This window comes from Streptomyces sp. NPDC051677, from assembly GCF_044453465.1.
Lineage (GTDB): Bacteria > Actinomycetota > Actinomycetes > Streptomycetales > Streptomycetaceae > Streptomyces.
Genome location: NZ_JBITCT010000038.1, coordinates 1 through 55,471 on the forward strand (window position 1 = coordinate 1; position 55,471 = coordinate 55,471).

Annotated in this window: 57 protein-coding genes and 1 pseudogene (1 of these 58 cut by a window edge); 22 read left to right on the forward strand and 36 right to left on the reverse strand. The window is 72.4% G+C overall.

Annotated elements, in window-relative coordinates:
* From ACIBAF_RS34545 to ACIBAF_RS34555, 3 genes are all read left to right on the forward strand, one after another.
* Positions 1-737 (forward strand): enolase C-terminal domain-like protein (locus tag ACIBAF_RS34545; protein WP_399468155.1); only part of this gene is annotated, 737 nt, incomplete at its 5' end.
* Entirely contained in the window at positions 734-1,492 is a 759-nt protein-coding gene (locus tag ACIBAF_RS34550; protein WP_399468156.1) for an SDR family NAD(P)-dependent oxidoreductase, read from the forward strand. The genes ACIBAF_RS34545 and ACIBAF_RS34550, both read left to right, overlap by 4 nt.
* A gap of 5 nt (positions 1,493-1,497) precedes the next feature.
* A complete protein-coding gene (locus tag ACIBAF_RS34555) occupies positions 1,498-2,511 on the forward strand; it encodes an aldo/keto reductase (RefSeq protein WP_399468157.1) in 1,014 nt (337 codons plus the stop codon).
* Between the two features lie 254 nt (positions 2,512-2,765).
* Here ACIBAF_RS34555 and ACIBAF_RS34560 read toward each other — a convergent pair whose 3' ends face one another.
* Together ACIBAF_RS34560 and ACIBAF_RS34565 are read right to left on the reverse strand one after the other, a co-directional pair.
* Complete coding sequence (locus tag ACIBAF_RS34560) at positions 2,766-3,425, reverse strand: 3-oxoacid CoA-transferase subunit B (protein ID WP_399468267.1); 660 nt, start codon at positions 3,423-3,425, stop codon at positions 2,766-2,768.
* A 33-nt stretch (positions 3,426-3,458) separates the two neighbouring features.
* A complete protein-coding gene (locus ACIBAF_RS34565) occupies positions 3,459-4,169 on the reverse strand; it encodes a CoA transferase subunit A (RefSeq protein WP_399468158.1) in 711 nt (236 codons plus the stop codon).
* Between the two features lie 159 nt (positions 4,170-4,328).
* Here ACIBAF_RS34565 and ACIBAF_RS34570 point away from each other — a divergent pair, with 159 nt between their 5' ends.
* Positions 4,329-5,111 (forward strand): IclR family transcriptional regulator, encoded by a 783-nt coding sequence (locus ACIBAF_RS34570; RefSeq protein ID WP_399468159.1) that lies wholly within the window; start codon positions 4,329-4,331, stop codon positions 5,109-5,111.
* 87 nt (positions 5,112-5,198) lie between these two features.
* Here ACIBAF_RS34570 and ACIBAF_RS34575 read toward each other — a convergent pair whose 3' ends face one another.
* From ACIBAF_RS34575 to ACIBAF_RS34585, 3 genes are all read right to left on the reverse strand, one after another.
* Complete coding sequence (locus ACIBAF_RS34575; RefSeq protein ID WP_399468160.1) at positions 5,199-6,530, reverse strand: enolase C-terminal domain-like protein; 1,332 nt, start codon at positions 6,528-6,530, stop codon at positions 5,199-5,201.
* Between the two features lie 74 nt (positions 6,531-6,604).
* On the reverse strand, positions 6,605-7,942 hold the full coding sequence (locus tag ACIBAF_RS34580) for a gluconate:H+ symporter (RefSeq protein WP_399468161.1): 1,338 nt from the start codon (positions 7,940-7,942) through the stop codon (positions 6,605-6,607).
* 160 nt (positions 7,943-8,102) lie between these two features.
* The gene (locus tag ACIBAF_RS34585) at positions 8,103-9,062 is read right to left on the reverse strand and encodes a 5-dehydro-4-deoxyglucarate dehydratase (RefSeq protein ID WP_399468162.1); all 960 of its coding nucleotides are present in this window, start codon (positions 9,060-9,062) and stop codon (positions 8,103-8,105) included.
* Positions 9,063-9,176: 114 nt separating this feature from the next.
* Between ACIBAF_RS34585 and ACIBAF_RS34590 the strand changes: the two genes are divergently transcribed.
* Positions 9,177-9,965 carry an IclR family transcriptional regulator gene (locus tag ACIBAF_RS34590; protein ID WP_399468163.1) on the forward strand — a complete coding sequence of 263 codons (789 nt, stop codon included), beginning with the start codon at positions 9,177-9,179 and terminating at the stop codon, positions 9,963-9,965.
* A gap of 98 nt (positions 9,966-10,063) precedes the next feature.
* Here ACIBAF_RS34590 and msrA read toward each other — a convergent pair whose 3' ends face one another.
* The 3 genes from msrA to ACIBAF_RS34605 form a co-directional block, all read right to left on the reverse strand.
* Positions 10,064-10,576 (reverse strand): peptide-methionine (S)-S-oxide reductase MsrA, encoded by a 513-nt coding sequence (msrA, locus tag ACIBAF_RS34595; protein ID WP_399468164.1) that lies wholly within the window; start codon positions 10,574-10,576, stop codon positions 10,064-10,066.
* Between the two features lie 136 nt (positions 10,577-10,712).
* Complete coding sequence (locus ACIBAF_RS34600; RefSeq protein ID WP_399468165.1) at positions 10,713-11,879, reverse strand: NAD(P)/FAD-dependent oxidoreductase; 1,167 nt, start codon at positions 11,877-11,879, stop codon at positions 10,713-10,715.
* 41 nt (positions 11,880-11,920) lie between these two features.
* On the reverse strand, positions 11,921-12,634 hold the full coding sequence (locus tag ACIBAF_RS34605; RefSeq protein WP_399468166.1) for a GntR family transcriptional regulator: 714 nt from the start codon (positions 12,632-12,634) through the stop codon (positions 11,921-11,923).
* A gap of 159 nt (positions 12,635-12,793) precedes the next feature.
* On the opposite strand from ACIBAF_RS34605, the gene ACIBAF_RS34610 reads away from it, so the two are divergent.
* Complete coding sequence (locus ACIBAF_RS34610) at positions 12,794-13,156, forward strand: hypothetical protein (RefSeq protein WP_399468167.1); 363 nt, start codon at positions 12,794-12,796, stop codon at positions 13,154-13,156.
* Between the two features lie 9 nt (positions 13,157-13,165).
* On the opposite strand, the gene hypE is transcribed toward ACIBAF_RS34610, so the two are convergent.
* From hypE to ACIBAF_RS34700, 18 genes are all read right to left on the reverse strand, one after another.
* Positions 13,166-14,239, reverse strand: a complete 1,074-nt coding sequence (hypE, locus tag ACIBAF_RS34615) for a hydrogenase expression/formation protein HypE (RefSeq protein WP_399468168.1) — start codon at positions 14,237-14,239, stop codon at positions 13,166-13,168.
* On the reverse strand, positions 14,232-15,362 hold the full coding sequence (hypD, locus tag ACIBAF_RS34620) for a hydrogenase formation protein HypD (RefSeq protein ID WP_399468169.1): 1,131 nt from the start codon (positions 15,360-15,362) through the stop codon (positions 14,232-14,234). The genes hypE and hypD overlap by 8 nt, the downstream gene beginning before the upstream one ends.
* Positions 15,359-15,664, reverse strand: coding sequence for a HypC/HybG/HupF family hydrogenase formation chaperone (locus ACIBAF_RS34625; protein ID WP_399468170.1), 306 nt, complete (start codon positions 15,662-15,664; stop codon positions 15,359-15,361). Before ACIBAF_RS34625 ends, hypD begins: the two co-directional genes overlap by 4 nt.
* Before the next feature lie 32 nt (positions 15,665-15,696).
* Positions 15,697-18,081 (reverse strand): carbamoyltransferase HypF, encoded by a 2,385-nt coding sequence (gene hypF / locus ACIBAF_RS34630; RefSeq protein WP_399468171.1) that lies wholly within the window; start codon positions 18,079-18,081, stop codon positions 15,697-15,699.
* On the reverse strand, positions 18,078-18,833 hold the full coding sequence (gene hypB / locus ACIBAF_RS34635; protein WP_399468172.1) for a hydrogenase nickel incorporation protein HypB: 756 nt from the start codon (positions 18,831-18,833) through the stop codon (positions 18,078-18,080). Before hypB ends, hypF begins: the two co-directional genes overlap by 4 nt.
* 3 nt (positions 18,834-18,836) lie before the next feature.
* Complete coding sequence (locus ACIBAF_RS34640) at positions 18,837-19,235, reverse strand: hydrogenase maturation nickel metallochaperone HypA (RefSeq protein WP_399468173.1); 399 nt, start codon at positions 19,233-19,235, stop codon at positions 18,837-18,839.
* A gap of 142 nt (positions 19,236-19,377) precedes the next feature.
* On the reverse strand, positions 19,378-19,482 hold the full coding sequence (locus ACIBAF_RS34645; protein WP_399468174.1) for a DUF6893 family small protein: 105 nt from the start codon (positions 19,480-19,482) through the stop codon (positions 19,378-19,380).
* A 10-nt stretch (positions 19,483-19,492) separates the two neighbouring features.
* Positions 19,493-20,038: a hydrogenase maturation protease gene (locus ACIBAF_RS34650; protein ID WP_399468175.1), complete on the reverse strand. Its 546-nt coding sequence runs from the start codon at positions 20,036-20,038 to the stop codon at positions 19,493-19,495.
* The gene (locus ACIBAF_RS34655) at positions 20,035-21,465 is read right to left on the reverse strand and encodes a hypothetical protein (RefSeq protein ID WP_399468176.1); all 1,431 of its coding nucleotides are present in this window, start codon (positions 21,463-21,465) and stop codon (positions 20,035-20,037) included. Before ACIBAF_RS34655 ends, ACIBAF_RS34650 begins: the two co-directional genes overlap by 4 nt.
* Entirely contained in the window at positions 21,462-22,151 is a 690-nt protein-coding gene (locus ACIBAF_RS34660) for a DUF6084 family protein (RefSeq protein WP_399468177.1), read from the reverse strand. The genes ACIBAF_RS34655 and ACIBAF_RS34660 overlap by 4 nt, the downstream gene beginning before the upstream one ends.
* A complete protein-coding gene (locus ACIBAF_RS34665; protein ID WP_399468178.1) occupies positions 22,148-22,792 on the reverse strand; it encodes a DUF5947 family protein in 645 nt (214 codons plus the stop codon). The genes ACIBAF_RS34660 and ACIBAF_RS34665 overlap by 4 nt, the downstream gene beginning before the upstream one ends.
* Positions 22,789-23,322, reverse strand: a complete 534-nt coding sequence (locus ACIBAF_RS34670) for a hypothetical protein (RefSeq protein WP_399468179.1) — start codon at positions 23,320-23,322, stop codon at positions 22,789-22,791. Before ACIBAF_RS34670 ends, ACIBAF_RS34665 begins: the two co-directional genes overlap by 4 nt.
* Positions 23,319-25,103, reverse strand: coding sequence for a nickel-dependent hydrogenase large subunit (locus tag ACIBAF_RS34675; protein ID WP_399468180.1), 1,785 nt, complete (start codon positions 25,101-25,103; stop codon positions 23,319-23,321). Before ACIBAF_RS34675 ends, ACIBAF_RS34670 begins: the two co-directional genes overlap by 4 nt.
* Before the next feature lie 84 nt (positions 25,104-25,187).
* Positions 25,188-26,276, reverse strand: a complete 1,089-nt coding sequence (locus ACIBAF_RS34680; RefSeq protein WP_399468181.1) for a hydrogenase expression protein HypE — start codon at positions 26,274-26,276, stop codon at positions 25,188-25,190.
* Between the two features lie 63 nt (positions 26,277-26,339).
* Entirely contained in the window at positions 26,340-28,121 is a 1,782-nt protein-coding gene (locus ACIBAF_RS34685) for a hydrogenase maturation protein (protein ID WP_399468182.1), read from the reverse strand.
* A 167-nt stretch (positions 28,122-28,288) separates the two neighbouring features.
* Positions 28,289-28,546 carry a hypothetical protein gene (locus tag ACIBAF_RS34690; RefSeq protein WP_399468183.1) on the reverse strand — a complete coding sequence of 86 codons (258 nt, stop codon included), beginning with the start codon at positions 28,544-28,546 and terminating at the stop codon, positions 28,289-28,291.
* The gene (locus ACIBAF_RS34695) at positions 28,533-28,847 is read right to left on the reverse strand and encodes a DUF6400 family protein (RefSeq protein ID WP_399468184.1); all 315 of its coding nucleotides are present in this window, start codon (positions 28,845-28,847) and stop codon (positions 28,533-28,535) included. The genes ACIBAF_RS34690 and ACIBAF_RS34695 overlap by 14 nt, the downstream gene beginning before the upstream one ends.
* A gap of 77 nt (positions 28,848-28,924) precedes the next feature.
* Entirely contained in the window at positions 28,925-29,305 is a 381-nt protein-coding gene (locus tag ACIBAF_RS34700) for a YybH family protein (protein WP_399468185.1), read from the reverse strand.
* A 119-nt stretch (positions 29,306-29,424) separates the two neighbouring features.
* On the opposite strand from ACIBAF_RS34700, the gene ACIBAF_RS34705 reads away from it, so the two are divergent.
* Positions 29,425-30,327, forward strand: coding sequence for a LysR family transcriptional regulator (locus ACIBAF_RS34705; protein ID WP_399468186.1), 903 nt, complete (start codon positions 29,425-29,427; stop codon positions 30,325-30,327).
* A gap of 174 nt (positions 30,328-30,501) precedes the next feature.
* A complete protein-coding gene (locus tag ACIBAF_RS34710; protein ID WP_399468187.1) occupies positions 30,502-33,627 on the forward strand; it encodes a PA14 domain-containing protein in 3,126 nt (1,041 codons plus the stop codon).
* A gap of 63 nt (positions 33,628-33,690) precedes the next feature.
* Here the strand turns inward: ACIBAF_RS34710 and ACIBAF_RS34715 are convergent, their stop codons facing one another.
* Positions 33,691-34,851: an oxygenase MpaB family protein gene (locus ACIBAF_RS34715; RefSeq protein WP_399468188.1), complete on the reverse strand. Its 1,161-nt coding sequence runs from the start codon at positions 34,849-34,851 to the stop codon at positions 33,691-33,693.
* Positions 34,852-35,429: 578 nt separating this feature from the next.
* Here ACIBAF_RS34715 and ACIBAF_RS34720 point away from each other — a divergent pair.
* Together ACIBAF_RS34720 and ACIBAF_RS34725 are read left to right on the forward strand one after the other, a co-directional pair.
* Positions 35,430-35,877 (forward strand): annotated as a pseudogene (locus tag ACIBAF_RS34720) (hypothetical protein); the annotation flags it as partial.
* Complete coding sequence (locus tag ACIBAF_RS34725) at positions 35,868-36,569, forward strand: FadR/GntR family transcriptional regulator (RefSeq protein WP_399468189.1); 702 nt, start codon at positions 35,868-35,870, stop codon at positions 36,567-36,569. The pseudogene ACIBAF_RS34720 and the gene ACIBAF_RS34725, both read left to right, overlap by 10 nt.
* An 18-nt stretch (positions 36,570-36,587) precedes the next feature.
* Here the strand turns inward: ACIBAF_RS34725 and ACIBAF_RS34730 are convergent, their stop codons facing one another.
* On the reverse strand, positions 36,588-37,673 hold the full coding sequence (locus ACIBAF_RS34730; protein ID WP_399468190.1) for an enoyl-CoA hydratase/isomerase family protein: 1,086 nt from the start codon (positions 37,671-37,673) through the stop codon (positions 36,588-36,590).
* A 22-nt stretch (positions 37,674-37,695) separates the two neighbouring features.
* Between ACIBAF_RS34730 and ACIBAF_RS34735 the strand changes: the two genes are divergently transcribed.
* The 4 genes from ACIBAF_RS34735 to ACIBAF_RS34750 all read left to right on the forward strand — a co-directional run bounded on the left by ACIBAF_RS34735 (position 37,696) and on the right by ACIBAF_RS34750 (position 42,558).
* On the forward strand, positions 37,696-39,039 hold the full coding sequence (locus ACIBAF_RS34735) for a CoA transferase (protein WP_399468191.1): 1,344 nt from the start codon (positions 37,696-37,698) through the stop codon (positions 39,037-39,039).
* Positions 39,040-39,416: 377 nt separating this feature from the next.
* Positions 39,417-39,986: a carboxymuconolactone decarboxylase family protein gene (locus ACIBAF_RS34740; protein WP_399468192.1), complete on the forward strand. Its 570-nt coding sequence runs from the start codon at positions 39,417-39,419 to the stop codon at positions 39,984-39,986.
* Complete coding sequence (locus ACIBAF_RS34745; RefSeq protein WP_399468193.1) at positions 39,983-41,032, forward strand: dihydrodipicolinate reductase; 1,050 nt, start codon at positions 39,983-39,985, stop codon at positions 41,030-41,032. Before ACIBAF_RS34740 ends, ACIBAF_RS34745 begins: the two co-directional genes overlap by 4 nt.
* A gap of 332 nt (positions 41,033-41,364) precedes the next feature.
* Entirely contained in the window at positions 41,365-42,558 is a 1,194-nt protein-coding gene (locus tag ACIBAF_RS34750) for a hypothetical protein (protein WP_399468194.1), read from the forward strand.
* Positions 42,559-42,651: 93 nt separating this feature from the next.
* On the opposite strand, the gene ACIBAF_RS34755 is transcribed toward ACIBAF_RS34750, so the two are convergent.
* Entirely contained in the window at positions 42,652-43,710 is a 1,059-nt protein-coding gene (locus ACIBAF_RS34755; protein ID WP_399468196.1) for a hypothetical protein, read from the reverse strand.
* Positions 43,711-43,977: 267 nt separating this feature from the next.
* Between ACIBAF_RS34755 and ACIBAF_RS34760 the strand changes: the two genes are divergently transcribed.
* The 3 genes from ACIBAF_RS34760 to tgmB all read left to right on the forward strand — a co-directional run bounded on the left by ACIBAF_RS34760 (position 43,978) and on the right by tgmB (position 45,695).
* The gene (locus ACIBAF_RS34760) at positions 43,978-44,277 is read left to right on the forward strand and encodes a YkvA family protein (RefSeq protein ID WP_399468197.1); all 300 of its coding nucleotides are present in this window, start codon (positions 43,978-43,980) and stop codon (positions 44,275-44,277) included.
* 223 nt (positions 44,278-44,500) lie between these two features.
* Complete coding sequence (gene tgmA / locus ACIBAF_RS34765) at positions 44,501-44,692, forward strand: putative ATP-grasp-modified RiPP (RefSeq protein WP_020129087.1); 192 nt, start codon at positions 44,501-44,503, stop codon at positions 44,690-44,692.
* 16 nt (positions 44,693-44,708) lie between these two features.
* A complete protein-coding gene (tgmB, locus tag ACIBAF_RS34770; RefSeq protein ID WP_399468198.1) occupies positions 44,709-45,695 on the forward strand; it encodes an ATP-grasp ribosomal peptide maturase in 987 nt (328 codons plus the stop codon).
* 63 nt (positions 45,696-45,758) lie between these two features.
* On the opposite strand, the gene ACIBAF_RS34775 is transcribed toward tgmB, so the two are convergent.
* The 5 genes from ACIBAF_RS34775 to ACIBAF_RS34795 all read right to left on the reverse strand — a co-directional run bounded on the left by ACIBAF_RS34775 (position 45,759) and on the right by ACIBAF_RS34795 (position 49,879).
* On the reverse strand, positions 45,759-46,019 hold the full coding sequence (locus tag ACIBAF_RS34775; RefSeq protein ID WP_399468199.1) for a DUF5133 domain-containing protein: 261 nt from the start codon (positions 46,017-46,019) through the stop codon (positions 45,759-45,761).
* Between the two features lie 105 nt (positions 46,020-46,124).
* On the reverse strand, positions 46,125-47,894 hold the full coding sequence (locus tag ACIBAF_RS34780) for an ABC transporter ATP-binding protein (protein WP_399468200.1): 1,770 nt from the start codon (positions 47,892-47,894) through the stop codon (positions 46,125-46,127).
* Positions 47,895-47,920: 26 nt separating this feature from the next.
* Positions 47,921-48,781 (reverse strand): aldo/keto reductase, encoded by an 861-nt coding sequence (locus ACIBAF_RS34785; RefSeq protein ID WP_399468201.1) that lies wholly within the window; start codon positions 48,779-48,781, stop codon positions 47,921-47,923.
* Positions 48,782-49,126: 345 nt separating this feature from the next.
* Complete coding sequence (locus tag ACIBAF_RS34790; RefSeq protein WP_399468202.1) at positions 49,127-49,333, reverse strand: hypothetical protein; 207 nt, start codon at positions 49,331-49,333, stop codon at positions 49,127-49,129.
* Between the two features lie 69 nt (positions 49,334-49,402).
* A complete protein-coding gene (locus tag ACIBAF_RS34795; RefSeq protein WP_399468203.1) occupies positions 49,403-49,879 on the reverse strand; it encodes a hypothetical protein in 477 nt (158 codons plus the stop codon).
* On the opposite strand from ACIBAF_RS34795, the gene ACIBAF_RS34800 reads away from it, so the two are divergent.
* The 4 genes from ACIBAF_RS34800 to ACIBAF_RS34815 all read left to right on the forward strand — a co-directional run bounded on the left by ACIBAF_RS34800 (position 49,844) and on the right by ACIBAF_RS34815 (position 53,414).
* Positions 49,844-50,674: a PucR family transcriptional regulator gene (locus ACIBAF_RS34800; protein WP_399468204.1), complete on the forward strand. Its 831-nt coding sequence runs from the start codon at positions 49,844-49,846 to the stop codon at positions 50,672-50,674. The two genes, ACIBAF_RS34795 and ACIBAF_RS34800, sit on opposite strands and share 36 nt — an antisense overlap.
* 133 nt (positions 50,675-50,807) lie before the next feature.
* Entirely contained in the window at positions 50,808-52,172 is a 1,365-nt protein-coding gene (locus tag ACIBAF_RS34805) for a diaminopimelate decarboxylase (protein WP_399468205.1), read from the forward strand.
* 70 nt (positions 52,173-52,242) lie between these two features.
* Positions 52,243-52,428 (forward strand): hypothetical protein, encoded by a 186-nt coding sequence (locus ACIBAF_RS34810; protein ID WP_399468206.1) that lies wholly within the window; start codon positions 52,243-52,245, stop codon positions 52,426-52,428.
* A 95-nt stretch (positions 52,429-52,523) separates the two neighbouring features.
* Positions 52,524-53,414, forward strand: coding sequence for a Gfo/Idh/MocA family protein (locus tag ACIBAF_RS34815; protein WP_399468207.1), 891 nt, complete (start codon positions 52,524-52,526; stop codon positions 53,412-53,414).
* Between the two features lies 1 nt (position 53,415).
* Here the strand turns inward: ACIBAF_RS34815 and ACIBAF_RS34820 are convergent, their stop codons facing one another.
* Positions 53,416-53,742 (reverse strand): hypothetical protein, encoded by a 327-nt coding sequence (locus tag ACIBAF_RS34820; RefSeq protein WP_399468209.1) that lies wholly within the window; start codon positions 53,740-53,742, stop codon positions 53,416-53,418.
* 67 nt (positions 53,743-53,809) lie between these two features.
* On the reverse strand, positions 53,810-54,697 hold the full coding sequence (locus ACIBAF_RS34825; RefSeq protein WP_399468210.1) for a GNAT family N-acetyltransferase: 888 nt from the start codon (positions 54,695-54,697) through the stop codon (positions 53,810-53,812).
* A 228-nt stretch (positions 54,698-54,925) separates the two neighbouring features.
* Here ACIBAF_RS34825 and ACIBAF_RS34830 point away from each other — a divergent pair, with 228 nt between their 5' ends.
* A protein-coding gene (locus ACIBAF_RS34830) for a PP2C family protein-serine/threonine phosphatase (protein ID WP_399468211.1) crosses the window boundary here: on the forward strand, positions 54,926-55,471 show its 5' portion. 543 nt of this gene lie beyond the right edge of the window; only the first 546 of its 1,089 coding nucleotides appear in the window; the start codon lies at positions 54,926-54,928; its stop codon lies off the right edge, out of view.

Consider the following 55,471-nt stretch of genomic DNA (forward strand, 5'->3'; position numbering starts at 1 on the left):
ACTCCGACGAGAAGCTCACCCGGCTCGCCAAGCAGGCCGTCGCCGACGGCTTCACCCAGATCAAGCTCAAGGTCGGCGCCGACCTCGACGACGACATCCGACGACTGCGCACCGCCCGCAAGGCCGTCGGCGACGGCATCCGCATCGCGATCGACGCCAACCAGCGGTGGAACGTGGACGAGGCGATCGAGTGGACCAAGGCGCTCGCCGAGTTCGACCCGTACTGGATCGAGGAGCCCACCAGCCCCGACGACATCCTCGGACACGCGACCGTACGCCGGGCGGTGGCACCCGTGAAGGTCGCCACCGGCGAGCACGTGCAGAACCGCATCGTCTTCAAGCAGCTCCTCCAGGCCGGCGCCCTCGACGTGCTCCAGATCGACGCGGCCCGGGTCGGCGGCGTCAACGAGAACCTCGCGATCCTGCTGCTCGCCGCCAAGTTCGGCGTGCCGGTGTGCCCACACGCCGGCGGAGTGGGGCTGTGCGAGCTGGTACAGCACCTGTCGATGTTCGACTACCTCGCGCTGTCCGGCACCACCGAGAACCGGGTCATCGAGTACGTCGACCACCTGCACCAGCACTTCACCGCACCCGTGGTGATCCGCGACGGTCACTACGCGGCACCGCTCGCCGCCGGATTCTCCGCCGCCATGCGGGAGGAGTCCCTCGCCGAGTTCCGCTACCCGGACGGAACCTTCTGGGTCGCCGACCGCGTCGGGCAGGGGGATGCGGCATGACCGATCTGTCAGGTCTCAGGGCCCTCGTCACCGGAGGCGCCGCCGGCATCGGGCTCGCCACAGCCCGTGCGCTGGCCGCACAGGGCGCGGCGGTCGCCGTGCTCGACCTCGAACCCGCCGGGGTACCCGAACCGCTCCTCGGCATCACGGCCGACGTCGGCGACGACGCCTCCGTACGCGCCGCGGTGGACACCGCGGCCACCCGGTTCGGCGGCATCGACATCCTCGTCAACAACGCGGGCATCGGCGCCGTCGGCACCGTCGAGGACAACCCCGACGAACAGTGGCGACGCGTCCTGGACGTCAACGTCCTCGGCATCGTCCGCACCACCCGGGCCGCCCTGCCCCATCTGCGCCGCTCCGCGCACGCGGCCGTCGTCAACACCTGCTCCATCGCGGCCACCGCGGGCCTGCCGCAGCGCGCCCTGTACTCGGCGAGCAAGGGCGCCGTTCTGTCGCTGACCCTGGCCATGGCCGCGGACCACGTCCGCGAGGGCATCCGCGTCAACTGCGTCAACCCCGGCACCGCCGACACCCCCTGGGTGACGCGGCTGCTGGACACCTCCGCCGACCCCGAGGCCGAACGCGCCGCCCTCAACGCCCGCCAACCCCTCGGCCGTCTCGTGAGCGCCGACGAGGTCGCCGCCGCCGTCGTCTACCTCGCGAGTCCCGCCGCGGCGTCCGTCACCGGCGCCGCGCTCGCGGTGGACGGCGGCATGCAGGGGCTGCGACTGCGCCCGGCGGCCCGGCCGTGACCGTGATGAGAACCATGACCCTGGGTGGCAGCACGGTCGGGGCCACCCAACTCGCGCTCGGCTGCGCCGGCCTCGGCAACCTCTACCAGCCGGTCACCGACGAGGCCGCCCTCGCCACCGTGGACGCGGCCTGGGACGCCGGAGTCCGCACCTTCGACACCGCACCCCACTACGGGCTCGGCCTGTCGGAGCGACGGCTCGGCGCCGCGCTGAGCGGCCGCCCACGGGACACGTACACCGTCTCCACCAAGGTCGGCCGGCTGCTCATGCCGAACCCGGCGGACGGCGCCGGCGACGACCTCGCGAACGGCTTCGCCGTCCCGGCCACCCACCACCGTGTCTGGGACTTCAGCGCCGACGGAGTGCTGCGCTCACTGGAGGCGAGCCTGGACCGCCTCGGCCTCGACCGGGTCGACATGGCTCTGCTGCACGACCCGGACGACCACGCCGAGCAGGCTCTGCGCGAGGCGTACCCGGCGCTGGAGCGGCTGCGCGCCGAAGGCGTGGTCGGGGCGATCGGCGTCGGCATGAACCAGTCCGCGCTGCCCGCCCGCTTCCTGCGCGAGACCGACATCGACGTGGTGCTGCTGGCGGGCCGCTACACCCTCCTGGATCAGGACGGACTCGGCGAAGTGCTGCCCGAGGCCGCGGCCCGCGGCAGGAGCGTCGTCATCGGCGGCGTCTTCAACTCCGGGCTGCTCACCGCCCCGCGCCCCGGCGCCGCGTACGACTACGCCCCCGCGCCCCGGCCTGTGCTCGACCGCGCGCTGCGCCTGCTGACGGTGACCGAACGCCACGGTGTTCCGCTGCGCGCCGCCGCTCTGCGTTTCCCCTTCGGTCACCCCGCGGTCGCGTGCGTGCTGACCGGGGCCCGTTCTCCCGAAGAGGTGCGCGACACCGTGGAGCAGTTGCGTCGCCCGATCCCGGACGCTCTGTGGGACGAGCTGCGCGCCGAAGGGCTGCTGGCCCCGGGCACCCCCCTCCCCCGCAAGCAGGGGGACCCTCAGCCGCGCGGATGAACGCCGTCCCGAAGCTGGTCGCCTCCCGCACCCTGACCCACGCCGACACGTCGGCGGTCACCGGGAGCCTGAGCGTCGTGGACCGGCTGATGGCCTCGGACCTGGTCGACGAGTACCGGCTGCTGACCTTCCCCACCGTCCTCGGCACGGGCCGGCGGCTCTTCCCGACCGACGGCCCCCGGGCGAGCTGGAGTGCCTGGCGGCCGAGCAGGCCGACACCGCCGTTTTCACCCGCAACCGGAGGGCCGCCCGTTTCATCGCCCTGTACGAGACGCCCGCCGCCCAGAGCGGACGACTGTCTCCACGGACGGTTGCAGCGGGGCGGCGGTCTTCGCCCGGACCTCCTCCTCGGTGACGCCCGGAGCGAGTGCCGTCAGGTGCAGGCCGTCACGGCTCACGTCGATGGTGGCGAGATCGGTGATGATGCGGTCGACCACGCCGGCGGCGGTCAGCGGCAGCGTGCAGTCGCCGACGATCTTCGGGCTTCCGTCCTTGGCGACGTGGTCGGTGAGCACCACGATGCGGCGGGCGCCGACCACGAGGTCCATGGCGCCGCCCATGCCCTTGACGAGGGCGCCGGGGATGGTCCAGTTCGCGAGGTCGCCCTTCGCGCTCACCTGCAGGGCTCCCAGGACGGCGATGTCGATGTGGCCTCCGCGGATCATGCCGAAGGACGTCGCGGAGTCGAAGTAGCTCGCGCCGGGGATGACGGTGACCGTCTGCTTGCCCGCGTTGATGACGTCGGCGTCCTCTTCGCCCTCCCAGGGGAACGGGCCGAGGCCGAGGATGCCGTTCTCGCTCTGCAGGGTCACCTGGACGCCGTCGGGAACGTGGTTGGCCACGAGGGTCGGAATGCCGATGCCGAGGTTCACATAGTCGCCGTCGTTGAGTTCGGCGGCCGCGATCGCGGCCATCTCGTCGCGTGTGCGGGGCACGATGCGTCGCTCCTATGCTTCGACGGTCACGCGGGAACGGACCGTGCGCTGTTCGATTTCCTTGGTCCGCTCGCGCGCGACCACCAGACGGTTCACGTAGACGCCGGGGGTGGTGACCGAGTCGGGGTCGATGAACTCCTCGGCGAGGTGCTCGGCCTCGGCGACGGTCACCCGGCCGCAGGTGGCGACGAGGGGGTTGAAGTTGCGTGCGGCGGCCCGGTACGTCAGGTTGCCCGCCCGGTCGGCGGTGTGGGCGTGCACGAGCGCGAGGTCGGCGACGATCGCGCGCTCCTGGACATGGACGTGTCCGTCGAACTCGGCGTGTGGCTTGCCCTCGGCGACGGGCGTGCCCACGCCGGCCCTGGTGTAGAAGGCCGGGATGCTTGCCCCGCCGGCGCGCATGCGCTCGGCGAGCGTGCCCTGCGGGGAGAACTCCACGTCGAGAGCCTTGTCCAGGTACTGCTGGGCGAACAGCTTGTTCTCGCCGACGTAGGAGGCGATCACCTTGGCCACCTGACGGTTCTCCAGCAGCAGACCGAGGCCCTTGCCGTCGACGCCCATGTTGTTGGACACGACCGTCAGCCCCGTGACCCCGCTGTCGCGTACGACCTCTATGAGGTCGTACGGGACGCCGCAGAGACCGAACCCGCCGACGGCGATGGTCATCCCATCGGTCAGCACGCCGGCCAAGGCTTCTTCCGCGATCGCGCGCAGCTTGCTCAACTCGTCCACCTCCCATCCGATGCGTTCACTGTCCGAGCGGCAGAGTCAACTCTCGCGCGCCTCTGACATGCAAGGACTGGCGCTCTTGACGGGGAAAACCGGTTGACGGGCGAGCGGGGACCTCGCACAGCGTTCACTGAGTGAACGTACGATGAGGGCATGGACGCGACCCCGGCAGCTCACCTCGTCGGCAGGATGGGCGCGCTGCTGCGCGCGCTGTCGACGCTCAACGAGGCCGGTGCGGGCACCGCCGAGCTGGCGAGAGCGACGAGCCTGCCGAGGCCGACCGTGCACCGACTGCTCGTCTCGTTGGCGCAGGAGGGTTTCGTCGACCGCGACCGACGCAGTGGGCGCTGGTTCCTCGGCCCCGAGCTGTATCTGCTCGGCGGGGTGGCCGGCATTCGCTACGACATCACCCGCCAGGCACGGGAGAGCGTGCACCGGCTCGCGGCGGCGACGGGAGAGAGCGCCTTCTTCTCGGCCCGGCGGGGCGACGAGACGGTGTGCCTGCTGCGCGAGGACGGCGACTTCCCGATCCGCTCCTTCGTGCTGTACGAGGGCGCGCGCTTCCCGCTCGGGGTCGTGTCGGCGGGCCTGGCGGTGCTGTCCTTCCTCGACGACGCCGAGATCGACTCCTATCTCGCCGACAGGGACCTGGTCGACCGGTGGGGTCCGACGCACGCGCCGGACGCGGTGCGCCAGCGGATCGCGCAGACCCGGATCGACGGCTACGCCGTGAACCCCGGACTCGTCGTGGAAGGCAGCTGGGGCATGGCCGCGGCTGTATTCGACCGTGCAGGGCAGCCCATGTGGGCGCTGACCGTGACGGGCGTGGAGACCAGGTTCCGCCCCGAGCGCAGACCGGAACTCGGCGCGCTCCTCCTGCGCGAGGCGCACGTGCTCGGCCGCACGCTGAACACCGGCGGGAAGGCCGGGCGCTGACCGCTGCACGGAGCGGACGCCGGAGGGTGACATCGCGCGGAACGCGCTCTCCTGCGGCCCCCGTGGGGCAGGTCCTGCAACCGTCGCCTACCGCACCAGGCAGGGGCGCTTGCTGTCGAACTTCCAGTCAGGGACGAGGTATTGCATGGTGACGGCATCGTCGCGCGCTCCCAACGCCTTCTCCCGGTAGCGGTCGTGGGCCGCGAGGAGCCGGTCCATGTCGAGCTGGACGCCGAGGCCCGGCGCGTCCGGGACGGCGATCTCACCGCCGACGATGCGCGGCGGGGCGGTGGTGAGCCGTTCCAGGCCCTCCTGCCAGATCCAGTGGGTGTCCAGGGCGTTGTACTCGCCCGGGGCCGCGGCGCCACAGTGGGTCACCATGGCCAGGGAGATGTCGAAGTGGTTGTTGGAGTGACAACCCCAGGTAAGGCCCAGAGCGTTGCACAGCTGCGCCACGCGCACAGAGCCCTGCATGGTCCAGAAGTGCGGGTCGGCCAGCGGGATGGAGACCGACTGGAGGGCCACGGCGTGGGCCATCTGGCGCCAGTCGGTGGCGATCATGTTGGTCGCGGTGGGAAGGCCGGTGGCGCGGCGGAACTCGGCGAGGATCTCCCGTCCGGAGTAGCCGCCCTCGGCTCCACAGGGGTCCTCGGCGTAGGCGAGCGTGCCGACGAGGGGACGGCACAGCTCGATCGCCTCGCGCAGGGACCACGCGCCGTTCGGGTCGAGGGTGATCCGGGCCTCGGGGAAGCGGTCCTTCAGCGCCCGCACGGCCTTGACCTCCTCGGCGCCCTCCAGGACACCGCCCTTGAGCTTGAAGTCCCGGAATCCGTAGAGGTCGTAGGTCGCCTCGGCCTGGCGGACGATCGCCTCCGGGGTCAGGGCCTCCTCGTGCCGGATGCGGTACCAGTCGACCGGGGAATCGGGTTGACGGGCGTACTCCAGGTCGGTGCGGTCCGGGTCGCCGACGTAGAAGAGGTAGCCCAACACCCTCACGGCGTCCCGCTGTTGGCCGTCGCCGAGGAGTGCCGCGACCGGCACGTCGAGGTGCTGGCCGAGGAGGTCGAGGAGCGCCGACTCCACGGCGGTGACGGTGTGGACGGTGGTCCGCAGGTCGAAGGTCTGGGCGCCCCGTCCCCCGGCGTCGCGGTCGGCGAATCGGTCCCCGATCTCGCGCAGGACGCGCTTGTAGTCGCCCACCTTCGCACCCAGGACGAGGGGTTCGGCGTCCCGCAGCGTCTGGGTGATCTTCTCGCCGCCGGGCACCTCCCCGAGTCCCGTGCGGCCCTCGGAGTCCTTGAGGACGACGACGTTGCGGGTGAAGTAGGGGCCGTGGGCGCCGGACAGGTTCAGCTCCATGCAGTCGCGGCCGGCGACGGGATAGACGGCGAACTCGGTGACGGTCGGCTGACTGCTCATGCTGGTCCAGGTCCCTTGCGTGATGGGGCAGTTGTGATGAATCAGTCCGGTTACAGGCTGAGTTACAAGCTGAGTTACAGGCTGAGGACGTCCAGGAACCACTCGACCACCAGGACGCCCCCCAGACCGAGGATCGCGAGCACCGTCGTGTAGGACGTACGGACCTTGATCGCTTCGGTGACGGAGAGGTTGAAGTACTCCTTGAACAACCAGAATCCCGGGTCGTTGACGTGGGAGAACGCGATGGAACCGCAGGCGACGGCGAGCACCATCATCTCCGGGTGGACTCCGCTGCCCGCCAGAAGGGGCAGCACCACGCCGGAGGCCGTGACGACGGCGACCGTCGCCGAGCCGAGCGCGATGCGCAGGATGACGGCGACGAGCCAGGCGAGGATGATCGGCGAGATGGACCAACTGTCCGTGGCGTCCTTGATGTAGTCGGAGATGCCGCCTTCGACGAGGACGTTCTTGAAGGCCCCGCCGGCGCCGATCACCAGCAGGATCATCGCCATCGCCTGGGCCGCCGAGGTGCAGGACGCGCCGACCTCCTCGAGGCTGCGGCCGATGCGCGGTCCGAACGCCCACACCGCCAGGCACAGGGTCAGCAGCAGCGCGACCGGGGCGGAGCCGAGGAAGGCGACGGTGTGCAGGAACGGGGTCTCGGCGGAGGTGGCCATGTCGGTCACGGCGGCGGCCACGATCAGCACGACGGGGAAGAGCGCCACGGACAGGGACCAGCCGAGGCCTGGCATCTCCTCCTCGGTGAACTCCCGCTCGGTGACCAGGCCCTTGGGGATGGACGGGTTCATCGCCCGGACGAACGGCAGGCGGGGCCAGACCAGGGCGATGAGAGCACCGGCGGGGATCGCGATGAACAGACCGTAGAACAGGGTGAGTCCGACGGAGGCGTGGAAGGTCGCGGCGACGGCGGTGGGGCCGGGGTGCGGCGGCAGGAAGCTGTGCATGGTGGACAGGGCGATGGACATCGGCAGACCGACCCACAGCAGCTTCGCCCCGGTGACCCTGACCAGGGTGAACGCTATCGGCACGATGATGATGAAGGCGACCTCGTAGAACATGGTCACGCCGATCAGCATGGACGTGACCACCATGGCGGCCTGGACCCCGCGCGGGCCGAAGGCGTCGAGGAGCTTGCCGGCGATCCGCTGCGCTGCGCCGGAGTCCCCCATGACGCGGCCGACCATGGCGCCGAGTCCGATGGTGAGCATGGTGTCGCCGATCTGACCCCCGATGCCCTCGGAGAGGACGTCCGGGATGGTCGCCACCGGGATGCCCCGGACCAGTGCGACGCCGACGGCCACGAGCAGGAGGGCCGCGAAGCCGTTGAGTTTGAGCCTGGTCATGAGCAGCAGCAGGATCAGGACACTGATCCCGACTACAAGCAGGGGCATGACAGTTCTCCCTTGAACTGTGGGGGCGGTGGGAGGCTCCTGAACTGTGGGGGCGGTGGGAGGCTCCGCCGACTCCGCGTCGCCGTACCGGCGCATGGGGGCGGCGAGGTGAAAGTCCGGCGGGCGGCGGCCCGGGGTCGGTCCGGGCCGCCCGGCTCCGTCAAGGGGATCGTCGTACGGCGCCGACCAGGCTCAGTCCGCGGTCGAGCACCTTCTCCAGGTCGGCGAGGTCGGTCGGGCCGGGGTCGGTGAGGGGGGCGCGCACCGGGCCGACCGGGAGACCGCGCAGCCGGGCCGCGGCCTTCACCAGGGAGACGGCGTAGCCCGGCACCCGGTCACGCAGTTCGACCAGCGGAACGTAGAACTCGCGCAGGAACGTGGTCACACTCGCGTCGTCCCCGTCCCGCAGAGCGGCGAAGAAGGCGTTCGCGATCTCCGGCGCGAAGGCGTGGACGGCCGACGAGTAGGCGGGGACACCGACGGTCGCGTAGGCGCGGGCCTGGATTTCGGCGGTCGCGGCGCCGTTGAAGAAGAGGAAGCCGTCGGGCGCGGCCAGCGTGAGGCGTTGGAGCCGGTCGAGGTCGCTGTGTCCGTCCTTCAGGCCGACGACGGTGGGGATCCGTGCGATCCGGCGCAGGCCGTCGGCGGTGAAGGCGACCTGGCCGCGCTGGTACGCGATGAGGGGCAGCCGGGTGCCGTCGGCGATCCGGCGCAACTGCTCCACCAGACCGCTCTGCGGGGCCCCGACCAGATAGTGGGGCAGCACCAGAGCGGCGTCGGCGCCGGCTTCCTCCGCGATACGGGCGAACCGCAGCGCCTGCGCCCAGCCGTAGCCGATGCCCGCCACCACCGGCAGCCGGCCGTCGGCGACCTCGACCGTCGTCCTCACCACCGCGCGGTACTCGTCCTCGTCCAGCGAGAAGAACTCTCCGGTCCCGCAGGCCGGGAAGACCGCCCCGGGTGCGGTGGCCAATCGGTCGGCCAGGTACGCCCGGTACCCGTCCAGATCCAGGCCGCCGTCGTCCCGGAAGCTCGTGAGGGGGAAGGACAGCACCCCGTCGGCCATAGCGTCACGGAGCCGCTGGGCGACCGCTGCGACGTCCGCGCTGACCCTTGTCATACACCCATCCCTGTATGCAGATACCGTCCATGTATGTAGATGGAGGCTAGGTCCGTGAACGAGATGGGTCAATGGGTGTGCAGCCACGGATTGACGCGGATCTACGATGGGCCCATGTCGGAGGGCAGAGGCGTCCGCGGGGTGAAGTCGGCGGCCAGGACCGTCGCGCTGCTGGAACTGCTTGCCGCCCGGGGAGAGCAGCCCTCGCGCCTGGACCAGCTCGCGGAGGACCTGGGCGTGCCGCGCAGCAGCATGTACCAGTTGCTCCAGACCCTCGTCGACTGCGGCTGGGTCCGCGCCGACGCCACCGGCTCCCTCTACGGCATCGGCATCCGCGCGCTGCTCACCGGCACCAGCTACCTCGACGGCGACCGGCGCATCCGCGCGGTCCGCCCCTATCTCGACGAGGCCTCGGACGCCCTCGGCGAGACGATCCACATGGCACGGCTCGACGGCCCGGACGTCGTCTACCTCGCGACCCGCGAGTCCCACGAGTACCTGCGCACGATCAGCCGGGTCGGCCGCCGCATCCCGGCCCATGCCGGCGCCCTCGGCAAAGCGCTGCTCGCCGAGCGCGCCGACGACGAACTACCCATCCCTGAGGGTCCGTTGACCGCCCTCACACCGAACACGCACACCGACCGTGCCGCACTGCTCGCCGACCTGGCCGAGGTACGCGAGCGCGGCTACTCCATCGACCGCGAAGAGACGGTGACCGGTATCGCCGGCTTCGCCTTCGCCCTGAGATACGACGCACCCGCCGCGGACGCCGTCAGCTGCTCGGTCCCGGTGGTCCGGCTGACCCCGGACCACGAGGTCCGCATCGTCTCCGTGATGCGGGAGATACGAGCGAAGATCGAGACTCACGCACCGCCGGCCTCAGGCGCACCCGACTGGCGCTGAGGCCAAGTTCCAGGTGGCAGTTGCCCCTGGACGGCGCCTTTCACGGCGCCGCCGGCGGTCATGCGCGAATCGCGCTCCTCCGCCGGCGGCGCAGGGGTTCAGCCCTCCGTGCGGACGGGAAGCCGCCATCCCGGGCGCGGGAAGTGGCAGGTGTAGCCGTCGGGGTAACGCTCCAGGTAGTCCTGGTGCTCGGGCTCGGCCTCCCAGAACGGTCCCACCGGCTCTACCTCGGTGACGACCTTGCCCGGCCACAGACCGGAGGCGTCCACGTCCGCGATGGTGTCCTCGGCGATCCGCTGCTGCTCGTCGTCCACGTAGTAGATCGCCGAGCGGTAGCTGAGGCCGATGTCGTTGCCCTGGCGGTTCTTGGTGCTCGGGTCGTGAATCTGGAAGAAGAGCTCCAGGATCGTGCGGAAGTCGGTCTTCTCGGGATCGAAGAGGATCTCGATGGCCTCCGCATGGGTGCCGTGGTTACGGTACGTCGCGTTCGCCACGTCACCCCCGGTGTATCCGACCCGGGTCGCCGTCACGCCCGGGAGCCGGCGGATCAAGTCCTGCATCCCCCAGAAGCATCCGCCCGCAAGCACGGCTCGCTGCGTCTGCGCCGCCATGTCGGCTCCTTCCCTGTCCGTCGCCTAGGCCCTCTGCGCTGCTCACTCGCACACCGTCGGCGTCTCTGTCTTTGTGGCTACAACAGCACATGAGCGGCCTGAACAATTCCGCGCCCCCCACACCGGGCGCTGTCGGCTACTGCTCGCCCAGACCGGTGGCGCGTTGATCCACCTCCACGGGCGGGCGCCCGGCACCGGTGAAACGTGTGGGCCGGAAGGCCCGGAGGAGGTGCTGCTCCTGATCGGTCGTGATCTCGGCCGCGACCAGGCGGCCCAGGATCGGCGCCAAGGTGACCCCGCTGTGCGAGACGAGGCAGTAGACGCGGGACTGCGCGCAGGCATAGCCGGCGATGGTGTGGCCGTCCGCGGGCAGTGACCGGAATCCGACACGCAGGTCGATCGTCGGCGCCCGGCTCGGGTCGGGCAGCAGTGCGCAGAACCGCCGGGCGAGGGTGCGCGCCATCTCCCCGTCCGCGGACGGCGGGTCCTCGGGATCGACGTCGGCGTTCAGATCGAGGGCCTGCAGGACGGCACGCCCTCCGGTCGCGGGGCGGACATTGAGGCCGGGGCTGTGGATCACACAGCGCAGGTCGACCTCCGGCGACGTGGCGTACCCGAGCAGACCGACGGTCGAGGCTCCGCGGCCGACATCCGTCACCATGGGAACGTCGATCCCGGCCCGTGCGGCGAGCTGTCGTGTCCAGCGACCGGCCGCCAGGACGACTCGGTCGCCCCTGCAGACCTCGCCTCCGGCCAGGGTGACGGACACCCCGTCAGGCCTGTCGTCGATGGCCACGGCCTCGCCGATCGCGAACTCGGCTCCGTGCTGCGTGGCATCCGCCAGTAAGCGGTCCACGAGGAGATCCGGCAGAACGTATCCCTCGCTGGGGAAGTGGGCGATGGCCGTGATGGTCGCCGGGATCCGGAGGTCGCCCGCGATCCGCGTCGCCTCGTCGGGCGTGACCCAGTGGACGGGGTAGTCCAGCGTCCGCAGTCGTGCCACGTTGTCGGCGAGCCACTGCTCGCTCGCGGCGTCCGCCCACTGCAGCGCCCCGCTGGCGAAGTACGACGGCGCGCCGCGCAGTTGCCCGGCCAGCCTGGCGTGCTCCTCCATCCCTGCGAGGTTCAGCCGGTGGTAGTCGGGGTCGGGCTTCCGGCTGGAGTTGGTCCAGGCGAAGGTGGTCGCGGTCGTGCCGGCGCCGGCTCCCGACCGATCGAGCAGAAGAACGTCTTCGCCGGCGAGGGCGAGTTGCCTAGCGACGCTCAGGCCCAGCACACCGGCACCGATGACGATGACCTTCACTGTGCACACATCCTTTCTGGCAGCGGCAGCGACAACGCTGTTCACATGGCCGGGACGGGGAGCTCCAGGAAGAACTCGGCGGTTCCCGGGCGGACGAGGGTCGTGACCACCTCGACGGTGCCTCCGTCGTCGGCGTGCAGTTCCCTGCGCCTCATCAACGCGGGTGTTCCGACCTCGCTGTGCAGCAAGGCGGCGTCGTGCTCATCGAGGCTCACCGGGTCGAGGTAGACCCGGATCGCGTCGATCGGTACTCCTCTGCGCTGGAGATACCGGAGGGTGACGAGGTCTTCGAGGTCCTCGTTCAGCAGGTCGGGGGCGACCGCGAAGAGAACGACGTGCCGCTCGACGGACTGCGGCTCCTCGCGTACGTCGAGCTTGCGGCGGACCAGTTCCACCACGGCCGTGTCGGCCGAGGCGCCGGGGAGCGTCAGGACGGCGTCGGCGGCCCTGACGATCCGCGCGGAAACGACTTCGTGTCTGCCCGGCACGCCCTTCGCGGCTGCTGCGGGGGTGACGAAGTTGAGCAGATTGATCTGCCGCCGCACGTCCGCGACGAACGTTCCATGGCGTCGCCGGCGGATCGCCAGTCCCGCCTCGGCCAGGTCGTTGAGGACCCGTTGGGCTGTGGCACGGCTGACGCCGTACTGGGCGGAGAGGTCCTTCTCGGTGGGCAGCCGCGCGCCGGGGGGCAGGCCCCCGGCCCGGATCTTCGCTTCGATCTCTCGCCTGATCTGTACGTAAAGCGGCACGGTCACGATTCGACCGTACATTCGACCAATTGACCGGTCAATAGCCCTCGCATCAGAACCGAGGGCGGCCACAAAGTGCCGGACACATCACGAAGGGGGAGAATTGCCTCATTCTGGGCACGCGCTATCGGTGTCCCCGCCGACCATGAGAAGGCAGATCGGACCATGTCGAAGAAACCACGTTCGTCCGAGCCACCGCACGGAAAGGGACCCAGCCGTCACCAGGGCGCCGGACAGCACGGCTGGTCGCCCGATGTGGACGAGACGCGCCAGCAGGACAACCCGAGCGCCGGGCGTTCCTTCCGTGCCGAGGAGGCCGGCGAAAGAGGCCGGGGCCGGACGAAGTCACCCCAGGAGACGAAGTCCGTTCCCGGGGACACGGCCAAGAGCGGCGCGGCAAGCGGCGAGGAGTACGGCGGCGCGGACGAGAAGGGCAGGCGGGACACCGGACGCAGAGGCCGCTCCCAGCGCCCCAGCGGCGCCAAGGACGCTTCCGCCACGACCGGTGTGGATCCGCAGGACCCGTAACCGCCCCGGTCAGCAGATCCGAGGCAGTTGCTCTCCGATCGGCAGATCGACGACCCGCGTTCCCCCCAGGCCGGTGCGAGCCACCACCATGCCGGGATGCGCCTCGACGGCCTCACCGATGATCACGGCGTCCGCGCCCAGAGGGTGGGCTCGCATCGCCGACAGGACGGCGTCGGCGTGTTCGCGCGGGACGAAGGCGACCAGCTTGCCCTCGTTGGCGATGTACATGGGGTCCAGCCCGAGAATGGCGCAGGCGTTGGCCACGGCCGGCGGGACGGGGACGTCGCGTTCCCGGATGACCACGCCGGCGCCGGAGGCCTGCGCGATCTCGTTGAGCGCGGCAGCCAGGCCGCCTCGGGTGGGGTCACGCAGCACGTGCAGATCAGGGGTGACGTCGAGCATGGCGTCGACCAGGCCGCCGAGCGCTGCGCAGTCGCTCTTGATCTCCACTCCGAACTCCAGGCCCTCGCGCACGCTCATGACCGCCACCCCGTGGACGCCGATGGCGCCGCTGACGATCACCGCATCGCCGGGGACGACCCGCTGAGGGCGCAGATCGACGCCCTCCGGGACGAGACCGACGCCCGCCGTGTTGATGAAGATCCCGTCGCCGTGGCCGGCCTCCACCACCTTGGTGTCGCCGGTGGCCACCTCCACCCCGGCGGTGCGCGCGGCCGCGCCCAGCGCCTGGGACACTCGCGTGACCGTGTCCAGCTCGACACCCTCCTCCAGGATGAATCCACAGGAGAGGTAGGCGGCCCGGGCGCCGCTCATGGCGAGGTCGTTGACGGTGCCGTTGACCGCCAGGTCCCCGATGCTGCCGCCGGGGAAGAACAGCGGCCGGACCACATAGGAGTCGGTGGAGAACGCCAGCCGGGCACCGCCCAGGGAGAGGACGGCGGCATCGCCGAGCTGGGCGAGCACCTCGCCCCCGAAGGCGGGCGCGAAGATCTGCTGGACCAGTTCGGCGGAGAGGACTCCACCGCCGCCGTGGCCCATGACGACCCGGGGCCGGTCGCGCAGGGGCGCCGGGCAGGTCCACCCCTCGACGTCGAGGGCGGGGAGACCGGTGGTGTCAGACAACGGGGCTCGCCTCCCGGACCGTCGTGGTGATGGGCGTGTCCAGCCGCCGGTAGAGGTAGTAGGCCGCGCAGGCGCCCTCGCTGGAGACCATCGTGGCTCCCAGGGGCGTGCGCGGGGTGCACAGGGTGCCGAAGGCCTCGCACTCGTGCGGCTTGAGCAGCCCCTGCAGGACCTCTCCGCTGCGGCACTCGGCCGGTTCGGCGGTCTGGATCCCGCTGACCGAGAAGCGGTGCTCGGCGTCGTGGTCGCGGTACTTCGGCGACAGCCGCCAGCCGCTGTCGGGGATCACCCCGATGCCGCGCCAGGCACGGTCGGTGACCTCGAAGACGTCCTCCAGCATGGCCCGGGCGGCCGGGTTGCCCTCCGGTCGGACGGCACGGGCGTAGGCGTTGTCGACGGTGTGCTCACCGCGTTCCAGCTGGCGGACGGCCCGGCGCACGCCTTCGAGGATGTCCAGCGGCTCGAAGCCCGTCACGACGATCGGCACCCGGAAGCGCTCCGCCAGTTCCGGGTACTCCCCCACGCCCATCACGCTGCAGACGTGGCCGGCCGCGAGGAAGCCCTGCACGCGGCAGCTCGGCGAGGACATGATCGCCTCGATGGCCGGCGGGACACGGACGTGGGACACCAGCATGCTGAAGTTCGGGATGCCCAGCTTCCGGGCCTGATGGACCGTCATGGCGTTGGGGGGCGCCGTCGTCTCGAAGCCGATGCCGAAGAACACCACCTCGCGGTCCGGGTTCTGCCGCGCGATCCGCAGGGCGTCGAGCGGCGAGTAGACGACGCGCACGTCCCCGCCTTCCCCGCGGACCTGGAACAGGTCCCGCCCGGTGCCCGGCACGCGCAGCATGTCGCCGAAGGAGCAGAAGATGACCTCCGGTCGGGAGGCGATCTCCAGCGCCTTGTCGATGACCTCCAGCGGGGTCACGCACACCGGACAGCCGGGTCCGTGGATCAACTCGACCTGATCGGGCAGGAGTTGGTCGATGCCGTGGCGGATGATGCTGTGCGTCTGCCCGCCGCACACCTCCATCAGGGCCCACGGCCTGGTGACCGTGGCATGGATGTCGTCGAGGAGCCGACGGGCCAGCTCCGGGTCCTGGAACTCGTCGATGTACTTCACTGGTTGCGCACCTCTTCCATCGGGTCCGACCCCGCCTCCGCCGCCGCCATCTCCCAGGCGTCACCGAACTCCTCCTGCAACATGCCGAGTTCGGCGAAGAGTTCGAGCGTGTGCCGCGCCGACTCCTCGTCCAGCCGTTGCAGGGCGAACCCGACGTGGACGATGGCGTACTCGCCGACCTGAAGGTCGGGCAGGTACTCCAGGCACACCTCCTTGACCACGCCGCCGAAGTCGACGGTGGCCATCCGGGCGCCGTCCCGCTCCTCGATGTCCAGCACTCTGCCGGGTACCGCCAGGCACATGAGCCTCTCCTCGCTGTCGGTCGCGTGTCTGCTCAGTCGGTGGGGGTGGCGCGGGCGGCCACCATCAGCTGACCCAGCGCCAGGCCGCCGTCGCCCGGCGGCACCAGTCGGTGCCGCAGGACCGTGAAGCCGTCCTCGCGCAGGGCGGCCGCACAGGCCGAGGACAGCAGGGTGTTCGCGAACACCCCGCCCGTGAGGGCGACCGTGTCCAGCCCGTGCCGTTCTCGCGCCCGCACGCAGACGCGGTGCACCAGGCCGGTCACGCCCCGGTGGAAGCGGGCCGCGACGACGCCCGGCGCGACGCCCGCGCGCAGGTCGCCGACGATCGCCGCGAGCACGGGCGCCGGATCGGCCCGTAGGGCGCCGCCCCCGTTCTCCTCCGCCGGGTGGAGGGCGAAGGCGTACGCCGTGGTGTCCTCGGCGGGCGCGTGCAGGGCCGCGCCCTCCAGCTCGACGGCGGCCTGTGCCTCGTATCCGGCGCGGTGGCACACCCCGGCGAGAGAGGACACGGCGTCGAAGAGCCGGCCCATGCTGGACGTGGGCACACAGTTCAGGCCGCGCTCCAACTGCTGTGCCAGGAGGCGGAGTTCGTCGGGTGGGCAGGCGGTCGTACAGGCGAGGTCGTCGGACCAGTCGATCCCGGCGGCCCGCAGATGGGCCAGCGCCATGCGGTACGGCCGGCGCACCGCGGCGTCGCCACCGGGCAGCGGCACGTACGCGAGGCGCCCGAAGCGGGTGAAGCGGTCGTAGTCCGCGAGCAGGAACTCCCCGCCCCACACGGCGCCGTCGTCGCCGTGGCCGGTGCCGTCGAAGGCGACGCCGATCACCGTCCGGGCGCCGTCCAGGCCGTGCTCGGCCATCGCGGCTGCGACGTGCGCGTGATGGTGCTGGACGCGCGCGACGGGCCGGCCGGCCGCGTTCCGGTCGGCCCAGCTGCCCGAGCGGTAGCCGGGATGCCGGTCGCGGACCAGGGCCTGGGGCCGCACCCCCGTGATCGTCTCCAGCTGCGCCGCCGCCCGTTCGAAGGCCCGCTGCGTGCCGACGTCGTCCATGTCGCCGATGTGCGCCGACAGCCAGGCGCGGCGGCCCGCCCCCAGGCAGAAGGCGTTCTTCAGGTCTCCGCCGACGGCGAGGACCGGCCGCACGGGCAGCGGGAGGGGGACCGGCAGCGGGGCGTAGCCGCGCGAGCGACGGAGCACCAGCGGCTCCCCGTCGCAGACGCGGGCCACGGAGTCGTCGCACGGAACATGGATCGGCCGGTCGTGCGTGAGCCAGGCGTCGGCCAGGTGCGCAAGCCGCTCCAGCGCCTCGGTGTCGTCGGTGACGATCGGCTCACCGGACACGTTGCCGCTGGTCATGACGAGCAGCCGGGGGCCGTCCGGGTCGCCGGGCAAGCCGAGCAGCAGATGGTGCAGGGGCGTGTACGGCAGCATCACGCCGAGGTCGGGACTGCCGGGCGCGACGGCCTCGGCGGGCCGGGGGTCCGCGGAGGCGTACGACGGGTGCGGCCGTCTCCTCAGGAGGACGACCGGCCTGGCCCGGTCTTCGAGCAGGCTCTGCTCCGCGGGGCTCAGCCGGACGAGGTGACGGACGTCGTCGGCGGTCCTGGCCATGACGGCGAACGGCTTGTCCCCGCGCGCCTTCCGGCGGCGCAGGAGGCCGACCGCCGCCTGGTTCGTGGCATCGCAGGCCAGGTGGTAGCCGCCCAGACCCTTCACGGCGAGGATCGCGCCCCGCGCCAGCAGGGCGCGGGCCTCGGTGACCGGGTCCGCACCGTCGACACTCCTGACGCCTGTCTCCTGGGCGACGAGCAGCCGCAGGCGCGGCCCGCAGGCCGGGCAGGCGACCGGCTGCGCGTGGAAGCGGCGGTCGGCGGGATCCGCGTACTCCCGGGCGCAGTCGGGACACATCGCGAAGCCGGCCATGGTGGTGTTGGCCCGGTCGTACGGCACGCCGGTGACGATCGTGAAGCGGGGGCCGCAGTGGGTGCAGTTGACGAAGGGGTGGCGGTATCGCCGGTCGGCCGGGTCGGCCAGCTCGGCGAGGCAGTCGGCGCAGGTGGCGCAGTCCGGGGAGACCAGGGTGCGGGCCGGGCCGTCGGTGCGGGACGTGAGGATGGTGAACCCGGTGCCGCCGACGGGCGGCATCTCCTGGTGGCGGACGGAGTCGACGCGGGCCAGCGGGGGCGCCTGGGCGGCGATCCGGTCGCAGAACAGGGCGACGGCCGAGGCGGTTCCCTCGATCTCCACGACGACGCCCTCGGGGGTGTTGGTCACGTGCCCGGCCAGGGCGAGTCCGGTGGCCAGACCGTACAGGTAGGGCCGGAAGCCCACGCCCTGCACCACTCCTCGAACGGTGACCCGGCGGCGCAGCGGGGTGTTCTCGGCGACGGCCGCCGGGGCCTGCGGACCGCTCACGGGTGCGTGTGGGCCATCGTGCCGGCGGCCTCGGTGTGCGCGTGGGTGTGACCGTGGTGCTGGGGCGGCCGGGCCATGACCGGCGAGTGGACGGGTGCGCCGTCAGCGGCGGCCAGCGCCCGGTCGAGCAGCGCGCCGACTCCCCGCCCCCGGCGTGCCGAGGTCAGCACCACCTCGACTCCGGGGTTGACCTGCTCCACGTTCGCGCGGAACGTGTCCTCGTCGAACTCGACGGCCTCGGCGATGTCGGTCTTGGTGACCACGACCAGGTGGGCGAGACCGAAGGCGGTGGGGTACTTGAGCGGCTTGTCCTCGCCCTCCGTCACGGAGGCGAGGGTGACCCTCAGTGTCTCCCCCAGGTCGTAGGAGGCCGGGCAGACCAGGTTGCCGACGTTCTCCACGAACAGCAGCCGGGTGTCGTCGGGCAGCCATCCGTCCAGGTGCGCGGCGAGCATCCCCGCTTCCAGGTGGCACAGTCCGTCGGTGAGCACCTGCTTGACCGGGACCCCGGAACGCGCCAGGCGTGCCGCGTCGTTCTCGGTGGCGAGATCGGCGCTCAGCGCCGCCACGGGGACGGCCCGCTCCCGTGCCCGCAGCAGTTCGCCCTCCAGCAGCGCGGTCTTGCCGCTGCCGGGGCTGGACAGCAGGTTGACGACCGCGGTGCCCCGGGCAGCGAGGCGAGCGCGCAGTTCGTGGGCGCTCCCGTCGTTCTTCGCGAGTACGGCCTGCCGCAGGTCGACGACACGGCACATGGTTCAGCGCTCCTCGGAGATCGGTTCGCGGGTGGGCGGGTGCGGGGGGCCGCCGTCCTCCCAGTGCACGTCGAGGATCTGCAGTTCCCGGCCCGCGAGCAGGTCGGTACGCGTCCCGCCGCAGCCGGGGCAGGTCAGCCGCGGCGGCATGCCGACGGCCCAGTCGTGCGCACAGGGCGTGCAGCGGGCCCGCCCAGGCACCGCCTCGGTGACCAGTTCGGCGCCTTCCAGCAGGGTTCCGGCGCAGGCCAGTTCGAAGCAGAAGGCGAGTGCATCGGGTACGACGCCGGCCAGTTCGCCGACCTGGAGCCGTACCGAGCGCACCGCCGTGACACCGCCGGCCCGCGTGGCGGCCTCTGCCACCTGGTCTACGACGGCCAGCGCGACGGACATCTCGTGCACGGGTCACCGTCCCTCCGCAGCCGGTCTTCGGTCGGCCTTCATTAGAGGCGTGCGTGCCGGGCCGCCGGGCCCGGCACGCCGTCACCGGCGTCGGAGGTACGCCGTTCGACGCAACCGCACGGCACACGGGTGGCGCGCACGGTCACATCCGGCGGATCCGCAGGTAGCGCCGGAGGTCGGGAAACAACTCGGCGACGACGGCGACCATGGCGGCCAGAGCCGCTCCGCAGACGACGATCTTCTTCACGCGTCTCTCCTCATGTCGAACCCTCAGCGGTTGAGGCCTGCGCCACGGCCGGCTCGCCGTCGCGCAGCAGTTCTTCGATCAGCCGGACGGCCTCCGGCACGGCGTCGGACACCTGCGCGCTGAGTCCGATGCCCTCGTCCACCGAGGCCGGTTCGCATCCGACGACCAGCACGCGGCGTGGCGGTTCGCCGCCGGTCCCGGCACACAGGGCGCCCAGCAGTCCGAGGACGGCGTCGGGGGTCATGCGGTGGCCGTCCAGCGCCGGGGCGGCGGGCGATGGGCTTCCGTCGCCGATGTCGTGTTCGAGCATGTACAGCGTGCCGGGGGGTTCGCCGCGTGCCGTGGCGTCCACGAGGACGAGGGTGTCGTAGCCGTCCAGGAGCTGGTAGGCGAGGTGCACCCCGCGCACCCCGATGTCCACGACCTCGATGTGTCCGGGCAGGTCGCGCTCGGCGAGGCGGCGCGCGGTCTCCACCCCGAAGCCGTCGTCTCCGAGGAAGATGTTCCCGATGCCGGCCACGAGGGTCCGTGGAGCGGTCTGCGGGGGAAGGTTCATACGTCGTCCTCCAGCGGTGTGACCTCGTCGGGCTGGAAGTACAGGAACCGTCCCTGCTCGCGGCGGATGTCGGCGCCCGGGTCGCCCTCGACGGTGACCGCCAGGTGCACCCCGCCGTCGACGTCGTGCAGCACCGCCTCGACCCTCGCGGTGCGGCCCCGCAGGAAGATGTCCTGCGCGTCGGTGCGCCGCAGGCCCGGGCTCAGTTCGACCCGGCTGCCCCTGCCCACCGACCGGCCGTCCACGACCACCTGGTCCTGCGCCGGGTCGAAGCCCGCGTCGCTCGCGGGGTCCCACCAGGGGGTGTCCGGCCGCGGTGCCCCGTACTCGTCGGGGAAGCCGCCGTGCGGGGCGGCGAGGGCCGGGCCGGTCGCCTCGCGCAGGCTGCGCACCGCCCCGTGCAGCCGCTCCAGGACCTCGGCCGGCATCGAGTCCGCCAGCTCGATCACGGCGGCCGCCCGCTCGTCGGTGCCCCGGGCCTCGCGCTTCTCCTCGTCCGTGAGGGCCGCGGTGCGCAGCGCGAGGATCTCGTCGATCTCGGTGGCGTCGTAGAGCGCCCCGGGGCTCTCCGGTGCGATGGCCGGATGGTCCTCCAGGATGATCGGCGAGGACAGCACGAGGTCGGCGCGGCCGGGTTCGCCGGCGAGCACGGGCCAGGTGTGCAGGTTGCGGCAGGCGGCGACCGCGCCCTTGGCCCACTCGGGAGAATCGGTCATCGACAGGAACGATCCGGCGCTGAGGGCCATGAGGAGGTGGGTGGCCACCAGGGAGCGCGGCAGCGCCGCGTCCCGGTCGGCGCCGCGGCCCTCGGGGGGTGTCCAGTCGCTGGTGTTCTCGACGACGGCGGTCAGCCGCAGGACGGGGTAGGGGCCGTCGAGTTCGCGGGCGGACAGCCGGACCGCCCCGTTGATCTCCTCGCAGCGCCGGACCAGTCGGCCGACGGTGCGGCCGGCTGCGTCCAGGACCGGTGCGGTGTCCTCGCGGGCGGGGCGTCGGAAGGGATGCGTGACGCCGTCACCGAGGAGCTCGGCCACCGACGCGACCACCTCGACGCGCTCCTCGTCTCCCTCGTCCCAGGGCACCAACACCCGGTCGTCGAGGCGGAGTTCGGACACCGTGTCGTAGCCGCCGTCCGGCCGGGCCTGCTGCACCGTGCGCCGTCGGGCGTGCAGGAAGCGCACCTCGACCGAGAGGGTCGCGCCCGCCTTCGGTTCCATCAGGCATTCGGTGTGCTGGAAGTCGTGCTCCTCGCACTCGGCGCCCCAGCCCGGCGGCACCAGCACCCCGAACTGCCAGCGCAGCCGGTTCTTCGCCGCCGACGCGCGGTACGGGTACAGCACGTAGCCCTCGAAGAGGACGGCGTCGGCCACCTGCCGGGCGAGGGCGAACCGCTCCTCCGTCTCGGGCGCGAACGCGGTCACGGTCACGGATCGGTCCTTCCGGTGGTGGCGGTGAGGGCGCGCAGCGGGTCGTGCGCAGGCCGGGCGGCGCTGTCCGTGTCCAGCAGCGCCTCGACGGTCGCTTCCCAGGAGGGCAGGGCGTGCCGGGAGCGGTAGGCGAGGAGGGCGTCCATGGCGTCGCGCGGCAGCCGGATCCAGCCGCAGCCGGGGAAGTGCTGTTCGACCATCTCCCGCCAGGCGGTGACCGGCATCCGGAAGGCCGCCTCCCGGTCCCACGGGACGGGCTCGACCTGGAAGCCGCCGGTCCCGGTGAACGCCGTGCCGGAGAAGAGCATCAGCAGGGGGACCTCGCCGTCGGTGAGGGCGGTGAGGTAACGGGTCGCGGCGATGTCCATGTCGTAGGTGCAGGGCACGACGAGGTCGGCCTCGGTCTCCCCGATGAAGCCGGGGACCATCAGCGAGACCTGGGCGAACTGCACCGGCTGCAGGGTGCTGCCCCAGCGTGAGCGGTCGCCGAAGAGGTCCGCGAGGCCGTCGGCCTCGGCGGACGCGTAACCGCGGCGGGCGGGTTCGATGCGGATCTGGCAGCGCAACGCGAGGGCGTGCACGGGCATGCCGCCGGAGGCGGTGACCCGCAGCCGGAAGACGAGGGTGGGGCCGGCGGCGTACCGGTCGGCGCGGACGCCGGTGCAGGTGAAGGAGAACTCCGTCATGGCCGCGCCCCCTCGGCCACGGGCCGGGCGCGTCTGGCGACGTCCGTGAAGAACGCGTCCAGCGCGGCGCGGGCCTCGGCTCCGCCGTCGAAGCCCTGCCACAACAGGCGCATGCGGCCGACGAGTTCGTAGCAGACGTCGATCGGTACGAGGTGGCACTCGCAGTGGCCGTCGGCGCGGCGCAGCAGCAGCAGCGCCTCCACGTCCGGTTCGAGGAGTGCGGCGAGGCGGCTGCCTCCGAGGACCTCCGTCCAGGCGGCGGGTTCGAGTTCGCTCTCGGTGGCGCCGGCCGGGCTCGGGTAGAGGGCGACCAGCCGGTCGAGCGCCGCGTTGCGGAAGAGGAAGGCGACGCCGACCGGGATCTGCAACGTGTCCCACGCGCTCTCGTCGAGGCGATGTGCGGGGTCGGTGAGGTAGCGGGCCGGGACCGTGCGGAAGCGGCCCGCGGCGGCGCCCGGCTGTTCCATCAGCAGCGCGCAGGCGGCGCAGGCGCAGACCAGGGCGCGTTTCTCGGTGTCGACCAGGTGGCGGTGGTCCGCCGGGACCGTCACGGTGCACAGCTCGCAGCGCTCGGGCTGCGGAGCGCGTTCGGTGACGAACCTCCGCAGGCCGGGCGTGCGCGTCGCCGGGGACGCCGTCATCGGGCGCCCGTCGGGGCGGTGCCGATCTGCAGGAGCGTGGGCCCCGCGGGCGCGGTCGTCACGTCGACGGCCCTGACCTCCGGCGCGAAGCAGGCGAGGGCGGCCTCCGCGGCCTGCCGGGCATCTGCGCCGGAGCCGCATCCGCAGCCGCCGGGCTCCTGGGCCCGCAGCGACAGGGTGCCGCTGGCCTCGTCGAAGTCCACGATCTCCAGGGCGTGTTCGCGGACGCTGTCGAGAGCCCGGGCGATGCGGGCGTCGCGGTCCTCGGGGTGCAGGTCGTGCAGGACGAGCAGGCTCGCGACCAGCTCGTCGCCGAGCAGCCGCGCCGCCGGACCGTCCGGGGCGCGAGACAGCAGGTGGAGGATGCGGGCGAGTCCGGCGCCGTAGAAGTCCATGAGGGACCGCACGAGTTCCTCCGCGGCCGCGGCGGCGGCCGGGTCGCCGCTCGCGGTCAGCCGCTCCAGCACCTCCTCGACACGGCGTCCGGTCTGCTCGGCGTTCACCGGCGTCGCCGCCGTCGCCGCGCTCATCCGCCCAGTCCGCTCAGGCCGGTGGGCACGTGCATCGACTTCACCGTCTTGCCGCCCCCGACGTACATGTGGACGCCACAGGGCAGACAGGGGTCGAAGCTGCGGACGGTGCGCATGATGTCGATGCCCTTGAAGTTGTCCGGGGTGTTCTCCTCGAAGATGGGCGTGTTCTGCACGGCGTCCTCGTACGGGCCGGGCGTGCCGAAGGTGTCCCTGGTGCTGGCGTTCCAGGGCGTCGGCGGGTACGGGTGGTAGTTGGCGATCTTGCCGTCGCGGATCACCATGTGGTGCGAGAGGACTCCTCGGACCGCCTCGGTGAAGCCGACGCCGATCCCCTCGTCCGGGACCTCGAACTTCTCCCAGGTCTGGGTGCGTCCGGCCCGGACCTCCTCCAGGCCCTTCTCCGCGAAGTGCAGCGCGACGGCGGCGGTGTAGGCCTGGAAGTAGGTGCGCGCGCGGTTGCGTTCCAGGGCGTTGGACCACTTCGGGATCTTCCACTCGAAGCTGGTCTCGGGCCTGGTCATGGTGCGGGGCAGGTTGATGACCACGCTGTGGCCGGTGGCCTTGACATATCCGGTGTCGACGAGTCCGGACAGGGCGGTGGACCACAGGCGGGCGATGGGACCGCCGCCGGTGTCCAGGGCGAGGTGCTCCTTGCCGTCGAACCAGCGCGGGGACATGACCCAGCTGTACTTGTCGTCGAAGTCGCGCTTCTGCGGGGCGGGGATGGTGTGCTGGTTCCACGGGTGGCGCGGGTCCACCGGGTTGCCGAGCGGGTCGTGGGTGACGAACTGCTCCTGGCCCTGCCAGTCCTCGTAGTAGGAGCTGCCCAGCAGGACGCGGATGCCGAGGTTGATCTCGGTGAGGTCGTTGGTGACGAGCTTGCCGTCGACGATGATGCCGGGCGTGACGAACATGCGCCGACCCCAGTCGGTCATGTTGGCGTAGGTGAAGTCGCAGTACTCGGGGTCGTTGAGGGCGCCCCAGCAGCCGAGCAGGACCCGTCGGCGGCCGACCTCCTCGTAGCCGGGCAGCGCCTCGTAGAAGAAGTCGAACAGGTCGTCGTGGAGCGGCACGACCCGCTTCATGAACTCGACGTACCGCATCAGACGGCTGAGGTAGTCCGTGAAGAGCTGCACGGAGGCGATGGTGCCGACGCCGCCCGGGTAGAGCGTGGAGGGGTGCACATGGCGGCCCTCCATCAGGCAGAACATCTCCCGCGTGTAACGGCTCACCTGGAGTGCCTCGCGGTAGAACTCGCCCTCCAGGGGGTTCAGCGAGCGCATGATGTCGGCGATCGTGCGGTAGCCGTGCTCCGCGGCGTGCGGGGCCTCGGTGCGCTCGGCGAGTTCGAGGACGCCGGGATTGGTCTCCTTGACCATCTTCTCGCAGTAGTCGACCCCCACCAGGTTCTCCTGGAAGATGTTGTGGTCGAACATGTACTCCGCGGACTCGCCGAGGTTGATGATCCACTCGCCGAGGTGCGGGGGCTTCACGCCGTACGCCATGTTCTGGGCGTACACCGAGCAGGTGGCGTGGTTGTCCCCGCAGATGCCGCAGATCCGGCTGGTGATGAAGTGGGCGTCCCGTGGGTCCTTGCCGCGCATGAAGACGCTGTAGCCGCGGAAGACCGACGAGGTGCTGTAGCACTCCGCGACCCGCTTCTGCTTGAAGTCGATCTTGGTGTGAATGCCCAGGCTGCCGACGATCCGGGTGATCGGGTCCCAGGCCATCTCCACCAGGCCGCTGCCGTCGCCGGCCGCCTTCGTCTTCGGTGCCATCTGTGTGCCGTGCCCTTCGTTGCGCGGGAGGTACGTGGGTGTGGGGGTGCACGATGCAAGGAGCGGATTACCTGGGGCGGACGCTCACCACGGGGGTCGGTATCCGGTGGTGATCCTGTCTCCGGAGCGGCGCCACTTGGGCTCCTTGTCCACCGTCTTGGCGGTGATCGACCGCAGCTTGCGGACCACGGCGCCGTACGCTCCGCTGGCGCCGCTGGACACCTTGGCTCCGGGCGGCTCGTCCATGAACGGCATGAACTTGTCGGGGAAGCCGGGCATGGTGCAGGCGATGCAGATGCCGCCCACGTTGGGGCAGCCGCCGATCCCGTTCATCCAGCCGCGCTTGGGCACGTTGCACTTGACGACCGGACCCCAGCAGCCGAGCTTGACCAGGCACTTCGGCGAGTCGTACGACAGGGCGAACTCGCCCTGTTCGTAGTAGCCCGCGCGGTCGCAGCCCTCGTGCACGGTGGCCCCGAACAGCCAGGTCGGGCGCAGCTTGTCGTCCAGCGGGATCATCGGGGCGGCGCCGGTCGCCTGGTAGAGCAGATAGGTGAGCGTCTCGGAGAAGTTGTCGGGCTGGATCGGACAGCCGGGGACGCACACGATGGGGATGCCCGCCTGGGACTTCCAGTCCCAGCCGAGGTAGTCCGGCACGCCCATCGCGCCGGTGGGGTTGCCCGCCATGGCGTGGATGCCGCCGTAGGTGGCGCAGGTGCCGATCGCGACGACCGCCAGCGCCTTCGGGGCGAGCCGGTCGATCCACTCGCTGGTGGTGATCGGCTGGCCGGTCTCCGGGTTGTCGCCGAAGCCGCACCAATAGCCCTCGGGTTTGATCGCCTCGTTGGGGATGGAGCCTTCGACGACCAGGACGAACGGGTCGATCTCGCCCCGCTCCCCCTTGAAGAACCACTCGATGAACGTGTCCGAGCCGCCGACCGGACCGCACTCGAAGTCGATGAGCGGCCAGTGCACGGCGATCTTCGGGAGCCCTGGCAGCACGCCGAGCACGATCTCCTCGATGCTGGGCTGCATGGCCGCCGTCAACGCGACCGAGTCGCCGTCGCAACTCAGCCCCGCGTTGATCCAGAGAATGTGGATCGTGGGTGTCTCGCCGGCGGGCGCGCCGTCTGCGTCCGCAGCGCCGACCGTGTCCGGCGTCGCCTCAGTCATGGGACCGCCTCCTGGGGAGGTAAGGGATGAAGGCCTGCATTTCGGCCGTCGGCTTTCTTCGTATCAGCCGTTCGGCCGGGATGAGACACCAGCGGGGGCCGTTCCGGTGACATCGGCGGCAGAGGGGGTCGGACCGGTTTGCGCAACCGCGGACGGACCGAGGTGCGGCGGGGTGCACGTCGGCCGCTCCTTGCAGACGAAGGAACGGCGCAGCGCGTGGTACGGGGCGTCCGGGTCCTCGAAGGTCCGGCGCATCCGGGCCAGCTCCTGCTCACGGAAGCCGGCCAGCGGGGTCGTGCTCTCCAGCCGGTCCAGCTCCGTCTTCTTCGCGGTGATCCGTGACGCCGTCGCCGGGAGGGACGCCAGCCGCGCCGCCAGGCCGCCGACCTCCCGCGCGAACGCGTCAGGACCGCAGTCGACGACCCGGTCGACGAGCCCGACGCGCAGTGCGCTCGCCGAGCTCACCGGCAGCGCCTCGCGCAGGAGCCGCTCGGCCGTCGCGGAACCCACCCTGCGCGGCAGGGTGTGCGTCCGGTACTCCGAGCCGTACAGGCCCATCAGGCGGTAGTGGGGGTTCAGCACGGCGCCCGCGCGGCACCACACCTCGTCGGCCGCCAACGCCAGCATCACCCCGCCCGCCGCGGCGTTGCCCGCGACCGCCGAGACCACCAGCCGGTCCGTCGTCGTCAGGACGGCCTCGACCAGATCGTCGATGGCGTTGATGTTCGCCCAGGACTCGGCACCGGGGTCGGCCGCGGCCTCGATGACGTTGAGGTGGATCCCGTTGGAGAAGAAGTCCCGTTCGGCGCCGAGCACCAGCACCGAGGTGGGTCGCGCGCAGGCTTCCCGGTAGGCGTCCAGCAGACGTCGGCACTGCTGCGTGCTCATGGCCCCGCCGGGGAACGAGAACGACAGGAAGCCCACCTGCCCGTCCTCCCGGTAGCGGATGTCCGACCAGGTGCGGTGCCGTGCCTCGGGCAGCGGCGGCAGGGCGTGCTCGGGCAGCGGCGGCAGCCGGTCGCCCAGGGCGAGCACGGCAGGCAGTTTGAACGTGGGCGGCTGTCCGTGCGCGCGCCGGGGCCGCAGCTCGGGGATCCACACCGCCCCGTCGCTGGTGGCCCGGCAGATCGCCCCGGCCCGGGTGGCCAGCAGCTCGCCGGGGCGGCCGCGCAACCCGCTCTCGGGGTGACCGCCGTGCAGGTACCACTCGCCGCCGAGCAGGGTGTCCAGCACACCGGGCTGCGAGTCCGCCGCCCGCAGCTTGCGCAGGACGACCTGCGTGCAGTCCTCGGCCCAGTCGATCCGCCGGACGCTCTGGTCGAGGTACGGGCGCACGCGGAGCCCCGTTTCGGACCAGCACGCGGCGTCCTGCCTGCGCGGAACGTGGGCGCCTCCGGCGAAGCGCTCCACCGCGAGCAGGACGGCCGCGAGCGCCGCGTCGGCGATCTCGCCCCGGTACAGCTCGCTCTTGGGCACCGGAGGAACCCGGCACGGCACGCAGGCCCACACGTCGCCGGCGTCCATCTCCCCATCGGCCTGCAGGACGGTGACGCCCCACCGGTCGACGCCCTCGTGAATCGCCCAGTCCAGGGAGGACGGCCCTCGGTCGCCGACGGGCCCCGGATGGACGACGAGGCACGTGTACGCCGACCACACCTCCTCGGGAATCACCGTCTTCAGCATCGGCGCGACGATGAGCTGGGGTGCATGCCGCCGCACGGCTTCCGGCAACGCGCCGCAGGGCAGGGCGAGTTCCACCGCCACGGTGTGGCCGCGGTCGCGCAGTTCGGCGTGGACGCGCTGGGTGAGGCTGTTGAACGCACTGGCTAGGAGCAGGATGTGCACGGCTGCCTCCGGGGAACGAACGGCAGGCAGGGATGGCCGCCGATCGCGATCCTCGGCCGGGGCCGCTCGCCGGCCCCGGCGACAGACGGTGAGGTCATCCGAAAGCGGGCCCCGATCCGCCGTCCGGCCTCACCGGTCCGGCGCGCCGAGTCAGCCGTGGTGGACGATCACCGTCGTCGCAGGCCGCTGGTGATCCGCTCCCAGGGGGAGCGGGTGGCGCCGAAGTGGGTCTCGTGAGTCCAGATGTGGGTGCACGACCGGCACTGCAGGTGGAGCAGGCTGCCGACGTTGGAGAGCAGGTAGCGCCAGTGCTCGGAGCAGGTGCGCCCCTGCTCGCAGGTGGCGCAGCCGCGGTGGTCGCCGCAGTTCGGGCAGGCCACCCAGGCGCGACGCCCGGCATCGGCCTGCGGGTCAAGCGGCAGCATCGCCGCCCCCTCTCCGCGGCAGCACACCGGCCGAGACCAGGCCGTCGTAGACGCGCTGCTGCTCCGCACTGAGGCCGGAGTACAGCAGCTCGTTCGCCGCTTCCTCGCCGCGTAGTGCGGCGACGGGGTCCCAGTCCGGGCCGAGCGCGGCCAGGACGTGGGCGCGCCGGAGCATTTCGTGTGAGCTCAGGTCCACGGCCAGATCGACCAACGGGGGCGTGTCCGGACGGTCGCCCGCGGGCCTGCTCGCCGCAGCGGGTTCGTCCGGTTCGTCAGGAAGGGGGCGGCCGTGGTGGGACATGCGACCGAACGTAGGTAAGCGCTCCTCGGCCCGGCAAGAGCAGGTGGGACAAGTCACAGTCCTTCCCTGCCGAGAGGTCAGCCGGCGGGTGGGACGAACTCGGGCTGGTCGAGCACGCGCAGCCAGCTTCCGTCGGGCCGGCGCCGGACGACCTGGGCCCGGGCGCCGGTGCCGTCCCTGGGCGGGGTCGAGGTGAGGGCGATGTCGCCGCTGATCAGCGTGGGCAGCGGCTGTTCCGGCTCGAAGCGGGGTCGGTTGGCCAGCACCTTCTCCCACAGTGCGCGGATCGCCTCCCGCCCCACCGTCAGCTCGCCGGGCGGGTAGGCCATCACCGCGTCCTCGTCGTAGAGCGCGGCGACCCCGGCCGCGTCGCCGGCGTTGGAACGCTCGACGAACAGGCGAGTGATGTCCTCGGGCCGCATGGCCTTCTCGTACTCCGCCTTCTCGTGCTTCGGCATGGTTCCTCCTGCCATCGGGCTTCTGTGCTTCCTGGTGTCTCCTGACTCGCCTCCCAGCGTGGTCGCCCACGGATCAGAAGTCCAACAGCTGGTTTTTCTGATAGCTAGAATCTGCGGTCATGGAACTGAGGCAGCTGGAATACTTCGTCGCGGTCGCCGAGGAGCGCAACTTCACGCGGGCGGCCGAGCGGGTGCACATCAGCCAGTCCGGCGTCAGCGCCCAGATCCGCCAGCTGGAACGTGAGCTCGGCACCGAGCTGTTCGACCGGTCGGCACGCACCGCCACCCTGACCGTGGCAGGAAAGGCCGCCCTCGAACCGGCCCGCGCCGCGCTCGCCGCCGCCGGCGCGGTCGGCCAGGCGGTGGGTGCGGTGACCGATCTGATCCGGGGCCGGCTCACGGTGGGGATGGTCATGGGCTGCACCGTCACCCCGCTGTTCGACGCCCTCGCCGCGTTCCACCGGGCACATCCCGGCGTCGAGATCTCGCTGCTGGAGGACAACTCCGACCAGCTCATCGAGAAGGTCCGCGCCGGCGCCGTCGACCTGGCCCTCGTCGGTACCGCGACCGCCGCGCCCGAGGGGCTGGAGGCGCTGACCCTCATCAGCGAGCGGCTCGTCGCGGCGGTTCCGGCCGGACACCCCTTGGCGGAACAGCGGCAGGTCACACTGCGCGACTTGGCGGCCCACCCCCTCGTGTGCATGCCGCCCGGCACCGGCCTGCGCACGGTGTTCGACCGGGCCTGCGCCGCACAGGGCCTCCGCCCCGCGATCGCGCTGGAAGCCAGCGCCGCGGACGCCATGGCCGGCCTCGCCGTCCGCGGGCTCGGCGTCGCCGTCCTCAGCGCTTCGATGGCCGCGAGCTACCGTGACCGGCTCATCGCCCGCACCATCGACGACGTCGCAGCACCGGCATCGCTCGCCCTGATCTGGAAGAGCACGCACAACCCGGCGGTGCGCGCGCTGCTCGTGCACAGCCGACGGGCGTTCACCCAGCCCGACCCCGCTCAGGACGCCGAGTGAGATGACCTCGAAGACCGATACGTACACGATTTCCGTACAAGTTCTGCACGATTTCGCACGCGAATGTCTGTTCGCATGCCATCATCGCGGGGGCAGAAACCGATCACCCGGTGGACCACACGAGCCGTCATATCGCAGGTGACGCACCGGGATTGAGGAAGGACGACGCCCCCGATGGGCAGAGCCGTTCCCTCGCACACCCGTGTCCGGGCGCCGCGCCGACTCCGACTCCGACTCCGACTGCTGGGGCCGGTCACCGCCGCCGCCGGAGCCGCGCTCATCGCCGGCACCGTGCCGGGCACGCCCCAGGCGGCCCGGCCGGACGCAGTGCCGGTCGCGTCCGTGAGCTGCTCGGACGGGGTGTGGAAGGCCGACTACTACCCCAACACCACCCTCACTGGCACGCCCCGCGCGTCACTGTGCGACGCCTCCGTCAACGAGAACTGGGGCACGGGCCATCCCGCCCGGACATCCCTGCCCAACGACCGCTTCGGGGTCCGCTGGACGATGCGCCGCAACTTCGGCGGGGGCGGCCCTTTCCTGCTGCAGACCGCGGCCCAGGACGGCGTCCGGGTCTGGATAGACGGCACGCGCTACGTCAACCTGTGGCGCGACTACGTCTCCGCCCAGCGCGCGAGCGTCAAGGTGACCGTGCCCGCCGGGACGCACACCGTGCGGGTCGACTACGTGGCTCTCACGGGCCCGGCCAACGTCTCCGCCGGCCTCGCCCCGACCACTCCGGACAGGGTGGCCCCGCTGGCTCCCACCTCCGTGAAAGCGATGCCCGGTGACGGCCGGGCCACCGTCGACTGGGCCCGCAACACCGAGGCGGATCTGGCCGGTTACCGGGTCTACCGCTCCACCAGCACCCCCGTGGCGCTCGACACCGCACACCGGATCAGCGGCTCCGGCCTGCTGACCGCGCGGACGTTCGCCTCGACCGGGCTGCGCAACGGCGCCGAGTACTGGTTCGCCGTCACCGCCGTGGACCGCGCCGGCAACCAGTCCCGCGCATCGGCCGACGTCTCGGCTGCCCCGGCCGACACCACCCCGCCGCGGGCTCCGGACGACCTGGGGGCCGACGGCTACGGCGACATCGACCTCAACGGCAACGGCGTGCCCGACCCCGACGACGACCTCGGCGAGAACCACCTGAGCTGGGGGCCGAGTTGGGACGACGACTTCAGCACCCAGGACTCGTTCGCCGGATACCACGTGTACCGGGCCACCGCCCCTGACGGCCCGTGGGCCAGGATCAGGAGCGCCGACGCCCGAATGGTCCAGGACAACGCCTACGCCGACAAGGACGCCCCGATCGGCGTCACCGCGTACTACCGGGTGACGGCCGTCGACACCGCCGGCAACGAGTCCGCCGCGGCGGCCACCGAGCCCGGTGAGTACGCCGCAACCGTCGCTTCGGCGCTCCGTCCCGACACCGGTCTGTACCCGCCCCGGCAGCCCACCGGGCTCAAGGGCGAACTCAGCGACGACAACGCCACGCTGGACTGGGCCGACAACCCGGTCGGCAGTCCCGTGCACGGCCTGACCGCCGGCTACCAGGTGCAGTCCGCCTCTTCGGCCACCGGCCCGTGGACCGTGCGCGCCGGCGCCGGCGCACCGCTCACCCCCTCGCAGTTCACCGACACCGGCCTGCCCGAGGGCGGCACCCGCTACTACCGGGTGCGCGCCGTCGGCAACGCCGTCGGCCTCGGCACACCACGCGCCTACTCGGCCTGGACCGAGCCGGTCTCCGTCACCCGCCCGGTGCCGCCGGACACCACCCCGCCTGTCGCGCCCGGCGCGCCCGAGGTCACCGCACCCGAGGGCGGCACCACCGCCACCCTGACCTGGACCACCGACGGCTGGCCCGGCCACGAGCAGGACTTCGCCGGCTACCAGGTCACCCGCAGCGCGAACCCCGACGGCCCGTTCACCGACGTCGGAAGCCCTCGCACGCCCACGTGCGCCGCCGTGCCCGGTACCGAGCAGCAGGTCCGCTGCACCCTCACCGACGGCCCGATCGCCGCCGACGCCACCCCGTACTACCGGGTCGTCGCGGTCGACCAGGCGGGCAACCGCTCCGCAGGCGCCGTGGTGCAGCTGAAGCGGCTGTCCCCGCCGGCGCCCAAGCCGTCCACGCCCACCGGGCTGACCGCCACCCGCGACGACAGCGGCGGCATCCTGCTCGACTGGGACGACTCCCCGCCGTCCGAGGTCTACCTCTACTACCTGTTCCGCACGACGTACGGCAGCCCGTGCGCGAGCGTCGACACCTTCCACACGGCCCACTCCTACTACCTGGACACCGACCCGTTCCGCAAAGCCCGTTACTGCCTGTCGGTGCGCAACTTCCAGGGCGGCTACAGCGACCCGATCTGGATCGACGTCTCCGACGAGCCCGCCCCCGCCCCGCAGGCGCCCGAGTTGCCGACCACGGCGGGCGCCGCCGACGGCATCCGGGTGGCCTGGTCCGCCAACGACCCGACCGCAGCCCGCTACGAGGTCTGGCGCCGCTCCGAGACCGACGCCGTGTACGTCAAGACCGCCGACATCCCCGCGACGACGACCCCGGAGTGGACCGACACCGGCGCACCGGCCGGCATACCCACCTGCTACCGGACCGTCGCCGTGAACGCGGAGGGGAGCCGCTCGGGATTCTCCGAGGACGACTGCGCGGTGCGCCCCTACCCCGAAGGCACCGTGCGTCCCGGCCGGCCCGCGGGGCTGGGCGCGCGGCAGGACGGCGACCACGCGGTGCTGTCCTGGCAGCCCGTCCCCGGCGCCACCGGCTACCTCGTCTACCGGTACTGGGGCAACGCCGCCAACCCCGGCACCCGGATCCAGGAGCAGCCCGTGACGGGCGCCACCGTGACCGACACCGCCGCGCCCTACCCCTCCTCCAACGGCTACTACGCGGTGGTGGCCGTGGACGCGGCCGGGGTGCGTTCCGAGGCGGCGGTGCTGCCGTGGATGGGCGACGGCTACGGCGCCTCCATGAGCCTGGCCGCGAGCGGCTCCGCGGACGGTGTGCTGCTCACCTGGTCGTGGTCCTGCCAGAACGACTGGTGCCCGGAGCCGTCCTCGGTCACGATCGAGCGCTGGAACCCCGCCACCCAGGTGTGGGACGAGCTCACTTCGACCCTGCCCGGCACCGCCGTGTCCTACCTGGACACCACCGCAGCGGCGGGGGCCACTTCGTACTACCGGGTGCAGATCTACGGCCGGGACGGCGACACTCCCGAGCAGCTGGGTTACGGAGCGGTCCCCGGCGCCCGCCCGGCGGCGCCAGCCGTGAACTGACGCCCCGCTCAGCCGTCCGCCCCGCCGACCGTCGCTCCGATGGACGGCGGGGCGACCGCACGGTCAGCGGTCGTCGCCGAGCTCCTGGTGCATCTGGGGCTGGTCGTCGCCCTGGTGGCTCAGCGCGTAGTCCTGGATCTTGTTGAACTGCTTCGAGGCCACCCCGATGATCTCGTCGTAGGGGTTCACCCCGACAGCCTTGTCCACGGCGCCGCCGAACATCCCGCCGCCGATCCCGCCGGCCACGCTGTGGCCGGCCGAGGCGAACTTCGCTCCCGTGTCCAGCGCCGCGTTGCGCGGAATGCCCGCCTTGTCGGCGTACGTGTCGGACAGCGCCTTGCGGACCATCGCGACGAACGGGGAGTACGAGGGCTCCGGCAGGTAGTTCTCGCGGTAGAACTTCAGGGCCTGTTCGGTCATGAACTTGCCGTCGTCGGTCTCCTTCCACTCGTCGTCCCGCACCCTGCGCCACAGGGCGGTCACCAGGTCGACGTCCTTGGGAACCAACCACTGGTCCGGCGTGCCGAGGTAGTGGTTGATGTAGTGCCAGGCGCCCATGAAGCCCTGCTGGTCGTCCTTGGATACGGTCAGGCCGAGGTTCTTCATCGCCTCGAGGACCTGCACGCTGAAGACGCAGATGGCGCCGGCGGTGTACTTCTGCGAGACCGGCTCGCCCCACTTCGCGTGGTCCCACTCGCCGCTCTTCTTGTGCAGTTGGCGCACGGAGGCGTGCACCAGACGCACCTTGGTCACGGTGGCGGCGAGGGTGCCGTCGCGCAGCGCGCCCCTGTCTCCCATGCCGATGAACAGCCGCGACGACTGCGACAGACGCCGACCCGGTCCCTTGACCCCGCCGAGGCGGCCCGTGGAGCGCAGCGTGAACGCCCCCGTCGGCGAGAGGTACGTGCCGATCAGGCCGACGGTGCCCTGCAGCATCGACGCCACGCCGTGGTGGTGGTCGAAGAAGCTCTCGGCGGCCTTGACGTCGGCCTCGCTCCAGCCCGGCGGGTCGACGGTGGCGCCCTGCAGAAACTCGGCCAGCCGCGGCGGCAGATGGGAGTGGTCCTGCCCGGGCTTCAGGGTGCCGATGGTCTTGAACAGCGCGTTGACCCCGTCGACTTCCCGGTTGTCGATCAGGTCGGACACGAGTTTGTCGGCCTCTGGATCACCGGCTTGGTTCGCCTCTTCGAGTTGGTTCTTGATATTGGCGGTCGTCAATGCCATGGCTTGGATTTCCGTTCCTCATGAGTCGGGGCGGTCCGGTCGCGGAAAGTCGCGGAAACCGGACGCCTCGATGCTGACGAAGCGCGCAGCGTATGGGGACCCCTCGGCCGAACGGATCGTTTCGCCCTCACCCGAACGGAGTCACGGGCCACGTCGGCGGTCGGAAATGGCGGCCGAATGGCATTGGCGGTACGGTTTTTCTCTGACGTCTATTCTGGGAGATCACATGCCTTCCGTCACCATACTCAGGCCCGGGCAGAGGGGAATAGACGAAGCATCGGGACAGTTCCGGTGGACCTTCAACGCCGAAGTCGACGGGCGAGTCGGAGTTATTTCCGTGTTCTCTCCGGCTCCGATACCCGAGAGCTCGGCGGCTGAGAATGCGAAGTTGTTCCTCGAAGCCGATCCCAACAATCTCGGCGGTGTCGTGTCGACGGAATTGCCGTAGCCGCGCTCACCGCCCGTGAGCGCCAGGTGCTCGTCCGGCAAGGACGAGCACCGCTCGGCTGTCAGAGGGCGGTGAAGGTCCACAGCAGGTTGGCGCCGCTGCCGTAGGCCCACTGCTGGTTGTTTCCGCCGACTTCAGCCGCGACGCCGTGCTGCGCTCCGTCGAGGCGACGCTGGAGCGCACCGGCCCGGGCCGTCTGGACGTCGTCTATCTGCACGACCCCGACGAGCACTGGAGACAGTGCGGGACTGCTCTCCCGCGAGCGGCCCGACGCGGGCATGAGGTACGACTACCGGGACGCCCCGAAGGACCTGGTCGACCGTGCCCGGGCGATCGCCGAGGTCTGCGCGGCGCACGGTACGACGCTTCCCGCCGCGGCGATCGCCTTCCCGCTCACGCACCCCACTATCATCAACGTAACCCTGGGTATGCGGCATCCGGAACAGGTCACGCGCAACGTGTAACTCCACCGTCGGCACATCCCCGAAGGACTCTGGGACGACCTTCGTGCCCGGAGACTGATCAGGTCGGACGTGTCCATCGAGGACACTCACGGAAGGAGTTCGCGGTGTCTCTGACCGACAAGGCCATAGAGCAGATCCGTGAGTTGATCCGGACCGGTGCGCTGCCGCCGGGCTCGAAGCTGCCGCCGGAGCAGGAACTGGCCGGCCAGCTGGGTCTGTCCCGCAACCTCGCCCGGGAAGCGGTCAAGGCGCTGTCCGTCGCCCGGGTCCTGGAGGTCCGTCGGGGCGACGGCACCTATGTGACGAGCCTGCAGCCGAGCCTGCTCCTGGAAGGTCTCGGCGGTGCGGTGGAGCTGCTCCAGAGCGACTCGGCTGCGCTGCTGGACCTGATGGAGGTGCGACGGCTCCTCGAACCGGTGGCCACCGCGCTCGCGGCCACGCGGATCACCGACGCCCAGCTGGCCGAGGTGAAACAGCATCTGGACGCCATGCGCGAGGCCCGCGACGACGTCGAGCGGCTCAACGTCCACGATGCGGCCTTCCACCGCGCCGTCGTCTCCGCCACCGGCAACGAGAGCCTGCTCACCCTCCTGGAAGGCGTCTCCGGTCGCACCCTGCGCGCCCGCATCTGGCGCGGCCTGGTCGACACCCACGCGGCGGGCCGGACGCTCGCCGAACACGAGGCGATCTTCAGGGCCCTGTCCCACCGCGACGCCGCCCTCAGCCAGGCCGCCGCCTTGCTGCACGTGAGCAGCACCGAGCAGTGGCTGAGAGAACACCTGGACTCCACCGACACCGGGGTCTGAGGCGCGCAGCGCGACGGCTCACCCCTCGATGCGGTCCACCAACCCCCAGGCCAGGGCACGTTCGACGGCGACGGTCCGGCCGTCGAGGACCAGGAACAGGGTGCGTCTGCGGCCGATCCTGCGCGGCAGGCTGACCGTGCCGCCGGCGCCGGGGATCAGACCCATGCCCAGCTCGGGCAGCCGGACCCGGGTGTCCGGGGCGGCCACGACGCGGGAGGCGAAGGCCGGGAGTTCGATGCCCGCGCCGACGCAGTGACCGTGCAGCCTCGCCGTGAGCCGCCCGCCGACGGCGTGCAGGCGGGCAGCCGCACCTGCCCGGGTGCGGAGGAGATGCGCGGCGGCGAGGTCGGTGGCCGCGCCGAACTCGTCCAGGTCGCCGCCGGAGCTGAAACTCGGCCCGTTGCCGTCCAGCACCACCTCGCGCACGCTGTCGTCCCAGCGGGCGACGTCGACCGCGGCGGCCAGGGCGTCGCGCAGTTCCGCGCCGTGGGCGTTGCGCCGCTCGGGGCGGTTGAGCGTGATCCGCAGGACGGCGCCCTCACGGCGCACCAGGACGGGGTCGCCGCCCGGCCGGGGAGGCGCGGGACGCGGGCCGCGAGCGGCGAGCCACTGGGCAAAGCCGGACCCGCCGAGCAGCGTCGAGTACGCCAGCGACTCCGCGTCCAGCGCCTGCTGCACCGTCAACTGCTCCTGGAGGCAGAGGAGTTGGCGCAGCACCAGAGTCGCCTGCGGCTGTTCCTCCGCCCGGCCGCGCAGGCGTTCGGCCTCGGTCCGCGGGTCTTCGACCGCGACCGTGGCCCAAGGCCCGGAGGCGTCGACCGAGCGCAGGCGGGCGCGGGGAGCGTAAACGAGCGTCAGGTCCAGGGCGTCCAGGAGGTCGCCGGGACAGTCGGGGACCGTGCGGGCGGTACGTCCGACCAGCAGCCGGTCGCCTTCACGGGCGCGCCGGACGGCCTGCCGGAGGTCGGCGGCCGTGGGTGCGGGCGCCAGGTCCAGATCGACGACCAGCAGCGGCCGGCACGGTCTGCCGTCGTCGTCCAGGAGGTCGGCGTCCGCCGCGCCGGCGGCGAGTTCGGCGACGGAGATCGGTGTGGTCGGGGACACGGCTCTGGTCTACCATCCCGGCATGTCCGACCATGCGTCCGGCAGCCCGGCACGGGCCACCCGGCAGCGGGGGCGCGGCGACACGACCACGCCCTTCGCGGACCGGCCTCCCGTCGGCGACCCGCGGTCGCTCTCCCTCTGGTCCAAGGCGTCTGCGTCCCGGATCGCCGAGGACTGGGCCCGCAGCGGCATCCCTCTCCTCACCGGCCACCCCGGTGGCCCGCCGCTGCTGCCCCCCGGCGGAGCGGCCACCTTCGCCTCCTGGCTGGCCGACCAGGTCGCCTCCGCCGGCGGGGCGCGGCTCGACGGGGCCGGATTGCTCGCCGAGCGGGCCGCGCTCAGCGGGCGCGGCCGGAGGGGCCGGCTCTCGGTCGGCGGCACATGCCGTCTGCTGCCGACGAGGGACGGCTGGGCCGCCGTGTCCGACGCGCGTGCGGACGATCCCCTGCTGTGGAGCGCGCTGATCGGCCGGGACCTCGACGCCGAGGCGCTGCCCCGCCGGCTGGCCGACTGGCTGGCCGTGCACGACGGCGCGGAACTGGACGCGCGGGTGGAGCTCCTCGGTCTCGCGGGCGGGGCGGTCAGGCCCCGCCCGGAGCGCACCTGCCCCCTGCCGGGACCGCCCCGGGACGTGAACGGCCTGCTGGCAGTCGACTTCAGCGCCCTGTGGGCGGGCCCGCTGTGCGCGCATCTGCTGGGCTCGGCGGGAGCCAGGGTGGTCAAGGTGGAAACCCCGTCGCGCCCGGACGGAGCCCGGTTCGGCGACCCCGCCTTCTACGACCTGCTGCACGCAGGTCACTCCTCCGTGGTCCTCGACCCCGGGGACGTGCGGGGCCGGGCCGCCCTGCACGAGTTGGTCGCCCGGGCGGACGTGGTGATCGAGGCCTCCCGGCCCCGCGCCCTGGCGGGGTTCGGACTCGACGCGGAGGCGGAGGCGGCCCGGGGCTGCACCTGGATCTCGATCACGGCGCACGGGCGCGCCTCGGAGCGGATCGGCTTCGGTGACGACGTGGCCGCCTCCCGAGGGCTCCTCGCCACGGACGCGGGCGGGCGGCCCGTGTTCGCCGGCGACGCCGTCGCCGACCCGCTCACCGGTCTCCTCGCCGCCGCGCTCGCGCTGTCCGAGCAGCCGGGCGGAGGCGGCGTGATCTGGGAGGTGTCCATGGCGGACGTGGTGTCCGCCTGTCTGTCCGTGTCCGCCGGCGACGCCCGTCTCGTCGGCCGGGGCGACGACTGGCTGGTCGACACCGGCCGCACAGCGTTCCCGGTGGCCGCCCCCCGCCCACGCCGTCCCGTCGCCACCGCCCGGGCGAGCGGCGCCGACACCGCGACGGTGCTACGCGGCCTGGGCATCCAGCCGCCGTGAACGCGCGCATCGTGACGGCCCCCGGCCCCCGGTCAGTGCGACTCGCGTCGGCGCCGGTGTCGGCCTGCGGGACGTGGTCCCCGCAGAGCCGCTCCCAGCCACGCCCGGAGTGGGCGAAGCCGGTGAGGTCGGCCTCGTCGGGGGTCCTGCGGGCCACGTGCAGGACCAAGGTCTCGTAGGCGGTGGCGAGCCCAGCAGGAGCGACGCCCGCACGCCGGCCCTGAAGGACGTGCAGCCCGTGGGCGTGCCGTATCCATGTCGACCCCCGACTGCGGCCAGGGCTTCACAGCGACCGCTTACGAGAATATGGTTCTCGCATTCGGAAGGGGCGTTTCCCTTGCCGGGCGGATCCTCGGCGTGAACGGAGAGTGCATCACATGACGCGGCTCGACCCCGTCCCGTACACCGAGTGGGACCAGGACGCGCTGATGCCGATGACGGGCGGGCGCACGATCCCGCCTTCCAACTCCATCAGCTTCCTCCTCAACCACCCGGACCTGGCCAAAGCGTTCCTCACCCTCAGCACCCACCTCGCCGCCAAGAGCACCCTGCCGCCCAGAGTGCGGGAACTGGCCGTCCTGCGGGTGGCCTGGCGCCGCCGCTGCCGCTACGAGTGGGCCCAGCACCTCCTCACCGCCCGGCGCAAGGGCGTCACCGACGAGGAGATCGCCGAGGTGCGCGCGGGCGCCGACACCGTCCTCAACCGGGCCGTCGACGAACTCGACTGCGACTCCCGGCTGTCCGACGCCACCTACGCCGAACTGGCCGCGCAGGAAGGCCTCGACGACCGGCAGATGATGGACCTGGTGTTCACGGTGGGCGGATACGGCACGCTCGCCGTGGCGTTCAACACGTTCGAGGTCGAGCTCGACGACGGGCTGGACGACGGCGGATTCGAGCAAGGAGAACCATCCTATCCCGAGTCGAAAGTGACGTTCTCGACATGACGGGAGCGAGGGACAAGCCGTCGTACCGCGTCGTCCAGTGGGCGACCGGCACCATCGGAAGCCGTACGCTGCGGGCGGCCGTCGAGCATCCCCGGCTGGACGTGGTCGGCGTCTTCGCGCACAGCCCGGCGAAGAGGGGCCGCGACGCCGGGGAGTTGTGCGGTCTGCCCCCGCTCGGAGTGCGCGCGACCACCGAACTCGACGACGTGCTCCGCCTGGAGCCCGACTGCGTGCTGTACACGCCGCGCGAACTGGACGCGGACACGGTGTGCGCGCTGCTGGCGGCGGGGACGAACGTCGTCGCCACCCGCACCGACTTCCACCACCCCGCCGCCATGGATCAGTCGCTGCGCCGCCGGGTCGAGGCGGCCTGCGAGCAGGGCGGCGCGAGCATCCACAGCACGGGGAGCAGTCCCGGATTCGTCACCGAGGCGCTGCCGCTCGTGCTGGCGTCCCTGCAACGGCGCCTGGACGCACTGCTCATCGAGGAGTTCGCCGACCTGTCCCGGCGTGACTCCCCGGGGCTGCTCTTCGACGTGATGGGGTTCGGCGGGCGGGACGAGTCCTTCGACGACGGACGTCTCTCCGCTCTGCGCGCAAGCTTCGGGCCCTCGCTGCGTCTGGTCGCCGACACGCTGGGGCTCGCCGTCGAACAGGCCGAGGTGTACGGCGAGTTCGCGCGCACCCCGCGCCGCACCGCCGTCGCCGCCGGAGTCCTCGAGGCCGGCACGGTCGCGGCTCAGCGCGTCACGGTCGCATGGACCCGCGCGGGCCGTGCGGTCCTGCGGTTCCGGGCGACCTGGTACTGCACCACGGAACTCGACCGTTCGTGGGACCTGCGGGACACCGGATGGCGTCTCACCGTCGACGGGGACGCCCCGCTCGACGTCGCCGTCCGATTCCCCGTCGCCGCGGAGAACGCGGCCGCGGTCTACCCCTCGTACACCGCCAACCGCGCCGTCAACGCCGTGCCGCCGGTCTGCGAGGCTCCGTCCGGCATCCGGACCACCGCGGATCTTCCGCAGGTCGTGCCCGTCCTCGGGTGACGGAGCCTCCTTTTCGGGCATGCGGGCAGGGCCCGCCCCGACGCGGATGGTGGGCGAGCCCTGTCCGCCGGCTCCGATTCTGGGGTTCCGGCCCCCGTCGAGCCCATGGGTGCGGGGACGTCGGCCGTGGTGAACGGCGCACACCCCGTACGAGCGACACAGGCCCCGTGCGCATCCGGACGCGTGACCGGTGTCCCGGTGGGGAAGGCGCGCCTCGACGGGGCGTCTTCGGCCGCCCGCGTCACCGACCCGCTTGATCGCCCACACCTCGCGGCGCGCGATACTGGCCTGCGTACGCCTTCGTCTCGTCGCCCGCCCTCACGAATGGACTCATGCACATCTCCGCGACCGCTGCGCCCACGACTCCCTCCACGGTGTGGCAGACCCGTGGCCGTCACACCGGCCCCGCCGCGCCGGACGTCCTGCGCAACCACCTCCAGGCGCTCAAGGACGCCGGTACCGTCCAGGACTTCAAGGAACTGCCCGACACCGACACCCCCGACGGGGAGACGGCCTTCGAAGCCCGGTGGCCGGTGGCGGAGGAGGTCACCGTCCGTGCCCGGCTGACCCTCGCCGAGTGGTCGGGCCGCGGCCAGGAGTGGACGCTGACGGCGGAGGCCGAGCGGCCGTGGGACCTGCGGTGGCCGTCGCCCGCCGGCCTGTTCTGGCCCTGGGAGGCGGACACCCCGTGGGGGCACGAGACCGTGACCGGTGAGCGGTTCCTCGACACCAACGCGCTGTCGGCCGACGAGAAGGAGCTGCGGCGGACGCTGCGCAACGCCCTGCGCGACACCTGGGCCGTCCACGTCGTCGTCCACGAGGCCATGACGCCCACCGAGCAGGGCCGCCGGTCACTGGTTCCGCTGCTGCCGCCCGGCCTGCACCACCGGGTGATCGAGCACCGGGCGGCCCCGCACCAACTGCGCACCGTGAACTGGGCGCTCAAGGAGTCCGGGGTCGAGGTGCCGCGCGGCGGTGCGCTGGTGCTGCCCGGCGCCCCCGCTCCGGCCGACTACGACGCCGCCGACTTCTCGGTGCGCAGCGTGTTCCTGGACGGCACGCATCCCACCGAACTCCTGGACGCGGTACGGCGCTTCGCCGCCCTGCCCAAGCCGTTGCCGGTGGGCGGCGACGCCGCGCTCACCGTGCTGCGGGAGCAGTGGCAGCTGCTGACCCTGGAGGAGGAGCTCGCGCGCGAACGTCGGCTCGTGGCGATGTACAAGGAGGCGCTGGAGGCGATGACGGAGTCCCGGGACCTGTACCGGGAGGCCGCCGAACACGCCCATGAGGCGCTGGCCGCGTACCGGGAGGCCGCCGCCGAGGCCGGTGAGCCGCGACCGGCGCCGGCCAGGAAGAGCGGCTCCCCGTTCCAGCAGCTGGGCCGGACCCTGGAGCGCCTCAAGGAGTCGACCAAGAACCTGCGGCCGCTGTCGACGACGCCCGTCTCCCCCGCACCGGACGACTCGCCCGAGCAGAACGAGACCGACGCCACCGGCGACGACGAACCCAAGGCGACCGGCCGCTGACGCCGGCCTTTCGACCGCCGACCGGATGCCGGCGGGCCTGCTGCCGCTCCGCAGACCCACCGGGCCGATGTCACCGGAAGTGGCAGGGCCTGTTCAAGCGCTGCGCCGGTCGCGCAACAGGCTCACGAGGAGCGCGAGGAGCGCCGTCAGCGCGGCTGCCGCGGCGATCGGGGCGGCGAGCCACGGTGGGGCGAGCGTCGCCTCCGTGACCTGGGACAGCTCCGCCAAGTCGACGCGGGGGGCGAGCAGTTGGGTGGCCGCCGGCCCCGTCGGCACCAGCACGGCCGCCGCGAGCAGCGCCGGCGCGGGCCTGCGGAGCGACAGCAGGGCCAGTACGAGGCAGAGCCCCGCCAGGACGAGCGCAGCCGTGAGGGCGCCGAGCGGGACGCCGTCGTGGTGCACGGGGAGGTGCGCGGCGCCGCACAGGGCCAGCGCCACGGCGGCGGCCCACACCGTCCACGCCGTCGAGGGCGCGACCGCGTCGGCGCCTGCCGGCGCCCGCACCGGCGCCGATGCCGGTTCTGCGGGCCCGAGTTCGGACGCAGGAGGCGCCTCTTCGCTCACGACCGCGGGCGGCGGGGCCGGAGGCCCGGCCCGCTCCTGCCCGGACCGCTCCTGGGCGAGCCGCCCGACGAGTTCCACGACCTCCTCGACCGGACGGTGGGTGGCCGCGACCCGGACCGCCTCGTCGCCGCAGTGCGGCTCCAGAGGCGCCCGGTACAGCAGCGCCATCAGCCGCGTGACCTCCTCCACGGAGCGGCTCTCGGCCGCCGCGCGGATCATGTGGCCGGCGTGCTCCGCGTGGTGCGGCGGCCGGGACAGCACGGCCACCAGCCGGGGCACGTCCTCCAGGGGCCGGTCCGTGCCGACCACCCGCAGCACGTCGGCCGCCGCCTTTGTGCCCTCCTCCACCTGTTCGAGCATGGTGATGAGCCGGGCGACGTCCTCCAGCGGCCGGTGGGCCGCCGCGGCGTGGAGGAGACCGTCGACGGGGTCGGGGTAGGCGGGTCCGGCCTGGCTCGGCGGGACTGTTTCCGGCCCCTCGGCGGGGGCGGCCGGTGTGACCGGGGGTAGTGGTGCGGTGGCGCTCGTCGCGCCGGTGAGAGACGGGGCGGGACGGTCCGGGAGGGGCCGTGAAGTGCGGGTGATCATGCTGACTCTCTCTGAAGGGTGCGGTCGCCCCTGCACCCCCGAGATGCGACACGCGACGTGACCCTCCCCATTGGTAGGGCCGTCCGGCGCGCTCCGCCACTCGAACGCGGCACCCGTGTGAGATGCGTCCCATGCGGTAATCCCGCCGGAAACGGGAATTCGGAAACCGAAAGCGGGGAAATCGACAGACAGGACCCTCGGGACAGGGTCCGGACAGAGAACGACAAAGAGAGCAGACGCCGCGCGACGGACCATACGGGAGGGCCCGTGGATGCGCCAACCACGCTCGTCGTAGTCGCGGTGGTGCTGGCCGCGGCCCTGCTCGCCGGGGCGGCCGCAGTGCTGGTGCGGCTGGTTCGGACCCGCAAGAACCTGAGGCGGGCGGGGCTTCCCACCGGCCCGCGCTGGGTTTTCTGGGGCGCGGTCCTGTACTTCGTGCTCCCGACCGACCTTCTGCCGGACCCCGTGTACCTCGACGACATCGGCGTCCTCCTGCTGGCGCTGCGCTCTGTGCGCCATGCACCCGATCGAGCCCCCGACCACGCCCCTGAGCACGTCCCCGACTGACCGCTCCGGAAGACGTTTTCACGCCCGCTCGACCCGATCTCCCCTGCTCCGCGCCCTGTTCGGTGCCCGACTCCCCGATGATCACGGAGAGTAAGGAAACCAACCACCCGTTCGATTCGTATAAGTGACTGAAGGTCGCACCAATCCAGCACCACGCAGCGGGCCCGAGTGACGTCGCACAGCGGCACCGCTTGATCGAGGCAGTACCGACGAGGGAGAGACGATGCAACCGTTCACGCTCAACTACGCACGCCCTGCGGCCGAGTTGGAGTTCAGCACTCCGTACGCCTATGACCCCGGAATGCAGTTGAACGTAACTCTCGACGGCCGGATCGCCGCTCGTGACCACGCCCTCCTGAGAGAACTCGGGACCACGACCTCGACGGCGGGCTCCAAGACCCACTTCGACGACTGAACACGGGCCGACGAACATGACCGTGCTCATTCTGACCTGTGAAGAGGACGTCACGGCGGACATGGTGGTCGTGCACCTGAACGCCGCGGGCGTCCCGGTCGTCCGACTCGATCCCGCCGACCTCACCCATACCGTCGCGCTGTCCGGCGAGTACGTGCACGGCGCGTTTCGGGGCCATCTGTCGTCCGCCGGACGGCTGGTGAGCCTCGACGGGCTGCGGTCGGTGTGGATCCGCCGGCCCGGCGCCGCGGCGGCCCGGGCGCCGCAGCCGTCGGCGTGGCTCACGGAGGAGGCCTCGCAGGCGCTGTACGGCATGCTCCGCGGTACCGGGGCGCGCTGGATGAACCACCCGGACGCGTCCCTGCGCGCCCGGCACAAGCCCTGGCAGCTGCGGCTCGCCCAGCGCAGCGGTCTGCCGGTGCCGGCCACGATCGTCACGACGTTCCCGCAGGCGGCCCGCGAGTTCGCGGACCGCTACCCGGATCTGGTGGTCAAGCCGGTGTCCGGGGCGCATCCGCAGGATCCGCCCCGCGCGGTGCCCACCACCCGGGTCCCGCCGGGCGCCGACTTCGCAGCCGTCGCCTACGGTCCGACGCTGCTGCAGCGCCGGGTGGCCAAGCGGGCCGACATACGGCTGACCGCGATCGGCGACCGCCTGCTGGCCGCCCGAAAGGAGACCGTCCCCGGCGGTGACCCCGACGTGGTGGACGTGCGTTTCGCGCCCTCCACCACGCCGTGGCGCCCCGTCGACGTCCCGCCGCGCCTCGGCGAGGCCGTACGGACATATCTACGGGAGGCGGAACTGGCGTACGGGGCCTTTGACTTCGCGGAGGACGCCGACGGGACCTGGTGGTTCCTGGAGTGCAACCAGTCGGGGCAGTTCGGTTTCGTGGAGGTGGACACCGGCCAGCCGATCGCCCGCACCATCGCGGAGTGGCTGGCCGGGTCGCCTCCGGAGCGCGGCGCCCGGCCCGCCGACCGGTGCGGCTCCGCCGCCTCCTGACGCGCGGACGCGGCGGGAGCTCCAGGGAGCCACCGCCGCGCCGGGTCCGGCCGCGAACCGTCGTCAGACGGCCAGCGACAGTCCGCTCTCCCCGTCCTTCGCGGGCGCCTCCTCGGCGGGCGGCGCCGCCGCGGACTCGAGCAGGGTGTCCGCCGCGGCCACCGCCTCGCGGACGTCGGCCGTGCCCATCAGCACGCACAAGGTGTACGTCACGTCCTGCAGTTCACGAGCCGTCTGCGGCCTCTCCCTCTCCGCCTGAGCGATCTTCAGCGTCGCGTACCGGGTCAGCAACGTCCTGGCGACCTTCGGGTCCGGAACGATCACGAGCGCCCCTCTCTCTGTTTTGCGCTGCGTGTGCCCGGACCTGGGCGATTCATGCCTGTCAGCCCGTCATGTCACCCGCCAGGGTCATGATCCGGCCACGGTGCGTCACGCGACCTGACCGCGGTGCAGCTCCGTGTACGCCCCGCCCCGGCGCAGGAGTTCGTCGTGCGTGCCGGTCTCCAGGATGCGCCCCTCCCCCATCACTGCGATCCGGTCCGCGCCGCGCACGGTGGACAGGCGGTGCGCCACCACGAACGTGGTGCGGCCGCGCAGCAGCCGGGCCAGGGCCTGCTGGACGAGAGCCTCGGACCGGGTGTCGAGGGCGGACGTCGCCTCGTCCAGGACCAGCACCTTCGGGTCCCGGATCAGGGCGCGGGCGATGGCCAGCCGCTGCTTCTGACCGCCCGACAGCCGGGCTCCCCGCTCGCCCACGAGGGTGTCCAGGCCCTGCGGGAGCCGCTCGACGAACTCCAGCGCGTTGGCGTCGCGCAGGGCCGCCAGGACCGTCTGCTCATCGGCCTCGTCCTCCATTCCGTAGGCGACGTTCTCGCGGATCGTGCCGTCGAAGAGGATCGACTCCTGCGGCACCACCGACACGAACCGCCGGTAGGTGCGCAGATCGAGGGTGTCCAGGTCGATCCCGTCGAGCAGCACGCGGCCCGAAGTCGGCCGGATGAAGCCGATGACGAGGCTGAGCACGGTGGACTTGCCGGCGCCGGACGCCCCCACGAGGGCGACGGTCTCGCCCGGCCGGACGGAGAGGGTGAAGTCGCGCACCGCCGGGCTGCCGCCGTCGTACGCGTAGCCGACGTCCTCGAAGGTGACGGACCCGTGCAGCGCGGCGAGTTCGGCCTTGCCCTCGTTGTCCTCCAGCTCGGGCGCCTGGAGGACCTCGCCGACGGAGCGCACCGACTCCAGGCCCTTGGTGATGACGGGGGCCAGTCCGGTGAGGGTGGTGACGGAGTTGGTGAGGGTGGTCAGGAAGGCGCTGAGCATCACGACGTCGCCGGCGGTGACGCCCCACATGCCGTAGTACGAGATCAGCGCGGCGCCGGTGAGGACGAGCACGCCGATCACGTTGAGCAGCACCCAGGCCAGCGAGCCGAAGCGGCCGTTGAGCAGGTCCAGGCGCATACCGGAGGTGAGCAGGCGGCTCAGGGTGCCGTCCATGCGGTGCAGCGCCTTGCGCTCCAGGCCGTGGGCGCGGGTGACCGGGATCAGGCGGGTCATCTCGGTGACGCGGGAGGACAGGGTCTCCACCTCGTGCCGGAACTCCTCGTTGTGGGTGCGCAGCCGGGCCCGCAGCCGGTGCACGAGCAGGGCGGCGGCGGGCACCACGACGAGGAAGACGGGCACGAACTCAGGGGTGCGCGCGGCGATGATGACGAGGCCGCCGGTGAGCACGGTGAGCGCGCCGAGCCCCTGCTCGGCGGTCTGCTGCACCATCTGCTCCACGGTCTCCACGTCCCGCACCACCTTGGCCTGCAGTACCCCGGCGCTGATCCGGGAGTGGTAGCCGATGGAGAGCTGCTGCATCCGGGTGCACAGCGCGGAGCGCAGGCTGGTGCCCATGCGGCGGACGCTGCCGTACAGGAGACGGACGTAGAGCAGGTGCAGCGGGTAGTTGACGAGCAGGATGAACAGGATGACGCCGGTGCTCGTCCAGAGTCTGCCGATCGGCTGGTGCTGGACGACGGTGTCGATGATGGACGCGGTGATCAGCGGCAGCAGCCAGATCGGGCTGTGCTTGACGGTGAACACGCCGGCCGCGGCGGCGAGCCTGCGGCGGTCGGCGCGCAGGAGGTAGGCCAGGGTGCGGACCGGGTGCTCGCCCCGGTAGCGGTGGTCGAGCGGTCTTTCGTACGACGACGCCATGGACGGCGGTCCTCCCGGTGCTCGTGTCAGAGCGCGGCGTCCAGTTCCGCGCGTTCGTCGGCCGTGAGGCGCAGGTCCGGCGCGGCGAGGGAGTCCAGGATCGTCTCGGGGCGGCTCGCGCCCGGGATCGGCACCACGACCGGCGACTTGGCGAGCATCCAGGCCAGGCACACGCGCTGCGGGCTGACGCCGTGGGCCTCGGCGACATGGGCGAACGGGGCGTAGGAGGAGCCCAGTTCGCGGGCGCGGGAGATGCCGCCGAGCGGGCTCCACGGCAGGAAGGCGATGCCGAGCTCGTCGCACAGGCGCAGTTCGGGCTCGCTGGAGCGGAACGCCGGGGAGAACTGGTTCTGCACGGAGACCAGCCGGCCGCCGAGGATGTCGTTCGCCTGCCGGATCTGCTCGGGGTTCGCGTTGGAGATGCCCGCTGCGCGGATCTTGCCCTCGTCCAGCAGTTCCCGCACCGCGCCGACGGAGTCCGCGTAGGGGATCCGCGGGTCGGGGCGGTGGAACTGGTACAGGCCGATCGCCTCGACGCCGAGCCGGCGCAGCGACGCCTCGCAGGCCGCCTTCAGGCGGGCGGGGCTGCCGTCCAGGGTCCAACTGCCGTCGCCGGGGCGCAGATGGCCGCCCTTGGTGGCGACCAGGACGTCGCCGCCCCGGTCGTGGCCGGCGAGGGCCTTGGCGATCAGGGTCTCGTTGTGGCCGACCTCGTCGGCGTGGAGGTGGTAGGCGTCCGCGGTGTCGATCAGCGTCACGCCGGCGTCCAGCGCGGCGTGCACGGTGGCGAGGGAACGTGCCTCGTCGGGTCGCCCCTCGATCGACATGGGCATCGCGCCCAGGCCGATCGCACTGACGTCGACGTCCCCGATGCGGCGGGTCTCCATGTGCGCGTGACCTCTCTCGAAGGTGGTGCGGAAGCGGGAAGTCCGGTGTCCCGGAAGGTGATTGCGGCACACCGGACGCACCCCAGCCTGGCCCCGCCGTCGGCCGTGGGTCCAATGGAAGAAACCGAACGCATTCAGCAGTACGGGAGCTGAATCGTGGTGCGGGCGGGTGCGCGTGCGGCGAACTATCCTCGGGCCGGTGAGCCTGGAGACGCCGACCCTGCGGTCCCTGCTGGCCTTCGAGGACGGCGACGCGGTGCGGCTGGTGTGCGCGCCCGCCGCGCCCGACGCCGTCGTCACGCGGATCGCCGTCGGTCTGGACGATCTGGGGCCGCGTCCCGAACGTCAGGGGTCCGCGGCGGGCGAGGGCGTCCTGCTGCTGGCCGTGGGCGCCGCCCCGGACGCCGGGACCGTCCGGGAGGCCGCCCGGCGGGGCGCCTGCGCGGTCGTGCTGGGCGAGGTGGAGGACCCGGGCGAGGTGGGCGCGGGCGAGGTGGGCGACACGGGTGAGGCGCTCACCGGTCCGGTGGCGGCGGCCCGGGAGACCGGCATCGCCCTGCTCGTCCGCGCCGAGGGCGCCGACTGGGCCGAGGCCGCCGCGCTGCTGCGGTCGGCGCTGTCCTACGCCCGGGCCGGCGACGGCGAGGACGCCGACGCGCTGCGGGGCCCGGCGGCGGCGCCCTCCCTCGCCGTCCTGGCGGCGCGGGTCGCGGCGCAGGTGAAGGGGTCGATCACCATCGAGGACACCCGGTTGCGCGTCCTGGCCCACTCAGCCACCGGCCCCGGCGCCGACCCGCTGCGCCGGGCCGTGATCCTCGGCGGCCGGGTGCCCGACTGGCGGGTCGCCGAACTGCGGCGCAGCGGGCTGCTGCGCGCGCTGTGGACCTCCGAGGACGTCATCCACCGGCCCGCCGACGGCGACACCCCGGAACGGCTGGTCGTCGCCGTGCGCAGCGGGCGTGAGGTCCTCGGTTCGATCTGGGCGGCCGCGGACGACGCCGCCCTCGCCCCGGACGCCGCCCGGTACTGCGGACGGCCGCCGCGCTCGCCGCCCCGCTGCTGGTGCGCGAGCGGCTGCGCGAGAGCGGCACGGCGCACCGCCGGGAGGCGGCGCTGCGCGGTCTGCTGCGCGGCCTCGGGGACCGGCGCACCCACGCCTGGTCGCTCGGCCTCTCCCCGGACGCGCCGTGCGCTGTGGTGGTGGCCGAGCGGCAGCCCGGCGCCCGGGCCGACGACCGGGCCCTGGACGTCCTCGTCCTGGAAATCTCGGCGCACCGGCCGGGGACCGGGATCATGCGCGACGGCGACCGGCTCGCGCTGCTGCTCAGCGGGGACGCCTCGGCGGCGGACCACGAGGCCGCCGTGCGGGGCGTCGTACGCGATCTCGACGCGGTGGTGTCCTCGCTGCCGGGGTCGGCGGCGGTGTGGCTGGGCGTCGGCCCGGTCGGCACTCCGGAGCGGGCCTGTCTGTCCTACGAGCGGGCCGTGCTGGTCGTGCGGGCGCTGCGCGAGCGGGAGGCGCGGGCGTCGGCCGCCGGACGGCCCAGGCCCCCGCGGCACGCCGACGCGGCCGGGGCGGGCGCGGCGCTGGAGGTGCTGCGGATCCTGGACGCGGCGCGCCCGGTGTGGGAGTCCGGCGGCGGGCCGGTCCACGATCTGATCCGCACGGACCTCGCGGCGGGCGGCGAGCTCGTGCGGACCCTGGCGGCGTATCTCGACGCCGGGGGCGACGTCCCGGAGGCGGCCCGTCGGCTGGTCGTGCACCCCAACACGCTCCGTTACCGGCTGGGCCGGGTCCGCGAGCGGTACGGCGTCGACCTGGACGATCCCGACGCCCGGCTGCTGCTGACCCTCGCGGTGCGACTGGCGGCGACGACGCCGCAGGAACGCTGACCTTGTGCGTGGACACGAAGGTTCCGGTTGTCTTTGTGCAGTCCCCCAAAGACGTACGGGCGGTGTGGGCGCGAATCTGGAGGTGTCACCGCCACTCGGTGACGCCCCTTCCTCGTCCGAAGGAGACCAGAACGTGCTGCTCCCCACCGAGAACCACCACACCGGCGCCTCACCCGACTCGCGGGTCGCGCTCGCCGTCCGGCAGGCCGTCACGGACGGGCTGCTCGGGGAGGACCGGCCGGTGGCCGGCTTCGTCGACGTCCGGGGCGTGCGCGACAGCGTCGCCGGCTTGCACGAGGCGTTCACGCACGTGCCGGACGTCCTGCACGCCTTCGCCGCCAAGGCCTGTTCGCTGGTGCCCGTGCTGCGGCTGCTCGCCGACGCCGGCATGGGCTGCGAGGTGGCGAGCCCCGGGGAGCTGCGGCTGGCGCTGGACGCGGGCTTCGAGCCGGCGCGCATCGTGCTGGACTCGCCGGCCAAGGGCCGGCAGGAGATCCGCGAGGCCCTCGCCCTGGGGGTCGCGCTCAACGCGGACAACCTCGACGAGCTCGACCGGATCGACGCGCTGCGCCCCGCGGACTGCGCGTCCGTGCTCGGGCTGCGGGTCAACCCCCAGGTCGGCGGCGGGTCCATCGGCGCGATGAGCACGGCGACCGCAACCTCCAAGTTCGGCGTGGCGCTGCGCGACCCCGGGGCCCGGGCCCGGGTGATCGAGGCGTTCGCGCGGCGGCCGTGGCTGACCCGGCTGCACGCGCACGTGGGCTCGCAGGGCTGCCCGCTGTCCCTGATCGCGGAAGGCCTCGCGGCGACGCACCGGCTCGCCGAGGAGATCAACGACCACGTCGGCCGCCGTCAGGTGACCAGCCTCGACCTGGGCGGCGGACTGCCGGTGAACTTCGCCGACGACACGGTCACGCCCACGTACGCCGACTACGTGGCCGCGCTGACCGCCGCGGAGCCGGCCCTGTTGGACGGCCGCTACCAGGTGGTCACCGAGTTCGGCCGTTCCCTGATCGCCAAGAACGGCTTCACGGCGGCGCTCGTCGAGTACGTCAAGGACGCCGGCGGCCGGCGGGTCGCCCTCACGCACGCCGGGGGGCAGGTCGCCACCCGGACCGTCTTCATGCCGCAGGCCTGGCCGCTGCGGGTGTCCGCGTACGGCCCGGACGGCACGCCCAAGCGGACGCCGCTCGTGCGGCAGGACGTCGCCGGGCCGCTCTGCTTCGCCGGGGACGTCGTGGCACACGACCGGCCGCTGCCGGCGCTCGCCGAGGGGGACGTGGTGGTCCTGCACGACACGGGCGGCTACTACTTCTCGGCGCACTGGTCGTACAACAGCCTGCCGAGGCCCGCCGTGTACGGGTATCTGCTCGACGCCGGTCGCCTCACGTTCGCCACGGTCCGGGCCGCGCAGACGCTCCGGGAGATCTCCGCGGAGAGCGGCCTGGCCCAGGCGGACGCCCTGCTGACGGGCTTCGCCGCGCCGGCCCGTCCCTGACGGCGTCCGGCACGCATCAACGGCCCGATCCGGAGCACCCGGGATCCCGTCCCCTGACGAGGAGAGAACCGTGCTCTGGGTCGCCGTACTGCTGTTGCCGCTGCTGTCCGTCCTGCTGGCGGTCGTGGACCGGGTCGAGGACCGCATGTTCGCCCCGGCCGGGGCCAGGCGGCGCCATGCCGCGCAGCGGCGGCATCTCCGGCTGGTGCGGGGCGCCTCCCCGGGCGCGGGGGCGGACGACGCACGGGCGGCCTGAGGAGTTCGGTCAGGGGTGTCCTCGGCGCGAGGGGTGTGCGAGGCTCGCCCACGGTCGGCTTCGGCCACTCGGCAACGGCAGGAAGAGTCAGCGGTATGCGCATCGGTCTGCTCGGCACCGGCCCCTGGGCCCAGATGGTGCACGCGCCCGTCCTCCAGGCACACGACGCGCTGGACTTCGTCGGGGTGTGGGGGCGGCGCCCGGAGGCCGCGAAGGAACTGGCCGACCGGCACGGGACCCGGCCCTACGACGACGTCGGCGCGCTGCTCGAGGACGTGGACGCGGTGGCCGTCGCCCTGCCGCCGGACGTCCAGGCGCAGCTCGCGGTGCGGGCCGCCGGGGCGGGCTGTCATCTGCTGCTCGACAAGCCCGTCGGCACGACGGCGGCGGGAGCGCGGGCCGTGGTGCGGGCCGCGCAGGAGGCACGGGTCGCGTCGGTGGTCTTCTTCACCACCCGGTTCCTGCCCGAGGCCGGCGACTGGATCGCCGAACAGGCGGACACCGCGGGATGGTTCACGGGACACGCCCAGTGGCTGGGGGACGTCTTCCACGGTGAGGACGGCCATCCGTTCGCCACGCCCTGGCGCGGGGAGAAGGGCGCCCTGTGGGACGTGGGCCCGCACGCGCTGTCCGTGCTGCTGCCGGTCCTCGGCGAGGTCCGCCGGGTGACGGCGGCGGCTCACGGCCCCGGTGACACGGTCCACGTGGTTCTGGACCATGTCGCCGGCGCCTCCAGCACGCTGACGCTGAGCCTGACGGCCCCGCCCGCGGCGACGGGCGCGAGCGTCGAGCTTCGCGGCGCGTCCGGAGTCGCCCGGCTCCCCCAGTCCGGCACGGACGCCGCCGCCGCCCTCACCCGGGCCGCCGACGCCCTCCTCGCCGCGGCCCGCGACGGCCGCCCCCACCCCTGCGACGCCGCGTTCGGCCTGCGCGTCACCGAGATACTCGCCGACGCGCAGGCCCTGTTGACGGACGCGGCCCGCTGACTCAGTCGTCCTCGAAGGGCTCGTCGCTCCACCGGAACCAGGCCCGGTCCCCCTCGATGTGCAGCAGGAACTCGGGGACCGGCCCTCGGGGCGAGGTCATCGACACCCGGCGGCGTATCTCGACCGCGACGGCCTCCCACTCCTGCCAGTCCTCTTCCTCCATGAGCGCCAGTTCCCGGGTGAACAGGGGCTCGACGGCGTCGTAGCCCGGTCCGGCGGTGAAGTGTCCCGACAGCCAGGGGAAGTCGGCCTCGTCGACGACGATCTCACCGACGTCCTCCCGGCCGTGGGCGCCGTGCACACACCAGACCTCGCCGTCGAACCCCATCGCGCCTCCGTCGTCCGCGGTCGATCACACCGAGGACAGCCTGTCACCCGGGTCCGACGATCGGTTCTCAGCCGAGCTCGAAGTTCACCCGCTCCCGGACCACCGGATAGCCGGCCTTCGTGAAGTGGGCCGCCATGGGGAAGTTGCCCTGGTCGGTCGCGGCGGCGATGAACTCGGCGCCCCGGTCGACGAGATAGTGGGTGCACTCGGCGAGCAGGTCGTAGGCGTAGCCGTGACCCCGGTGCTCCGGCAGGACGCCGATGAAGCCGACGCACGGGCCGGAGGGGTTGTGGGCCGGGATGTGCAGGCCGGCCAGGTCTCCGTCGGGGGTGCGGGCGATCTGCCACCACTCGCGTGGGGAGGGGCACCAGCGGAAGAAGTCCAACTCCTCCTGGGCCGCGAGGTCGAGGCCGCCTTTGGCGACGGCCTTGCGGGCGTGGGCGTCGAGGGTGTCGGAGTGGATGCGGCGCAGGGCGTCGAAGAAGACGGCGTCGTCGGGTTCGGGGCCGAAGCGCAGGCGTCCGGGGCGTTCGGGAAGCCCGCACTGCGGGGTCCAGCGGTACACGAAGCGTTCCACGAGCGGGGTGTGGCCGGCCGCGCCGGCCGCGGCGTGCCGGGCCTCGGCGGCGGCCCGCATGACGGGGTCGGCGCGCCAGCCGCCGGGCATCACCAGTTCCAGGCCGACCTGCCAGGGCGCGGTGCGCAGGAGTTCGGCGGCGGCCTCCTCCTCGCCGTCGGCGAAGTCGAACCACTCGACGGCGAGGGGTTCGGCGTCGTCGGGCCCGCCCCACCAGGCGGCGCGGGCGACGACCCGGCCCTCGCGCAGGGCGACGCGCTTCCACTCCGGGCGGTACCGCACATGGCCGAACGCCTCGGCGGCGCGCAGCGGGTCGGGCAGGGTGTCGAACAGATGGACGTCGCTCTCGTCGAGAGCGCGGATGACCAGATCGGTCACGGATTCCTCCGGGTCGCGTACGGCGTGGTGCGCTCCCGGGCGTCGGACGAACGTCAGACGGGGCACGCCGGGGTCACGGGGTGGGAGCGCGGGACGGGTGTGAACTTCATGGCGCTCGCCTCCTTCCGTGGGTTTCCGGGCGTGCGGTCACACAGTAGGTGCGCTGCTCGATCGCGTCCATGGGTTTTTCGGCGTGCGGCGGCCGGCGCCGGGGTGGAGCGTGGGGGTGTGGGACGAGGCGACGGGGAACGGCGGGGCTGGCTGCGGGGCGCGCCGCCGCCCGGCTGGGTGCGGGCGTTGCCGCTGGTCCTGGTCGCGTGCGTGTGCGTGGCCGCGCTGGTCAGCCCCGACCCGCTGGACCTCGGCTTTCTGCTGGGCGCGATCCCGCCGCTGGCCGTGCTGTCGTACGGCCCCGTGGCGACCGGGGTGTTGGGCGCGGCCGTCGTCGTGATGCTGAACGTGCCCGCGTTCCGGCTCGACCAGCCGGGTCAGACCGATGTGCTGACGGTGTCTTTCGTCGCGGTGCTGAGCGTGTTCGTGGCGTTCGTGCGCCGGCGCCGGGACCTCCAGCTGGACACCGAGCGCACCATCGCGGAGGCCGCCCAGAACGCGCTGGTGCCGCCGGTGCCCGAGCGGGTCGGTCCGGTGCGCTGCGCCGGTCTGTACCGGGCGGCGCAGCGCGGGACGCTCGTCGGCGGCGACTTCTTCGACGTGCGGGAGAGCGCCCACGGGGTGCGGGCGGTGCTGGGCGATGTGCAGGGGCACGGGCTGGCG

Bases quoted from the DNA above. Each gene is read 5' to 3' on its own strand.
- ACIBAF_RS34550 (WP_399468156.1), top strand. From the start codon at position 734: ATGACCGATCTGTCAGGTCTCAGGGCCCTCGTCACCGGAGGCGCCGCC.
- ACIBAF_RS34555 (WP_399468157.1), top strand. From the start codon at position 1,498: ATGAGAACCATGACCCTGGGTGGCAGCACGGTCGGGGCCACCCAACTC.
- ACIBAF_RS34560 (WP_399468267.1), bottom strand. From the start codon at position 3,425: ATGGCCGCGATCGCGGCCGCCGAACTCAACGACGGCGACTATGTGAAC.
- ACIBAF_RS34570 (WP_399468159.1), top strand. From the start codon at position 4,329: ATGGACGCGACCCCGGCAGCTCACCTCGTCGGCAGGATGGGCGCGCTG.
- ACIBAF_RS34575 (WP_399468160.1), bottom strand. From the start codon at position 6,530: ATGAGCAGTCAGCCGACCGTCACCGAGTTCGCCGTCTATCCCGTCGCC.
- ACIBAF_RS34580 (WP_399468161.1), bottom strand. From the start codon at position 7,942: ATGCCCCTGCTTGTAGTCGGGATCAGTGTCCTGATCCTGCTGCTGCTC.
- ACIBAF_RS34585 (WP_399468162.1), bottom strand. From the start codon at position 9,062: ATGACAAGGGTCAGCGCGGACGTCGCAGCGGTCGCCCAGCGGCTCCGT.
- ACIBAF_RS34590 (WP_399468163.1), top strand. From the start codon at position 9,177: ATGTCGGAGGGCAGAGGCGTCCGCGGGGTGAAGTCGGCGGCCAGGACC.
- msrA (WP_399468164.1), bottom strand. From the start codon at position 10,576: ATGGCGGCGCAGACGCAGCGAGCCGTGCTTGCGGGCGGATGCTTCTGG.
- ACIBAF_RS34610 (WP_399468167.1), top strand. From the start codon at position 12,794: ATGTCGAAGAAACCACGTTCGTCCGAGCCACCGCACGGAAAGGGACCC.
- ACIBAF_RS34625 (WP_399468170.1), bottom strand. From the start codon at position 15,664: ATGTGCCTGGCGGTACCCGGCAGAGTGCTGGACATCGAGGAGCGGGAC.
- hypB (WP_399468172.1), bottom strand. From the start codon at position 18,833: ATGTGCCGTGTCGTCGACCTGCGGCAGGCCGTACTCGCGAAGAACGAC.
- ACIBAF_RS34650 (WP_399468175.1), bottom strand. From the start codon at position 20,038: ATGAACCTTCCCCCGCAGACCGCTCCACGGACCCTCGTGGCCGGCATC.
- ACIBAF_RS34660 (WP_399468177.1), bottom strand. From the start codon at position 22,151: ATGACGGAGTTCTCCTTCACCTGCACCGGCGTCCGCGCCGACCGGTAC.
- ACIBAF_RS34665 (WP_399468178.1), bottom strand. From the start codon at position 22,792: ATGACGGCGTCCCCGGCGACGCGCACGCCCGGCCTGCGGAGGTTCGTC.
- ACIBAF_RS34670 (WP_399468179.1), bottom strand. From the start codon at position 23,322: ATGAGCGCGGCGACGGCGGCGACGCCGGTGAACGCCGAGCAGACCGGA.
- ACIBAF_RS34675 (WP_399468180.1), bottom strand. From the start codon at position 25,103: ATGGCACCGAAGACGAAGGCGGCCGGCGACGGCAGCGGCCTGGTGGAG.
- ACIBAF_RS34680 (WP_399468181.1), bottom strand. From the start codon at position 26,276: ATGACTGAGGCGACGCCGGACACGGTCGGCGCTGCGGACGCAGACGGC.
- ACIBAF_RS34690 (WP_399468183.1), bottom strand. From the start codon at position 28,546: ATGCTGCCGCTTGACCCGCAGGCCGATGCCGGGCGTCGCGCCTGGGTG.
- ACIBAF_RS34695 (WP_399468184.1), bottom strand. From the start codon at position 28,847: ATGTCCCACCACGGCCGCCCCCTTCCTGACGAACCGGACGAACCCGCT.
- ACIBAF_RS34700 (WP_399468185.1), bottom strand. From the start codon at position 29,305: ATGCCGAAGCACGAGAAGGCGGAGTACGAGAAGGCCATGCGGCCCGAG.
- ACIBAF_RS34705 (WP_399468186.1), top strand. From the start codon at position 29,425: ATGGAACTGAGGCAGCTGGAATACTTCGTCGCGGTCGCCGAGGAGCGC.
- ACIBAF_RS34710 (WP_399468187.1), top strand. From the start codon at position 30,502: ATGGGCAGAGCCGTTCCCTCGCACACCCGTGTCCGGGCGCCGCGCCGA.
- ACIBAF_RS34715 (WP_399468188.1), bottom strand. From the start codon at position 34,851: ATGGCATTGACGACCGCCAATATCAAGAACCAACTCGAAGAGGCGAAC.
- ACIBAF_RS34735 (WP_399468191.1), top strand. From the start codon at position 37,696: ATGTCCGACCATGCGTCCGGCAGCCCGGCACGGGCCACCCGGCAGCGG.
- ACIBAF_RS34740 (WP_399468192.1), top strand. From the start codon at position 39,417: ATGACGCGGCTCGACCCCGTCCCGTACACCGAGTGGGACCAGGACGCG.
- ACIBAF_RS34745 (WP_399468193.1), top strand. From the start codon at position 39,983: ATGACGGGAGCGAGGGACAAGCCGTCGTACCGCGTCGTCCAGTGGGCG.
- ACIBAF_RS34750 (WP_399468194.1), top strand. From the start codon at position 41,365: ATGCACATCTCCGCGACCGCTGCGCCCACGACTCCCTCCACGGTGTGG.
- ACIBAF_RS34755 (WP_399468196.1), bottom strand. From the start codon at position 43,710: ATGATCACCCGCACTTCACGGCCCCTCCCGGACCGTCCCGCCCCGTCT.
- tgmA (WP_020129087.1), top strand. From the start codon at position 44,501: ATGCAACCGTTCACGCTCAACTACGCACGCCCTGCGGCCGAGTTGGAG.
- tgmB (WP_399468198.1), top strand. From the start codon at position 44,709: ATGACCGTGCTCATTCTGACCTGTGAAGAGGACGTCACGGCGGACATG.
- ACIBAF_RS34780 (WP_399468200.1), bottom strand. From the start codon at position 47,894: ATGGCGTCGTCGTACGAAAGACCGCTCGACCACCGCTACCGGGGCGAG.
- ACIBAF_RS34785 (WP_399468201.1), bottom strand. From the start codon at position 48,781: ATGGAGACCCGCCGCATCGGGGACGTCGACGTCAGTGCGATCGGCCTG.
- ACIBAF_RS34790 (WP_399468202.1), bottom strand. From the start codon at position 49,333: ATGCCGGTCTCCCGGGCCGCCGCCACCGGACCGGTGAGCGCCTCACCC.
- ACIBAF_RS34815 (WP_399468207.1), top strand. From the start codon at position 52,524: ATGCGCATCGGTCTGCTCGGCACCGGCCCCTGGGCCCAGATGGTGCAC.
- ACIBAF_RS34820 (WP_399468209.1), bottom strand. From the start codon at position 53,742: ATGGGGTTCGACGGCGAGGTCTGGTGTGTGCACGGCGCCCACGGCCGG.